42 protein-coding genes, 1 tRNA gene and 1 pseudogene are annotated in these 57671 nt (G+C 62.1%); 24 read left to right on the top strand and 20 right to left on the bottom strand.

The features are described from left to right. The first annotated feature begins 168 nt into the window (after positions 1-168). Positions 169-564 carry a hypothetical protein gene (locus tag FYJ44_RS14745; protein WP_229772656.1) on the top strand — a complete coding sequence of 132 codons (396 nt, stop codon included), beginning with the start codon at positions 169-171 and terminating at the stop codon, positions 562-564. Positions 565-570: 6 nt separating this feature from the next. Continuing rightward, a complete protein-coding gene (locus tag FYJ44_RS14965) occupies positions 571-2241 on the top strand; it encodes a methyl-accepting chemotaxis protein (RefSeq protein ID WP_326833682.1) in 1671 nt (556 codons plus the stop codon). A 144-nt stretch (positions 2242-2385) separates the two neighbouring features. On the opposite strand, the gene galE is transcribed toward FYJ44_RS14965, so the two are convergent. The 4 genes from galE to FYJ44_RS10160 form a co-directional block, all read right to left on the bottom strand. Then, positions 2386-3372, bottom strand: coding sequence for a UDP-glucose 4-epimerase GalE (gene galE / locus FYJ44_RS10175; protein ID WP_154511756.1), 987 nt, complete (start codon positions 3370-3372; stop codon positions 2386-2388). 142 nt (positions 3373-3514) lie between these two features. Continuing rightward, on the bottom strand, positions 3515-5839 hold the full coding sequence (locus tag FYJ44_RS10170; RefSeq protein ID WP_154511754.1) for a sensor domain-containing diguanylate cyclase: 2325 nt from the start codon (positions 5837-5839) through the stop codon (positions 3515-3517). A gap of 229 nt (positions 5840-6068) precedes the next feature. Then, the gene (locus tag FYJ44_RS10165) at positions 6069-6740 is read right to left on the bottom strand and encodes an adenylate kinase (protein ID WP_320860912.1); all 672 of its coding nucleotides are present in this window, start codon (positions 6738-6740) and stop codon (positions 6069-6071) included. 176 nt (positions 6741-6916) lie between these two features. Next, entirely contained in the window at positions 6917-10069 is a 3153-nt protein-coding gene (locus FYJ44_RS10160) for an AsmA family protein (RefSeq protein WP_229772655.1), read from the bottom strand. 241 nt (positions 10070-10310) lie between these two features. On the opposite strand from FYJ44_RS10160, the gene FYJ44_RS10155 reads away from it, so the two are divergent. Beyond that, a complete protein-coding gene (locus FYJ44_RS10155) occupies positions 10311-11324 on the top strand; it encodes a glycosyltransferase family protein (RefSeq protein WP_154511750.1) in 1014 nt (337 codons plus the stop codon). 12 nt (positions 11325-11336) lie between these two features. On the opposite strand, the gene FYJ44_RS10150 is transcribed toward FYJ44_RS10155, so the two are convergent. Further along, positions 11337-11684 (bottom strand): hypothetical protein, encoded by a 348-nt coding sequence (locus FYJ44_RS10150; RefSeq protein ID WP_154511748.1) that lies wholly within the window; start codon positions 11682-11684, stop codon positions 11337-11339. 107 nt (positions 11685-11791) lie between these two features. Here FYJ44_RS10150 and FYJ44_RS10145 point away from each other — a divergent pair, with 107 nt between their 5' ends. Both FYJ44_RS10145 and FYJ44_RS10140 read left to right on the top strand, forming a co-directional pair. Then, positions 11792-13204, top strand: a complete 1413-nt coding sequence (locus FYJ44_RS10145) for a radical SAM family protein (protein WP_154511746.1) — start codon at positions 11792-11794, stop codon at positions 13202-13204. A 25-nt stretch (positions 13205-13229) separates the two neighbouring features. After that, positions 13230-13952, top strand: a complete 723-nt coding sequence (locus tag FYJ44_RS10140) for a helix-turn-helix transcriptional regulator (RefSeq protein WP_195841009.1) — start codon at positions 13230-13232, stop codon at positions 13950-13952. Here the strand turns inward: FYJ44_RS10140 and FYJ44_RS10135 are convergent. After that, positions 13936-14325: a cupin domain-containing protein gene (locus FYJ44_RS10135; RefSeq protein WP_154511742.1), complete on the bottom strand. Its 390-nt coding sequence runs from the start codon at positions 14323-14325 to the stop codon at positions 13936-13938. The two genes, FYJ44_RS10140 and FYJ44_RS10135, sit on opposite strands and share 17 nt — an antisense overlap. A 252-nt stretch (positions 14326-14577) precedes the next feature. Here FYJ44_RS10135 and FYJ44_RS10130 point away from each other — a divergent pair, with 252 nt between their 5' ends. After that, entirely contained in the window at positions 14578-15024 is a 447-nt protein-coding gene (locus FYJ44_RS10130) for a flavodoxin (RefSeq protein ID WP_154511740.1), read from the top strand. Positions 15025-15154: 130 nt separating this feature from the next. On the opposite strand, the gene FYJ44_RS10125 is transcribed toward FYJ44_RS10130, so the two are convergent. The 5 genes from FYJ44_RS10125 to FYJ44_RS10105 form a co-directional block, all read right to left on the bottom strand. After that, positions 15155-15865 carry an ABC transporter ATP-binding protein gene (locus tag FYJ44_RS10125; protein WP_154511738.1) on the bottom strand — a complete coding sequence of 237 codons (711 nt, stop codon included), beginning with the start codon at positions 15863-15865 and terminating at the stop codon, positions 15155-15157. Between the two features lie 2 nt (positions 15866-15867). Further along, positions 15868-16638 carry an ABC transporter ATP-binding protein gene (locus tag FYJ44_RS10120; protein WP_154511736.1) on the bottom strand — a complete coding sequence of 257 codons (771 nt, stop codon included), beginning with the start codon at positions 16636-16638 and terminating at the stop codon, positions 15868-15870. Further along, the gene (locus FYJ44_RS10115; RefSeq protein ID WP_229772654.1) at positions 16635-17633 is read right to left on the bottom strand and encodes a branched-chain amino acid ABC transporter permease; all 999 of its coding nucleotides are present in this window, start codon (positions 17631-17633) and stop codon (positions 16635-16637) included. Before FYJ44_RS10115 ends, FYJ44_RS10120 begins: the two co-directional genes overlap by 4 nt. Then, positions 17630-18535 (bottom strand): branched-chain amino acid ABC transporter permease, encoded by a 906-nt coding sequence (locus tag FYJ44_RS10110; RefSeq protein WP_154511734.1) that lies wholly within the window; start codon positions 18533-18535, stop codon positions 17630-17632. The genes FYJ44_RS10115 and FYJ44_RS10110 overlap by 4 nt, the downstream gene beginning before the upstream one ends. A 203-nt stretch (positions 18536-18738) precedes the next feature. After that, positions 18739-19860 (bottom strand): branched-chain amino acid ABC transporter substrate-binding protein, encoded by a 1122-nt coding sequence (locus FYJ44_RS10105; protein WP_154511732.1) that lies wholly within the window; start codon positions 19858-19860, stop codon positions 18739-18741. A gap of 414 nt (positions 19861-20274) precedes the next feature. Here FYJ44_RS10105 and FYJ44_RS10100 point away from each other — a divergent pair, with 414 nt between their 5' ends. The 12 genes from FYJ44_RS10100 to FYJ44_RS10045 all read left to right on the top strand — a co-directional run bounded on the left by FYJ44_RS10100 (position 20275) and on the right by FYJ44_RS10045 (position 39615). Next, complete coding sequence (locus FYJ44_RS10100) at positions 20275-22350, top strand: amylo-alpha-1,6-glucosidase (RefSeq protein ID WP_154511730.1); 2076 nt, start codon at positions 20275-20277, stop codon at positions 22348-22350. A 113-nt stretch (positions 22351-22463) separates the two neighbouring features. Then, entirely contained in the window at positions 22464-23783 is a 1320-nt protein-coding gene (locus tag FYJ44_RS10095) for a glycosyltransferase family 4 protein (protein WP_154511728.1), read from the top strand. Next, on the top strand, positions 23783-25093 hold the full coding sequence (locus FYJ44_RS10090; protein WP_154511726.1) for a glycoside hydrolase family 57 protein: 1311 nt from the start codon (positions 23783-23785) through the stop codon (positions 25091-25093). The genes FYJ44_RS10095 and FYJ44_RS10090 overlap by 1 nt, the downstream gene beginning before the upstream one ends. Positions 25094-25212: 119 nt before the next feature. Further along, entirely contained in the window at positions 25213-29472 is a 4260-nt protein-coding gene (glgP, locus tag FYJ44_RS10085; RefSeq protein ID WP_154511724.1) for an alpha-glucan family phosphorylase, read from the top strand. Positions 29473-29986: 514 nt separating this feature from the next. Further along, positions 29987-31456 (top strand): ABC transporter substrate-binding protein, encoded by a 1470-nt coding sequence (locus tag FYJ44_RS10080; RefSeq protein WP_229772664.1) that lies wholly within the window; start codon positions 29987-29989, stop codon positions 31454-31456. 82 nt (positions 31457-31538) lie between these two features. Further along, complete coding sequence (locus FYJ44_RS10075) at positions 31539-32519, top strand: ABC transporter permease (RefSeq protein ID WP_154511720.1); 981 nt, start codon at positions 31539-31541, stop codon at positions 32517-32519. Positions 32520-32550: 31 nt separating this feature from the next. Then, positions 32551-33465, top strand: coding sequence for an ABC transporter permease (locus tag FYJ44_RS10070; protein ID WP_154511718.1), 915 nt, complete (start codon positions 32551-32553; stop codon positions 33463-33465). Further along, positions 33462-34490 (top strand): ABC transporter ATP-binding protein, encoded by a 1029-nt coding sequence (locus tag FYJ44_RS10065; protein WP_154511716.1) that lies wholly within the window; start codon positions 33462-33464, stop codon positions 34488-34490. The genes FYJ44_RS10070 and FYJ44_RS10065 overlap by 4 nt, the downstream gene beginning before the upstream one ends. Continuing rightward, positions 34471-35472 carry an ABC transporter ATP-binding protein gene (locus FYJ44_RS10060; protein WP_154511714.1) on the top strand — a complete coding sequence of 334 codons (1002 nt, stop codon included), beginning with the start codon at positions 34471-34473 and terminating at the stop codon, positions 35470-35472. Before FYJ44_RS10065 ends, FYJ44_RS10060 begins: the two co-directional genes overlap by 20 nt. Beyond that, the gene (locus FYJ44_RS10055; protein WP_154511712.1) at positions 35459-37054 is read left to right on the top strand and encodes a zinc-binding metallopeptidase family protein; all 1596 of its coding nucleotides are present in this window, start codon (positions 35459-35461) and stop codon (positions 37052-37054) included. Before FYJ44_RS10060 ends, FYJ44_RS10055 begins: the two co-directional genes overlap by 14 nt. Positions 37055-37104: 50 nt before the next feature. After that, complete coding sequence (locus tag FYJ44_RS10050) at positions 37105-38712, top strand: amidohydrolase (RefSeq protein WP_154511710.1); 1608 nt, start codon at positions 37105-37107, stop codon at positions 38710-38712. Positions 38713-38814: 102 nt separating this feature from the next. Then, complete coding sequence (locus FYJ44_RS10045) at positions 38815-39615, top strand: IclR family transcriptional regulator (protein ID WP_154511708.1); 801 nt, start codon at positions 38815-38817, stop codon at positions 39613-39615. Positions 39616-39778: 163 nt separating this feature from the next. Here the strand turns inward: FYJ44_RS10045 and FYJ44_RS10040 are convergent, their stop codons facing one another. Next, the gene (locus FYJ44_RS10040) at positions 39779-40561 is read right to left on the bottom strand and encodes an MBL fold metallo-hydrolase (protein WP_154511706.1); all 783 of its coding nucleotides are present in this window, start codon (positions 40559-40561) and stop codon (positions 39779-39781) included. Positions 40562-40696: 135 nt separating this feature from the next. Here FYJ44_RS10040 and FYJ44_RS10035 point away from each other — a divergent pair, with 135 nt between their 5' ends. After that, positions 40697-41104, top strand: coding sequence for a winged helix-turn-helix transcriptional regulator (locus tag FYJ44_RS10035; RefSeq protein ID WP_154511704.1), 408 nt, complete (start codon positions 40697-40699; stop codon positions 41102-41104). A 67-nt stretch (positions 41105-41171) separates the two neighbouring features. On the opposite strand, the gene FYJ44_RS10030 is transcribed toward FYJ44_RS10035, so the two are convergent. Beyond that, a complete protein-coding gene (locus FYJ44_RS10030) occupies positions 41172-43199 on the bottom strand; it encodes a methyl-accepting chemotaxis protein (RefSeq protein ID WP_154511702.1) in 2028 nt (675 codons plus the stop codon). Positions 43200-43355: 156 nt separating this feature from the next. Next, positions 43356-44327 carry an ADP-glyceromanno-heptose 6-epimerase gene (rfaD, locus tag FYJ44_RS10025; RefSeq protein ID WP_154511700.1) on the bottom strand — a complete coding sequence of 324 codons (972 nt, stop codon included), beginning with the start codon at positions 44325-44327 and terminating at the stop codon, positions 43356-43358. A gap of 193 nt (positions 44328-44520) precedes the next feature. On the opposite strand from rfaD, the gene FYJ44_RS10020 reads away from it, so the two are divergent. The 5 genes from FYJ44_RS10020 (at position 44521) to FYJ44_RS10000 (ending at position 48020) form a co-directional block, all read left to right on the top strand. After that, on the top strand, positions 44521-45438 hold the full coding sequence (locus FYJ44_RS10020) for a hypothetical protein (RefSeq protein ID WP_154511698.1): 918 nt from the start codon (positions 44521-44523) through the stop codon (positions 45436-45438). A gap of 125 nt (positions 45439-45563) precedes the next feature. Next, complete coding sequence (locus FYJ44_RS10015) at positions 45564-45890, top strand: hypothetical protein (RefSeq protein WP_154511697.1); 327 nt, start codon at positions 45564-45566, stop codon at positions 45888-45890. Continuing rightward, positions 45883-46677 carry an ABC transporter ATP-binding protein gene (locus tag FYJ44_RS10010; RefSeq protein WP_154511695.1) on the top strand — a complete coding sequence of 265 codons (795 nt, stop codon included), beginning with the start codon at positions 45883-45885 and terminating at the stop codon, positions 46675-46677. The genes FYJ44_RS10015 and FYJ44_RS10010 overlap by 8 nt, the downstream gene beginning before the upstream one ends. Continuing rightward, on the top strand, positions 46674-47837 hold the full coding sequence (locus FYJ44_RS10005) for a SufB/SufD family protein (protein WP_154511693.1): 1164 nt from the start codon (positions 46674-46676) through the stop codon (positions 47835-47837). Before FYJ44_RS10010 ends, FYJ44_RS10005 begins: the two co-directional genes overlap by 4 nt. A gap of 107 nt (positions 47838-47944) precedes the next feature. After that, positions 47945-48020 (top strand) — tRNA-Ile (locus tag FYJ44_RS10000). Between the two features lie 76 nt (positions 48021-48096). Here the strand turns inward: FYJ44_RS10000 and FYJ44_RS09995 are convergent. The 6 genes and pseudogenes from FYJ44_RS09995 to FYJ44_RS09970 all read right to left on the bottom strand — a co-directional run bounded on the left by FYJ44_RS09995 (position 48097) and on the right by FYJ44_RS09970 (position 57202). Next, complete coding sequence (locus tag FYJ44_RS09995; RefSeq protein WP_154511691.1) at positions 48097-48555, bottom strand: AAA family ATPase; 459 nt, start codon at positions 48553-48555, stop codon at positions 48097-48099. A 329-nt stretch (positions 48556-48884) separates the two neighbouring features. Further along, positions 48885-49094, bottom strand: coding sequence for a hypothetical protein (locus FYJ44_RS14730; protein WP_229772652.1), 210 nt, complete (start codon positions 49092-49094; stop codon positions 48885-48887). A gap of 3 nt (positions 49095-49097) precedes the next feature. Continuing rightward, positions 49098-49280, bottom strand: coding sequence for a hypothetical protein (locus FYJ44_RS09985; protein WP_154511689.1), 183 nt, complete (start codon positions 49278-49280; stop codon positions 49098-49100). 116 nt (positions 49281-49396) lie between these two features. Continuing rightward, positions 49397-50154, bottom strand: a pseudogene (locus FYJ44_RS09980) (IS5 family transposase). A gap of 300 nt (positions 50155-50454) precedes the next feature. Further along, complete coding sequence (locus tag FYJ44_RS09975) at positions 50455-56745, bottom strand: calcium-binding protein (protein ID WP_154511687.1); 6291 nt, start codon at positions 56743-56745, stop codon at positions 50455-50457. Further along, a complete protein-coding gene (locus tag FYJ44_RS09970) occupies positions 56705-57202 on the bottom strand; it encodes a hypothetical protein (protein WP_154511685.1) in 498 nt (165 codons plus the stop codon). The genes FYJ44_RS09975 and FYJ44_RS09970 overlap by 41 nt, the downstream gene beginning before the upstream one ends. Positions 57203-57671 lie beyond the last annotated feature (469 nt).

The raw sequence follows: 57671 nt of genomic DNA, 5'->3' as shown, positions 1-57671 counted from the left end.
GACGGTTTCCCCGCGAAGCCCAGGCCCGGTCCCCTCTCCCGGTCCACATCTTCGCCAACGGCGCGCCCTGCCGGGGCGCGCCGGTTTCTTCAGCTATTTTCAAGCCCGCCAGGCAGCCTTCATCTTCACGAAGGTCCGGCGCGGCGCGCCCTCATACAGGAGTAACCAGTGACCATACGCGCCAAACTCGTCAGTCTTATGGCTTCCTTTATCGCGGCCATCGTGCTTGTAGTGTCCTTCATGGCGTACTATGCCTATGAAAGCAGTTATCAACTGGCCGCGAGCGGTTCCAAAACCGTCGTGCAAAGCGCCGCCGGCTATGTCGCGCTTTTCTTCAGAGACGCCGAGAACAACAGCGCCTTTCTGGCCGGTCTGCCGCAGACGGCCCAGGCCGCCGGGCGTCTTCCTTCCCACGTCCATCTGGACACGGCCAGGACCCACACCCGCGCGGACATGAGCCCCCAGGCCATGACCCTGGACAAGATACTGGAACAACTCGCCGCTTCCAACGCTTCCTATCTGGCCATAGGCTACGGCTCCACGGACGGGGGTTTTATGGAGTAGCCCCCCATCGACTATCCCGCCGGTTTCGACCCGCGCAAGCGTCCCTGGTTTCAAAGCGCCGAAGCCAGCGGCTCGGGCGCATCCCATTCAATCTATCTGACCGCGGCGGGCACGCCCGTGTGCTCTTTCGCCCATACGGTCAGGGAGAACAACAAACTGATCGGCGTCTCCTACATTGAAGTGAGTCTGTCCACGCTCTCCCAAAACATTTCCGCCATGGAAATCGGGCAGACCGGCCGCCTGACCCTGATTGATCCCAACGGCATCATCGTGGCCACCCGCGTCGCGGAGGCTTTGTTCAGCAAAGTGGCTGACAAAAAAATGCCCGGACTCGACAAGGTCTACGCCATGTCCGACGGCGTGCGCATGACCGAGGTCAACGGCCGGGATGTGCTGATCAACGTCTTCAGCGACCGGCACGGCTGGAAATACATTTACGCCATCGACGCCAGTGAAGTTTTTGAAGGCACCTACGCCATGCTGAAAGTCAGCCTGATTTTCTCGCTGCTCATGGCCGTGGCGGTCTTCATTCTGGGTACGCTCATCCTGCGCAGCATCAACCGGCCTCTGGGCCTGCTCAACAGCACATCCGAAACCATCGCCAACGGCGACATCCAGGCCAGCCTGCCTGACAGAAAACTGTTTTCCGGCGAATTGCTGCGCCTGTACGAGAGCTTTGCCAAAATGCTCGCCCATATCAGCGAAACTCTGCGCCAAGCCAGGGAAAACGAGCAAAAAGCCCACAGCGAGGGAGAAAAGGCCCGCTCCTCCATGCTCCAGGCCGAGGAAGCCGGTGCGGCGGCCCGGACCAAGACCGAGGCCATGCTGGCTGTGGCCGACAGGCTGGATGAAGCCATCCGGGTCATTTCCGCCGCATCCGGCTCGCTCTCCGTCCAGATCGAACAGTCCGACCGCATGGCCTCTCAATCGGCCCAGCGTCTGACCGAGGCGGCGGCCGCCATCAACGAAATGGACGCCACGGTGCGCGAAGTGGCCCGCAACGTCTCCACAACCACCCAATTCTCCGGCGACACCAGGGCCAAGGCTGAACACGGCGCGCAGATCGTGCACCAGTCCCTGCAGAGTATTGAGCAGGTCCGTACGGTTTCGCTGGAACTGCAGACGGATATGGAGCAACTCAACGAGCACGCCGGAGCCATCAGCCAGATCATGACCGTCATTTCGGATATCGCGGACCAGACCAATCTGCTGGCCCTCAACGCGGCCATTGAGGCGGCGCGCGCGGGCGAAGCCGGGCGCGGTTTCGCCGTGGTGGCCGACGAAGTGCGCAAGCTGGCCGAAAAAACCATGGCCTCCACCCACGATGTGGGCAACGCCATCAAGGCCATTCAGGAAAGCACCAACAAAAGCATGGCCTCGGTGGAAAACGCCGTGGTCCAGATCAGCAGGGCCACGGGCTATGCCAATGATTCCGGCCTCGCCCTCAGCGACATCGTGGCCACCGCCGAGGCCACGGCGGACCAGATTCGCGCCATTGCGACCGCCAGCGAGGAACAATCCGCCGCTTCGGAAGAAATCAACGCCAACGTCGGGCAGGTCAGCAGCATGATCGGCCAGACCGCCGAAACCATGGCGGAAGCCGCCAAAGCCGTGGCCGGGCTCGCCGCCCAGACCGAGGACCTGAGGGCGCTGGTGGCGCAGATGAAACAGGAATAGCAAGCCCCCCGGTTCTGAAAGTTTCCGCGGAACAAGAGGAGCGGCATCGCCCATACGCGATGCCGCTCCTCTTGTTCTCTTTCATCCGCCGCGAACCAGACCGCGTCCGGGTTCAGGCTTAGAGCGTTTCAAAATTAATCTGTTCTAGTCGCTGAAACCGTGCGGATGCGCGCGATGCCACTCCCAGGCCGAAGCGATAATGCCTTCAATGTCCACCTTCGGCTCCCAGCCCAGCACCTGCCGCGCGCGCTCCGACGAGGCCACCAGGCGGGCCGGGTCCCCCGCCCGGCGCGGGCCCGCGCGCATGGGGACGGCGTGCCCCGTGACCCGGCGCGCGGCCTCGATCATGGCCCGGACGGAAAAACCCTGCCCGTTGCCCAGATTGCAGACCACGCTCTCCCGGCCGCGCCGCAGATGGTCCAGGGCGCGCATGTGGGCGTCGGCCAGATCCATGACGTCCAGATAGTCCCGGACGCAGGTGCCGTCGGGCGTGGGATAATCCTCGCCGAAAACGGTGATATGCGGACGCTGCCCCAGCGGCACCTGAAGAATCAGGGGAATGAGATGGCTTTCCGGACGGTGGTCCTCGCCGATCTCGCCGCCGGGCAGGGCTCCGGCCACGTTGAAATAGCGCAGGACCACCGAGCGCATGCCGTGGGCCCGGCCCGCCCAGTCCATGATGCGCTCCATCATCAATTTGCTCTCGCCATACGGGTTGGTGGGCCGGGTGGGGGCGTCCTCGCTGATGGGCACGCTCTCCGGCTCGCCGTAAACCGCCGCCGTGGAGGAAAAGACGATCTTGTCCACGTCGTGCCGCAGCATGGCTTCCAACAGCGTCTGCATCCCGTGGACATTGTTGTTGAAATAGGGCAGCGGCTTTTCCATGCTCTCGCCCACCAGGGAACTGGCCGCGAAATGGAGCACCGCCTCGATGCTGTTTTCGGCAAAGACCCGGTCCAGCGCCGCGGAGTCGCGGATGTCGCCCTGGTACAGGCGCACGCCGCCGGGCACAGCCTGACGGTGGCCGGTCAGAAAATTGTCGATGACGACGGGCTCCTCGCCGCGCGCCAGCAGGGCGCGCACATTATGGGAACCGATATAACCGGCTCCGCCGCAGACCAGAATGGACATGACGCTTCCCTCCCTTGCTCGTTCCTTATGCGGGCGCCGCGCGCCGTGCGGCGCCGTTTTCGCTTCCCGCCCGTCCTGAAAGAGCCGCTTCACGCGGCTCTCCGGGCAAATCCGGCGGGCGGAGGGCAACGCCGGTTTTGCACTATGACCCGGCGGATTCCGCGTCGTTTTCAGCAGCGGGGGCGTCAATGGCGGCATTGACCACGCTGGCCCCGTCGGGAGGCGGCAACGCGCCCGCTTCGCGCATTTCCGCGTAGAAGACACAGCCGTTTTTACCCATCCGCTTGGCCTGATAGGTGGCCTCGTCGGCATGCTGGTAAAGTTCCGGAAAGCAGCGGCCGTCGTCGGGCGCGCAGGCCACGCCCATGCTGGCGGTAAGTATGCAGCGGTTTTCGCCTTCGCCCCACTCGGTATGCAGATCGCCGCCCAGTTTGGCCGCCCGTTCGCGGATCTGCTGCATGCTCAGCCGTTCGGTGCAGAAGACCAGAAATTCGTCGCCGCCGATACGGCCCGCAATGTCCGCAGGACGGAAATTATGGCGGATGATCCGGGCCATGGCGCAGATGGCCTGATCGCCCACGGCATGGCCCAGCCGGTCGTTGATATTCTTGAAGTTGTCGAAATCAATCATGAACATCGCATAGCCGCCCGGCCCGTCCAGGCCGTGCCGATCAAGAAAACGGGCGATGGCCTGCTCCGTGGCGAGCTTGTTGTACATGCCGGTGGCGCTGTCGCGCGCGGCCTGATTGCGCAGGTTGAGTTCCAGGTTCTTCTGGTTGTCGATGTCCGTGATGATCCCGATGACATAGATGGGCCAGCCGCTGCCGTCCATGATGTTGGAGGCTTCGACCCTGTACCAGCGATACAGGCCGTCCACGTCGAGCAGGCGCAGCTCCGCCGCGCGCCGGCTCTGCTGCAGGGCGTCCTGGAAGTCCCGCAACGCCTCGCGATCGTCCGGGTGCACGGGTATCTGGCTGCCGTCCGGGTCCGGCTCCAGAATGTTGAACGCCGAGCCGAACAACTGCATCCAGCGCGTGCTGCAATAAAAGTCGCCGCTGAGCAGATCCTGTTCAAAAATAATGATGTCGTGCTGCTCAAGAATGAAATGATAGCGCTCGTCGGAAATACGCTGGGCCTGCTGCATGGACTTGTTCTGCGTGATGTCGAAGACGATGCTGGCGATATAGGGCTGCCGGCATTCGTCATAGGTCAGGGTGCCCTTGTTGTAGAGCCAGATCAGATCGCCGTTTTTGGCCCGGGTGCGGTACTCCACGTCAATGGCCTTGTTCTGCTCCAGCTGCCGGGACATGGTCAGCAGCACCGCATCCCGGTCCTCCTCATAAATGGTGTTGGCGAAACTGTTCTCATAGATGCGCTCGAATTCTTCCCGGCTGTAGCCCAGCAGATCGAGGTAATTCTGGCTGAGAAACAGGAAGAAGCCGTTGACGCCGCTGATTTTCTGCACCCCGCCCGAAATGTTGGCGATAATGGCGCTGTATTCTTCCTGCTGTCGACGGATGTTCCGGTGGGAGCGGCGCTGGGTGTACACGACGAAGAGCAGCAAAAGGACAATAATGGCGGATACGCGCAGCATCAGGGTGCGGGTCACCGCATTCTGCCGGACGATATACTCATCCAGAACGCCTTGCGGCAGGATGGAAACCAGTTGCCAGCCGTTCCGCGCCAGATCCACACGGCTCATGTAAAAAGCATAGTCGGCGCCCTGAAAACGCAGTACCGCATTGCCGCTCTCGCGCATGGTCTTGAAAAAATCCCACATTTGGGCGGCGCTTTGGGACGACTGGGCGCGCTTTTGCCGAAAATCCCGGACCAGGGTGTCCAGATCGCGCCCCGGCGGCAATATGCCGAAAAGCACGTGGCCCCGGCTGTCAAAAACCAGATTGTAGGTCCGGCCGTCAAAAGCTCTGGTTTCAATGCTGCTCCGCAAGGCGTCGGTATTGATGCCCGCCACCAGCACGGCCTTGATCTTATCCCCGCGCCGCACCGGCGCGGCAATGACCAGCACACGGCGCTGGTCAAAGGTGGAACTCATGTCGGCGGCTATGCCTGTGTCGCCGCGCAGGGCGTGCTGAAAAGCGGGGTCCGCGCTCATGTCCAGTTCATGGCCCAGCGCGGAAAAGCCTTTGCCGTCCGGCCCCAGAATGCCGAAATTGCGTATGCCCGGCTCCAGCAGCAGCTGGCCGAAATGGCGCGCGCTTTCCGGGCTGACCAGAAAATCCTCGTCAGCGAGAAAGCGGGCCAGATCCTCCAGGTCGCGGAGGCGTTCCCCGAACTGGCGCTGGAAGTTCTCCGCCGCGTAGAGGGTGAACTCCTGCAGGCGCAGAGTCAGGTTGGCGGTGATGTCCCGCGTGGTGCGGGCGCCGTAGTCCCGGATGGAGAAGATCAGCGCCACGACCAGCACGGCAAGAAACAGCACGGAAATTATGGCGTTGGACAATTTGAACATACTGCATCCGTTGCGGGCATTGCTCTCTGGAGAACCGCCCTCGCCGGGGCGGGCCGCAGTACGGGATACATCGGCGGCAAGGTCCGGCGCGGCACGGCAGTGTCGCGGATCAGTCGAGAATATGAGGGGCAGCATAGCCGCAAAACGGCCAAAAGGGAACCCGCCGGGACTGGGGAAATCATAAAAAGTGCCCCTTGCGGGGCACTATACATGTCGTGTGGCGGCGAACTCAGTTCAGCTTGGAAAGCAGGGTCTCCTTGATGGAGTCAATGCTGCCTTCGCCGTTGAGCTCAATGTACTTGGTCTTCCCTTCGGCGGCCAGATTCTTGAAGAAATAGGCCGCGGCCAAGGTGCCGTCCTTGGTGTTGTAATAGATGTCGTGGCGCTTGTTGATGGCCGCCTCGTCCTGGTCGTCGCTGCGGGTGGAAAGCGGCGCCCCACAGACGCGGCACTTGTCGCCGTCGGGCTTGATGGCGTCAATAAAGATATTGTTGGGGTGGTTGTTGTTTTCCTTGCAGAGGCGGCGGCCCATGATCCGGTTTTTGGCCACTTCGCGCGGCAGCAGGATTTCCACCACGTAGTCGAGCTTGAGGCCTTCCTTCTGCAACGCGTCCCACAGCTTCTCGGCCTGGACCATGTTGCGCGGGAAGCCGTCCAGCAGCCAGCCGTCCTTGCCCTTGGTCTTCAGGGTTTCCAGCACCATGGGAATGGTGATGTCGTCGGGCACCAGGTCGCCGCGGTCAATGTAGGCCTTGGCTTTTTTGCCCAGTTCCGTGCCGCCGCCGATGTGTTCGCGGAAAATGGCCCCGGATTCGATATGAGCAAGATTGTACTTTTGTTTGATCAGATTGCCCTGGGTGCCCTTGCCGCTGCCGTTGGGTCCGAAAATCAGGATATTCACCGTTGCTCTCCTTGACGGAACCGGATGTTGATTTGTGCAAAAAAGAACACGCTCTCTGCGGTTCTAGCCCGGAAAAAGCGTTCTGTCAACGGGAGCGGCGAAGAACGGGCGGCATGTAGGGGCCGGAAGCGCCTGGAACAGGCGGCAGGCGGACAAAAAGACAGGCATTAAAGCCCCTAGCGGAACAGCTTCCAGGTGCCCTCGACAATGCCCCCCAGCACGTCCACAAAGCCCGAGGTGATGCCCCCGATGGTGTTCAGAATCAGCTTGCCCGCGCCGATGGAGGTTTTGCTGTCGTGCAGGCTGCCGTAGAGGCGCAGGGGAAAGTCAGGCAGATTTTTCATATTCACGGTAAAGTTGCAGTCCAGCGTCTCGCTGTTCAGGTCTATCCAGCCGCCGCCATGCACTTTAAGGCCCGGCCCCTGAAGGTTGAAATCCTCGGTGCGGACCATACCGGCAGTGATAGTGCCCGAGGCCGAGGCCAGGCCGAAGAGCGTGGGTTTGCCCTTGAGCTCGCCGTCGCCGCCGCGTTTCTGGTAGGAACCGTCGCGCACGGTGAAGCGCCAGGCGCCGTCCAGAGCGGCGGGCAGTTGGCCCGGTCCGGTCAGCGCGCCCCGTACCTCGGAGCTGATGCTGCCCCGGCCTCCCAGAACCGCGTCGCCGCCCCGGTCCCGGCTGGCGGCGGTCAGATCGAAGTCCGCCACGGCCAGAGAGCTTTCAAAACGCAGGCCCTTGCTGAAATCTATTTTGGCCCGGCTTTGCAGGAGCGCGCCATAAAAACGGGCCGTGTTGGGCCCGCAGCTCAGCAGACCGTTCTCCAGCGCAAGCGGCAACTTGATATCCTGCGCTTTGAAGCGCCAGCCGGTCAGTTCCTTGACGCGCAGTTCGCCTTTGGCGCTGAAGCCGCGCATGAAGCGGAAATCCCACTTTTTGCCCGACGGCCTGGCAGCGCCCTTTTGGGTCGGCTCGCCCTTTTTGTCGTCCAGGTAGCGGTTCAGGTCGAGCTTGTCCACGCCGAGATTAAAATTCAGGTCCGGTTGCGGCTTGCGCAGGGAGGCGGTCAGCGAACCGCCGACCGCGCTCTGGTCCAGGTGGGCGCGGATATTGCTGAGCGAGAGCGTGTCCGGACCGCCCTTGAAGTCCGCTTCCAGGCTGAGTTTGTTCAGGGCGGGCGGCAGCTTGGCCGCCGTGTTGAACGCCAGGCGCAGGGTGCGGCTCAGATCCCGGCTGAGCGCCGAAACCGAGCCCTGCCAGCCCAGCCCGCCCTTGCCGCCGATGACCTGGGCCTGCCCCCGCAGCTCCACGCCCAAAGCGCTGGCATGCGCGTTGCCGACCGCGAGCTGATTGCGCGCGCCCTGGCAGGAAAAATCGCCGCTGAGGTCCGCCTGCAAGCCCTCGGGCAGCGAGCTGAGCGCCGGGCTCAGGCGCAAGGTCAGATTGCCGGGCAGATTCTGGAAATCCAGATTGCCGTTGCCGCCGCCGTCGCCGCTGAACCAGAGCCTGCCGTTCAGATCCGCCCGGCCGTTGAGGTCCGCGCTGTCCAGCACGCCGCGCCACTGGCCGTCCAGGCCCAGACGGCCCTTTTCCCAGGCGGCGGAACGCGCCTTGAGCTCAACCTCCATGCCGCTGAACGCCAGCTCGCCGGACGAACCGGGCAGGCGCAGGCTTCCCCGCTCGCCGCGCGCGCTCACCGTGCCGCGGAGCTTGCCCAGAAATTCCGCCAGCTCGCGGCCCTGGCTCATGATGTCCACATCGGCCCGCAAACGGCCGCTTTTGATCGGCAATACGGGCATGGCCTTGCCCAGGGGCGCACCGTTCACGTCGCGGAAACGCATGCTGATGGCATAGGGATGCTCGCGCCCGCCGCCCAGAATGCACTCGCCATGTATGCTGCCGCCGTAGAGCCGCGCGTCCGCCGCAAGCAGGGTGTCCTCCAGGCCGTTTTTGTCCATCTTGCCGGGGCTGATGACCACCTTGGCGTCCTCAATGAGCAGGGGACCGTAATCCACGCTGGCGGCGGCCAGCCGGATGTCGTAGTTCACGCCGGTTTCGCCGGGCTGAAGAGGTTCGCCCGGCAGGGGCGTCAGCGGGCCGTGGAAAAAACGGGGACCCAGCGGCGGCTTGCCCGCAGCCTCGGGAATGGCCAGTCCCAGATTGAGGCGGCCCGCCTTGAGGTCCAAAGCCACTTCCGGTTTGGCCCAGCTGGCCACGCCGCCGGAGCCGGTAAAACGCGCCCCGGCGCAGCGCACCGCGATGCGCGGCACTTTCAGGCCCTGGCCGTCCAGATGAAAATCCAGGCTGCCGTCAGTGAGATTGTCCAGGGCCAGTTGCAGGCCGGGCGCGAGGTTGCGGGCAAAACCCAACCACTGGGTCAGGCTCGCGCGGTGCAGCAGCAGGCGGCCGTCCAGGCTGAAGCCCTGCGGCGCGCCGGGCAGGCGCAGCGTGCCGCTGAGTTCCCCGCTGTCCGGCCCGAATTCCAGCTGCACCCGCTCCAGGCTGACGCTTTGTTCCTTGCCGCGCATGGCCGCCGTACCGGCCAGCGCAAAGGGCAACAGTTCCTGATCCTTGGCCAGCTCTCCGCTCAGATCCGCGTGCGCGGTCCAGCCCGTGATTCCGGCCTGAAAATTCAGCGCCAGCTTGAATCGCTCCAGATGGGGCGGCCAGCGCAGCGCGCCGCTGACCAGCAGCTTGGGCGTGGCCGTGAGCGGTCTGCGCAGGTCGCTCTCCCCTTCAACCAGAAAATTGTCCAGACGGATCAGGGGCGCCCCCTGCCGCTGCAAGAGGGCCGCGCCCAGATGCACGCGGCCGCTGACGCGGGCCGGAGATTCCGTGTCCAGGCGGCATTGCAGGCTGCCCAGTTGCAGGCGCGCGCCGTCCGTGCCCGTCAGATCGGCCTCGCCCTGGACGATGGTCATGCGGCAGTCATCAAGCAGGTCGGGCAAACCGCCGCCCCCGCCGCCAAAACGCGCCGCCAGCGCCTCCGGATCCCCCAGGGGCAGAGGCAGCGCGCCGCGCAGCCGGGGCCGCAGCAAGGATATATTGCGCGGCTCAAAGGCCCCGCGCAGCAGGGCCAGAAAGTCAGGACGCAGGGTGCCGTAGGCCACGGAGAAGTGCAGGTCCTTCCCTTCCACCGAAGCGTTGCTCACCGCGATGGAGGGCACGGGCAAAAGCACCACGTCCACGCCTTCCACGGTAAAAACCAGGCCGGTGCGCGCGGAAAGTTCATCCAGATAGTGACGGGTGAGAGCTTCGGGATTGCGCTGCAAAAGATAGAAAGCTGTCGCCAGCAGAACCGACAACGCAATCAGCAGCGCCAGAAAGATGCGCAAGAGGAGCCGTAAACGGCGAGAGGTTAAAAACATGGCTGTTGATACCGGCTCAACACATTGAGCGCTCGGGACAGCGGACGCGGTTCGCTCCGGATGGAGAAGCCGGGATGCCGCCCCACTGTCCCGCGCCTTGACGCCACAAGGCGTCAGGGCTAGGTTGAAAACCTATTTTATCTTGCCGTCTTTGGCAACAGTCCGCCGGGCGCGCCGCCTGCCGGGCTTCGGCCGCCTCTGGGGGGCTATGCAACGTCTGTTATGGATCGGCAGCCCGTTTTTCTGCCAGGCCCTGCAATCCTGCGGCTGGCAGGACGTGGCCCTGCATAATTTCGAAGACGCCCGCGTGTTCTGCTGGGAGGATCTGGTGCGTCTGGCCGGTTTCACGCCGGACGTGCTGGTGGTGGCGGATAAAAGCCGCCCGCCTTTCGTACTGGGGATGGAGCGCTTTCCCTGCCTGACGGTTTTTTACAGCGTGGATTCGCATATCCACAGCTGGCAGCCCCTGTACGCCCAGGGCTTCGACGCCTGCCTGGTTTCCCTGCGCGGCCATCTGGAGCGCTTTTCCGGCCCCTTTTTGCCGCCCGAGCGGGTCTGGTGGTCGCCGCCCTTCGCCCAAGACGAGGACCAGCCGCGACCCGATGCGCCCAAGCTCTGGGATTGCCTGTTCGTGGGCACGGTCAACGAAAACACGCCCCGGCGCGCCGCTTTTCTGCAAAGTCTGGCGGGCCGCCTGCCGGGCCTGCATGTGCAACGCGGCAATTATCGCGCGCTTTTCCCGCAGGGACGCATCCTGCTCAATCATTGTGAACACGGGGATCTGAATTTCCGGGTCTTTGAAGCCATGGGCTGCGGCGGTTGCCTGCTGACGCCGCGCGTGGGCCACGGCCTGACCGAGCTTTTCGTGGACGGCGAGCACCTGGTGGGCTACGCGCCGGACGATGTGGGCGACGCGCTGTTCCGTATCGGACTGCTGCTTAAAAATCCCGAGCTGATGACCTATATCGGGGAAACGGCCCTGGCCGAGATCAATGCCGGACACCGCGCGCGGCACCGGGCCCAAGCCTTTACGGACCATCTCTGCGATCTCTGGATGCAGGACGCCGGAGCGTTGATCGCCGCGCGCCAGGCCAGGGCCGCAGCCATCCGCGAGGAATGCCTGAAAATGCCCTACCTGCTCTGGGCCGAGGAACTGGCGGAACCGGCTCTCAGGCAAGCCTATCTGGCCGCGGCCAGAGGAAATTTCGGGTCGGCGGTCTGAAAAACGGCGGAATTAGCGGGAGTTGGCGGATTCGTCCGTGAGCGGATCGAAATGCAGGTCCAGCGCGGGATCCGTGGCGGGCTTTTCGTCCCGGCCCGGACGGCCCGGCTGAAGCGGATCCTCAAAGCTCAGGTGCAGGAGAGGGTCGCGGGCCGGAACCTCCCCGGTGGGCCGGGGCGCGGGGTCGGCAAGGCCGCTCAGGGCGTCCAGGCGCGATTCCATGGCCCGCAACAGAACGCGCATCTGGGCGTGCTCGTCCCGCAAAATCCGGCAGAGCCGTTCCTGACTGCGCAGCATGTAGAACAGCACAGCCAGCATGCCCAGAAAACATAAAAAAATGAACAACATGATGGAAAACATGACGGGCCTCACAAAAGCGCTGTGCGCGTCGGGCGGGCGGGGAGCGCCCGTCCGCGTCGCGCTTTTCCGCTTATATACGTTCACCCCGGCTTGGGCAAGGAGGATTTATGACCGCGCCGCGTCTTGAACCGCATCTGGTCATGGCCGACGAGGGCGGCAACATCTATGACGATCCCGACCTGCTGATGGTCTGCCGCCGGGGCGGCCAGTGGGGTCTGCCGCGTCCGGACGAGCTGATGCCCCTGCCCGAGGAAAGCGAACTCTTTCTCCTGCCGGGCCGCCGGGCCGTGGGCCTGAATCCGGAAAGCGGCGAAACCGAAGTTCTGGACCAGCTGGCCGTGGCCGCCTTTGCCGCGCCCGCGCACACGCTTTCGGCCCACCCGGCCTATGAGAGCGACGCAAACGCGCCCCTGCTGCCCCTTTTCGCCTACGGCGCGGTGGGCTTCGCCCGAGGCCGCTTTTACGTCTGCGCCCGCAAGGTGGACCAGGACCCGCGCCAGCAGTTCCGCCGCATCCCGCGCGGCCGCATTGAGCAGAACGTGCGCCGGCTGTTGCGCGAGCACCCGGACAACCGCCTGATCCGCCATATCCTGAATAATTGCGTGCTGCGCTATGACTGCCCGGCGGCGCGCAACTTCGCGCTGGGCCGCTATGAAGCGCCGCTGCCCACCTCGCGTGCCTGCAACGCGCGCTGCGTGGGCTGCATCTCGGCCCAGGACAAGGATTCGCCCGTGGCCGTGACGCCCCAGTGCCGCCTGGCCTTCACGCCCGAGGCCGCTGAAATCGTGGAAGTCATGCGCCTGCACCAGAGCCGGGAGGGCGCGACGCCCATCTATTCCTTCGGCCAGGGCTGCGAGGGCGACCCCCTGACCAACGCGGACCTGCTGGTGGAAAGCGTGCGCCTGTTCCGCGCCGGAGGCGGCCGGGGCACGGTCAACTGCAACACCAACGCCTCCAGTCCCGAGGCCGTGGCGCGCCTGGCCGAAGCCGGGCTGACCAGCCTGCGGGTGAGCTGCAACAGCGCCCGCGCGGACCTCTACCGGCGTTACTACCGGCCCGCCAACTACAGCTTCGCCGACGTGCGCGCGGCCATCCGCGAGGCCCGTCAGCGCGGCGTCTTCGTCTCGCTCAACCTGCTCTTCTTTCCCGGCGTCACGGACACCGAGGAGGAGCTGGAAGCCCTGGCCCGCCTGGTGGGCGAAAACGGCGTGAGCATGATCCAGTGGCGCAACCTGAACATTGACCCGGAATGGTATTTCCGGCTGATGGGCGGCGACCCGGATCAGGGCCGCGCCCTGAGCATGGCCCCGAGCATGGGCCTGGGCGTATTTATGAAGCGGCTCAAGAAACTCTGCCCCTGGCTGCGCTACGGCTACTTCAATCCCTATCTGGGCGACGCGGCGGAGATTACGGCCCCTCTGCCCGGCGCGTGGCATATGCCCGAACCCGACGCCAAAGGCGGCCCGGACGCGCTTTTGGCCCAAAATGAGCGGGATGAGCAGGACGGGGACGGGGAATGAGCCGTTTCCGCGCCCGTGGGGCGTCATGGCGTCCGTAAGCTATCAGTACTCGCCCTCCGGCGGCTTTGAGATCGTTCTTTGCCGCGACGCCGCGCGGCGCTTTCCCTGGCATCTGCACGCCGCGCATGAGGTGGCCGGCGCGGCGCTTTCCGGCGGTCTTGTGCTGGAAACCCCTTTTGGCGCACGGCGTATCCGAACCGGGGAATGCTTCCGCATTCCCCGGTTGCGCGCCCACAGGCTCACGCTGGATCCCGGCACAACCCTGTTGACCGTGTGCCGCGCGTCAGCTCCCGCCGCGGCAACGGTTTGGCGGTTGAGCGCGGCTCGCGCCGTCTGCGCCGGACTCTGCCCGGATTGCCGGGAGCAGCCCCTTTGCGCGCGTCTTCTGGATACGGCTCCGCTGACGGAAAATCTTCCGGCGGCAACGCCCATCCAAAGCGTATGCAGTCTGCTGCTCTCCGACCCCGCGACGCCCCGGCCGCTTGCACGGCTGGCCGCCCTGACCGGCTACAGCCCCTGGCATTTCCTCCGCCGCTTCCGCCGTGAAACCGGCCTGACGCCCCACGCCTTCCAGATGCTGGGCCGTCTGCGTCTGGCGCGCGCCCTGCTGCGGACGGATACGGCCCTGGCCGAAACCGCCGCTGCCGCCGGTTTTACGGATCAGAGCCATATGCACAAAGCCTTCCGGCGGCAGCACAACCTGACGCCGAAACAGTTCCGGCTGGCGAGCCTCAGGCTGGAAGCGTGACGAATTTCGCGAACAGGCACAAGCCATGTTCCCCGGCGCGCACTTCGTGCGGGACATTGGCGGGCAGAACCGCCATAACGCCCGGCGCGTAAGCGATCTCTCCTTCCGGCGTCCGGCAGACGCCGCTGCCCGCCACAACCTCATGCAATTCCAGACGTTGACCGTGCGTATGCCTGCCGATCTTTTGCAGGGCTTCGATCCTGACCAGATGGCAGGTCAGCAGGCCTTGGGTCAGCTCCGGCCCGGCCAGGTTTTTCAGAAACACGCCGGGAAAATCCTTGTGTTCAGTCCAGGGCGCGTCGGCCAAAGCCCATTGATTACCCGAAGCCGCCAGGCTGCCATTTGCAAAACAGTGGAACAGATCCGCTTTCATAAAGCCTCCCGTGTTGTTTGTGCATGTCGAGTACAATGGGAGCGGATGCTGTTCTTGTAAAAATTTGCTCTGTGCGCGGGCATGTCGGCGGTCCGGCCAAGCTGCGAAACAAGCGGACCGCACGGCGACAAACATTCCTCCCGACGGATGAAGAATTTCCCCTTGACGAAAAAAAACAGGATGGTTACATCTGGATCAACAGTTATTGAAAATGAATTTCAATTTTAACATGTAGGCTGCAAGGAGAAGGCCATGAGCAAAATTCTGATCGTCTACGGCTCCAGCACCGGCAACACGGAGAGCATCGCCCGCAAGCTTGAGGAACAGTTTGCCGCCGCCGGGCAGGAAGTGACTGTACTCAACGCCGCCGATGCCGCAGCTGAGCATCTAGCTGACGGCTATGACGCAGTGCTTTTCGGCGCGTCGGCCTGGGGCGAGGACGACGTGGAATTGCAGGATGATTTCGCGCCGCTGTTTGAAGAATTCGGCGTCATGGACCTCAAGGGCCGCAAACTGGCCGCGTTCGCCTCGGGCGACCGGGATTACCCGCACTTCTGCGGGGCCGTGGACGTCATTGAAGCGCGCGGCAAAGAACTGGGGGCCGAAGTGCTGGCCGACGGTCTGCGCCTGGAGGGCGACGGCGGCGGTTCCCGGGATGAAATCGCGGCCTTTGTCCAGGAGATTGTGCGCAAGTTGTAGACGTCCTCATCCGGCCCTCCTGAACGCGAACGCCGGCCCGCGCCCGATATGCGGCAGACACGCGGCTGACATGAGAAAGGCCCGGAACCATCGGGGTTCCGGGCCTCAAGGTTTTCCAGAAGAAAATTTTCTACCCGCCCAGATAGGCTTCGCGCACGCTGGCGTCGGCCAGCAGGTTTTCCGCGCGGTCTTCCATGACCACCTTGCCCACTTCCAGCACATAGCCGCGCGTGGCCAGTTTCAGGGCGGCGCGGGCATTCTGCTCCACCAGCAGCACGGTGACCCCGCGCCCGTTGATGGCCCGCACGGTTTCAAAGATGGAGCGCACCAGCAAGGGAGCCAGCCCCAGCGAGGGCTCGTCCAGCAGGAGCAGGCGCGGCTCGGCCATCAAAGCCCGGCCGATGGCCAGCATCTGCTGCTCGCCGCCGGAAAGCGTGCCCGCCAGTTGTTCCTTGCGCTCCAGCAGGCGCGGGAAAAGATCGAAAATCCATTCCAGAGTGCGTTCGCTGCGGGCTTTGTCCCGGATGCAGAACGCGCCCAGACGCAGATTTTCCAGCACGCTCATGGCTCCGAACACCCGGCGGCCCTCAGGGGACTGGGCAATGCCCAGGCCCACCACCTCGTGGCTGGGCAGGCGCAACAGCGGCGTGCCGTCAAAAATGATTTCGCCCGCAAAGGGCCGCACCAGACCGCTGATGGACAACAGGGTGGTGCTTTTGCCCGCGCCGTTGGCGCCGAGGATGGTGACGATTTCGCCTTCCTCCACGTGCAGGTTGATGCCGTGCAGCACTTCCACGCTGCCGTAACGCACCCGGATATCTGAAAGAGTCAGCAGAGCCATACTCACCACTTCTCGTCGTCGGCGCCCAGATAGGCTTCGATCACCGCCGGATGACGGCGCATGGCCTCGGGCGCGCCCTCGGCGATCAAGGTGCCGTGCTCCAGCACCACCAGTTTTTCGCAGATCTGCATGACCAGGCGCATGTCGTGCTCAATAAGCAGCACGGTGACGCCCCGCTCGCGGATGGCGCGGATGATCTCCACCAGAACCGCGGTTTCCTGGTCGTTCATGCCCCCGGCGGGTTCGTCCAGGATCAGCAGGCGCGGGTCCGAGGCCAGGGCGCGCGCGATTTCCAGCAGCCGCTGGTTGCCGTAGGACAGGCCTCCGGCGGCCTCGCCGCAACGGTCGGCCAGGCCCACGAAACGCAGTTCCTCCATGCAGCGGGCCACGGCGGCCTTTTCCTCGCGGCGCTGGCCCGGAGTGTGCAGCATACAGGCGAACAGACCGGCCTTCATCCGGCAATGCCGTCCGGCCAGCACGTTTTCCAGCACGGGCAGTTTGCCGAACAGGCGGATGCTCTGAAAGGTGCGCGCGATGCCCAGTTCCACCACATGGTGGGGCTTCAGGCCGGTGACGGGCTCGCCGTCAAAAAAGATCCGGCCCCGCTCCGGCGTGTAATTGCCGGTAATGCAGTTGAACACCGTGGTCTTGCCCGCGCCGTTGGGCCCGATCAGGCCCACGATGCTGCCCGCCTCCACCGAAAAGGAAAGATCGTTGACGGCGATGAGCCCGCCGAAAACCTTGGTCACTTCCTGAAGAGACAAGAGACTCATGCGGGCCTCCCGGCTTCAGCGGGCGCGTCCCCGGCGCGCGGAACCGCCGGGCCCTCCGGCGGGACGTCGCCGGGAGGCGCGGCGTAATGGCGCGGGCCGGGCGGCAGCAGGCCCTGCGGCCGCCAGATCATCATGATCATCATGGCCAGACCGAAAATCAGCATGCGCGCGGCGGAAAATTCGCGCAGCACTTCCGGCAGGCCGATGAACAGAAAGGCGCTGACCAGGACGCCCAGCTGACTGCCGCCGGAAAGGATGACCACCGCGAAAATGATCACGGATTCCATGAAATTAAAGGATTCCGGCGCGATGGTGCTCATCTTGGCGGCATAGACCGTGCCCGCCATGCCCGCCCAGAAAGCCCCCAGCACAAAGGCCAGCAGCTTGTAGCGGGTGACGTTGACCCCGCAGCCCTCGGCCGCGATGTCGTCCTCTTTGATGTAGTTCAACGCGCGCCCGAAACGCGAGCGCCAGAGGCCGTAAAAAAGCAGCAGGCTCGCGCCCACCATGCCCCAGACCAGATAATAAAAGTGCACGCTCTTGACGATCTTGAAGCCGAAAAAACGCGGACGGCTGATGCCGAAAATGCCGTTGGAGCCGCCGGTCAGGCCGAAAATATCGTTGATCAGGGCAATGCGCACGATCTCCACAATGCCGATGGTCACGATAAGCAGATAGTCGCCGCGCAGATGGATGATGGGCCGGGCCACCAGCAGGGCGAAAAAGGCCGCCGCCGCTCCCGCCAGGGGCATGGTCCAGAAGATGGGCCACTGGTACAGGGTGTTCAGAATGGCCGTCACATACGCGCCCACGGCGAAAAAGGCCGCGTGCCCCATATGGAAGATGCCCGCCTGGCCCAGAATCACGTTCAGCGAGAGGGCCAGCAGGGCGTAGAGACCGATCATCACGCAGACGTCCAGCCAGTAGGAATTGCAGACCAGGGGCAGCCCGCAGAGCAGCGCGCCCAGCGCGATATACAAAGGCATGCGCTTCATAGCTTGTCCGCCGTGCGTTCGCCCAGAATGCCGGTGGGCCGGATGATCAGGATCAGAATCAGCACCAGAAAGGCGATGGCGTCCTTCCAGGCGATGGCGATGTACCCGGCGGCCAGGGCCTCGATGACGCCCAGCAGCAGGCCGCCGAGCATGGCGCCCGGAATGTTGCCGATGCCGCCCAGAATGGCGGCGGTAAAGGCTTTGAGGCCATAGGACCAGCCCATGGTAAAGTCGATCTGGCCGTAGTAGATGCCCACCATCAGCCCTGCCGCGCCGCCCAGGCCCGGTCCGATCAGAAAGACCAGGGAAATGACCCGGTCCACGTTGATGCCCATGAGCCGGGCCGCGCCCGGATCAATGGCCACGGCGCGGATGGCCGCGCCCGTGCGGGTGCGCTGGATGAAGGCCGAAAGGCCGAGCATCAGCAGCACGCTGGCCGCGATGACCAGCAGGCGCACGCCGGGCACGGCCATGCCGAACAAATGCACTGTGAAATCCGGGCGCAGGAAATCGGGGTAGACGTAGACGCGCGCGCCGTAGATCAGCATGATGGCGTTCTGGAAAAAGATGGACGCGCCCAGGGCCGAGACCACGGCCGAAAGACGGCCCGCGTCGCGCAGGGGCCGGTAGGCCGCGCGCTCCAGCAGAAAGCCGATCAGGGCCACCAGCAGGGCCACCATGACGAAGACGGCCAGCACGGCCACGGGCAGCGGCAGCATGCCGGAGAGATTGCAGCTCACCAGCAGGGTCAGGCCCAGATAGGCGCCGATGGTGAACAGGTCGCCGTGGGCGAAGTTGATGAGCTTGAGCACGCCGTAGACCATGGTGTAGCCCAGGGCCACCAGCGCGTAGATGCCGCCCACGGCAAGGCCGTTCAGAAGCTGTTGAAAAAATTGTTCCATAGTTCCGGCGCTCGAAGCAGAGCACGCCGCTGGCGGAGCACTACGAAAAACGCCCCGGTAGCTTGCGGCTAAAAAGATGGATTTTGTTCCCTGGCAAGGAAGAAACAGGGCGCGGACCAGGGATAGTACTCTTCACGTAAGCCCTGGGCCGCGCCCTGTTTCTGACGCGGCCCAGGGGGCAAAAGACGCTTTTCAGCCGCAAGCTACTTGGGTTGAAGGACGAAAACGCCCTTATCATCCACCACATAGGTGCGGTAAAACTCGCCCACGCGGTCGCCCTTGGCGTCAAAGCCCAGGGTTCCGGACAGGCCGGGCAGGCCCTTGAGCTGCTTGAGCCAGGCGGCCATGGCTTCGGGATCATTCTTGCCCGCGGCCAGCGCGGCCTCAATGGCCTTGAAGGCGTCCCCGGCCAGCACGGCCCAGACCGACACGGGCACGCTGTTATACTTGGCCTTGAAGGCAGCCAGGAAGTTTCGGGCTTCCGGGGTGTCCATATCCTGCGGCAGGGGCGGGCTGATGAAGAAGTAGCCGGCGGCGGCCTCGGACCCCGCGATCTTGACCAGATCCTGGTGGTTGGCCGCGTCGCCGCCCATCATGGGCACGTTCCAGCCCATTTCCTTTTTCTGGCGCAGCAGCATGCCGGTTTCAGGATAGTAGCCGGTGAAGAAGACCAGGTCCGGACCGGCGGCCTTGAGTTTGGTCAGAATGGCGGTGTAGTCGCGCTCGCCGGGGGTCAGGGCGTCGTAAAAGATAACCTTCACGCCGGCCTTTTCCAGGGCCGTGCGGGTTTCCTCGGCCAGGCCCTTGGCGTAGGAGGAATTGTCGTGCAGCAGGGCCACGGCCTTGTAGCCGCCCTTGACGATGGCGGCCGCTGCGGATTTGCCCTGGGCGTCATCGCGCGGGCAGGTGCGGAAAAAGAGCGGCAGGCCTTTTTCGGTCAGGCGCACGCTGGTGGAACCCGTGCCGATCTGCACCAGACCGGCTTCGTCCAGAATGCTCTGGCTGGCTTCGGTCACAGCCGAGCCGTAGGTGCCGATGACAGCCACCACGCCCGCCGAGGCCAGCTTTTGCGCGGCCAGCGCGGCCGTGCGGGGATCACCGGCGTCGTCTTCCACCACCAGTTCGATCTTCCGGCCGTTGACGCCGCCCTTGCTGTTGGCTTCATCTACCAGCAGGGTGACGATGTTCTTCATGTCCTGGCCTTCCGAGGCCCATTTGCCCGTGAGCGGGCACATCAGCCCCACCTTGACGTCGGCGGCCAGAGCCGCCGTGGGCAGAAACAGGGCCAGGGCCAGCGCGCCCAGCCAAAAATGCAGTCCTTTCATGGAATACCCCCATCCCGGTATGCGATAGTTTCAGCGAACAAGCAGCATACTCCAAAATGCAAGAAAGCAAAAGCCCCCGGCCGGGCCTCCGCGAAATGGGGACGGCGCGCGGCCGGAACAGGGCCGGACGCACGACTTGTCATAAAAAAAGAAATGATTCTTTTCCATTGTAACACAGTCGTAAACCTCGACAGCTAAAAGAAATTGCTATAGGATGCAATATATAAGTCAGCGGAGCCAGAAGGGAGACAACAGGCTTTCTGCAAACGCCTTTTTTCCGTTTTTGTTCCGTTGCCGGCCGGATATCTCCGGACCGTTTCCACGGGTTATGCGCTGCCCTTCGCTCCTGACCCTTCCGAACCTCCCGCAGCACCGCCCGGCCATCATCCTAACCCTGTACGCCAAGGAGGCAGTATGCGGTTCAGTTTTGACAAGGCCGCCTGCCAGAATACACGCAGAGCACTACGCAAGGAATGGCTGCTGACCAATGGACTGGGCGACTATGCCAGCAGCAGCATTCTCTGCTGCAATACCCGCAAATACCACGGCCTGCTCACGGTCAACACGCCGCTGGGGCGGCATGTGCTGCTCTCGGCGCTGGAGGAATCGGTGCTGGGCGGCGGCAAGGAATTTTTTCTCTCCACCCGCCAGCACCCCAGAACGCTCTACCCGCACGGGCACGAATACCTGGAGAGCGTCCGCCTGGACCGCTGGCCCGAATTCACCTACCGGGTGGGCGACGTGCGCCTGCGCCGGGAGATGCTTCTGATCCACGGCACAAGCCGCCTGGTGTTGCGCTGGTCCATCCAGGGCCTTTCCAAGCTGCCGCCCCTGACCCTGCGCATCAAGCCTCTGCTGGCCTACCGGCACTTCCACGCCCTGACCACGGCCAATCCCCATCTGAACGCGCACACCACGGAACTGCCGCAGGGCTTCAGCATCACGCCCTACGACGGCCTGCCCACGCTCTTTGTGCAGGTGCGCGGCCCCCACACCTTCCTGCCCGCGCCGGACTGGTTCCACCATGTGGAATACATGCAGGAGCGCGAACGCGGCTTTGCCGACAGCGAGGACCTGTTCCAGCCCGGCATTCTGGATATCCCCCTGCCCCCCCTGCCTGAGGGCGGCAGCGTCTACATGGCCGTGGGCACCGAGCCCGCGACGGAAGACCTGGAGGAACTCTGGGAGGCCGAGAGCCTGGCCCGGATCCGCTCCCACGAAAACGGCGAGGCCGGACTCATCGGCCATCTGGCCCGGGTGGGACGGCAGTTCTGCATTGAAACCCCGTCCGGCCGTCCGGCGGTGCTGGCCGGCTACCACTGGTTCGACGCCTGGGGCCGCGACACACTGATTTCCCTGCCGGGTCTGGCTTTTTACGGCAAGCGCACCGACTTCGGCCTGCGCGTGCTGGAGCAGGTGGCCGGAAGCCTGAAAAACGGTCTGGTGCCCAACTGCTTCGCCGAGGACGGCAATCACGCCTACAATTCGGCGGACGCCTCCCTCTGGTACGCCTTTGCCGTGCAGTGCTACCTCAAGGAGAATCCCGACGGCCTGAACTGGGTGCGCGAGCACGCCTGGCCCGCGCTCAAGGCCATTGTGGAGGGCTATCGCCGCGGTCCGGGCATGGACATTTACGTGGACGAAAACGGCCTGCTGCACGCGGGCAACGAGCACACCCAGCTGACCTGGATGGACGCCCAGGCCGACGGCCGCCCGGTGACGCCGCGTCACGGCTGCCCGGTGGAACTGAACGCCCTCTGGTACAACACACTGGCCTTTGCGGATCATCTGGCCGCCCTCTTCCGCGAGCCGGAATGGGAAGACGCCAAAGCCCTGCGGGCCTTGCGCACCAGCTTTTTCGAACATTTCTGGGTGGCGCGCGGCGGCGGCTATCTGGGCGACGTCTGGCGCGAAGGGCTGCTGGACCAGAGCGTGCGGCCCAATCAGATTCTGGCCGTCTCCCTGCCCTATCCCGTGCTGGAAGAGCAGCACCAGCCCCAGGTGGTGGAATGCGTACGCAACAAGCTGCTCACGCCCTTCGGCCTGCGCACACTTTCCCCCGACGATCCCGGTTACCGCGGCCGCTACGAGGGCGGTCCGGCCGAACGCGACGCCGCCTACCACCAGGGCACGGTCTGGCCCTGGCTGCTGGGCCACTACACCGACGCCCTGCTGCGGGTGGCCTGGGATGTGGACGGCGCGGCCCAGGCCCTGCTGAACCGGGTGACCCCGCTGTTCTGCGACCACCTCGCTGACGCGGGCCTAGCTTCCATTTCCGAAATTTTTGACGCTTCGCCGCCCTACCGGGCCAACGGCTGCATCGCTCAGGCCTGGAGCGTGGCGGAATGCCTGCGCATGCTGGTCCTGCTCAAACAGGCGGCCCCCACTGTGTATGCGGCCTGGGAAAAACTGGCGGCCCACCGCCTGGCCAATCCCATTTCAGGGGATACGGCCGGTGTCTGCCGGGTGTCCCTGCCGCTTTCCGAATGACGCTTTCCGAATGATCGGACAGTGAGTGTAGTTAAGACAGTAAGATAACTTTACGAGGGAGCTTCCACGGGGCCGGACGGTCCCGCGCTCCAGAAAATAAAGAGGAACCATCAATGCGAGTGCTTATGTTCGGCTGGGAATTTCCGCCGCATATCAGCGGCGGCCTGGGCACTGCCTGCTACGGCATGACCCAGGCCCTGGCCAAAAAGGGCGCGGAGATCATCTTTGTGCTGCCGCGCGCCGGTGAGGGCGGGCAGAACGGCTTTCTGCGGCTGGAATCCGCTTCGGGCACGCTCATCAGTGAAGATGCGGCCGAACGCATGCTCCGGGCCGGGCAGGATGTCTGGCAGGAGAACGTCCGCTTTCTGGCCGTTTCCAGCCCGCTCACCCCGTACCTCACGCCGCAGGACTACGCGGAGTCGCTGCGCTGGCTGAACCGCACGCCGGACAGCGCCGACGCGCTCACCCGCCCCGGCGCGCCTTTCACCTTTCAGCTCAAGGGCGGCTACGGCCCGGACCTGATGAGCGAAGTGCGCCGCTTCAGCCGTCTGGCCTCGGCCATCGCCCTGCGCGAAAACTTCGACGTGATCCACGTTCACGACTGGATGACCTATCCCGCGGGCATGCTGGCCAAAGCCCTGACCGGCAAACCCCTGGTGGCCCACATTCACGCCACGGAATATGACCGCAGCGGCGAAAACATCAACGGGCAGGTGGCGGGCATCGAACGCGCCGGCCTGCTGGCCGCCGATCTGGTGGTGGCCGTGAGCCGCCTGACCCGCCAGACCGTCATCGAACGCTACGGCGTGCCGCCGGAAAAGGTGGTGGTGGTCTACAACGCCGTGGCCCGGCATGAAGTGGAGCGCCGCTACGAAATTCCGCCGCGCATCCGGCATGAGAAAAGGGTGCTCTTTCTGGGCCGGGTCACGTTCCAGAAAGGGCCGGAATACTTCATGGAGGCGGCCCGTCTGGTGCTGCAAAAAATCCCCAACGCGCGCTTTTTCATGGCCGGGAGCGGCGACATGCTGCCCCGACTCATCCGCCGCGCGGGACAGTTGCGCATCGGGCACCGTTTCCACTTCGCCGGATTTCTGCGCGGCGAGCAAGTGGACCGCATGTTCGCCCTCAGCGACCTTTATGTCATGCCTTCGGTGTCCGAGCCTTTCGGCATCACGCCGCTGGAGGCCATGCTTTACGACGTGCCGGTGCTGCTCTCGCGCCAGTCCGGCGTGTCCGAAGTTCTGGAACACGCGCTCAAGGCCGATTTCTGGGATACCCGCGACATGGCCGACAAAATCTGCGCGGTTCTGCGTTACCCCTGCCTGGCTGCGGAACTGGTGAAAAACTGCCGGGAAGAAATGAAATCCATCCGCTGGGAAAATGCCGCGGACCAACTGATGGCCGTTTACCACAACGTCTCCGGAGGTAACTGATGCCAGCGCTCTGCCTTTGTTACGAAGTACACGAACCGTACCGGCTTCGCCGTTACACCGTTTTTGATATGGGTCAGAATTCAGTGTATGAAGACGACGACCGCAACTGCGACGCGCTACTGCTCACCGCCCGCGCCTGCTACCTGCCCATGAACGATCTGCTGCTCAAGCTGATCCGCCGCTACGGCAAGGATTTCAAGGTGGCCTTCTCCATCTCCGGCACGGCCCTGGACCAGTTCGAGCAGTACGCGCCCGAGGTGGTGGACAGCTTCAAGGCCCTGGCCGACACCGGCTGCGTGGAGTTTGTGGCCGAAACCGGCCCGCACTCCCTGGCCTTTCTCTATTCCAGGGATGAATTCGACCTCCAGGTCAAGGAACACTGCGCGCGGATCAAGCGTCTGTTCGGCAAAAAGCCGGTGACCTTCCGCAACACGGAATTCTTCTACAACAACGACCTGCCCGTGGCTCTGGAAAAACTGGGCTTCAAGGTCGTGCTGGCCGAAGGCGCGGACCATGTGCTCGGCTGGCGCAGCCCCAACTATGTTTACAGGCCGGTTTCCACGCCCAACATGAGCCTGCTGCTGCGCAATATCTCACTGTCCGCTGACATCGGCCTGCGCTTCAGCGACCACGGCTGGAACCAGTGGCCGCTCACGGCGGAAAAATACGCCGATTGGTGCCACAGCGTCGCCGACTCGGCGGAACTGATCAACATCTTCAACGATTACCATTGCTTCGGCCTGCGCCACAGCGGGGAAACGGGCATCTTCGACTTCATGGAGGCCCTGCCCGCCGCCGTTCTGTCCCGCAAGGACTTCCGCTTCACGACGCCCGCCGAGGCGGTGAAAAAGATCGAACCCGTGGGCGAGATCGACGTGCCCGAATTCATGTCCTGGGACGACGAGGGCCGCGACCTCACGGCCTGGCTGGGCAACGACATGCAGAAGGACGCCATTCACGCCCTCTATGCCCTGGCCCCGCGCGTGCGCAAGGTCAACGCGCCGGATCTGACGCACGACTTTGAGCGCTTGCAAACGTCCGATCACTTCCGTTATATTTCAACCAAATGGTTCGCCGACTTTCTCTCCGACCGCCCCAATCCCTTTAACAGCCCGTATGACGCCTATATCACCTATATGAACGTGCTGGCGGACTTTGAAATGCGCCTGACGGCGGCGGAAGAAACACTGGCGGCAACCGGAGCCGCGACGAAAAAAACGCCCCGCGCGAAAGCCCCGGCCGACGCCGGAAAGAAAAAAGCCGCTCCCCCCGCCAAGGCGGGAGCCAAAACAAGAAAAACACCCGCCTGATCTCTGTTGAGCGCGACTGATGTTTCGCTCTCCGCCCGGAAAGTCGCGCTTTCCGGACGGAGAGCGGAAGCCGTCGCCTCAACCGGTTCCGAGCAGGACGGGCTCACAAGGAGTCTCTCATGGATTTCAACAACGCTCCCGTCACGCTCTTTGAAGTAAGCTGGGAAGTTTGCAACAAGGTCGGGGGCATTTATTCCGTGGTCAGCAGCAAGGCGCTGCAGGCCGTGGAAACCTTCGGCGAAGACTACTTCCTGCTGGGCCCCTCCCTGCAACAGAACGCCGGTTTCGAGGAAACGGACGAGCACATCTGGGATTCCCTGCGTCTGGCCCTGAGCACCAAGGATCTCAAATGCCGCCTGGGCCGCTGGAACATACCGGGCCGCCCCAAGGCCATTCTGGTGGATTTTTCCAAGCGCTACGGCAGCAATCAGCTGTTGTACGAAATCTGGAAAAACTACGGCGTGGACTCCCTGTCCGGCGGCTGGGACTACATCGAGCCGGTCATGTTCGCCACGGCCTGCGGCGAGGTGATCGCGGCCATCCACGAAAGCCTGGTGCAGCCGCTGGGCGGGCGCTCTGTGGCCCACTTCCACGAATGGATGTGCGGCGCGGGCCTGCTGAGCGTGAAAAAACTGGCCCCGGCCGTCGGCACGGTCTTCACCACCCACGCCACCATGCTCGGCCGCGCTCTGGCCGGAACCGGACGCGACATTTACAGCAATCTGCGCAGCATCAACCCCGCCACCGAGGCCGCCACGCAGAACATCACGGCCAAATGGTCCATGGAGAGCACCTCGGCGCGCGAGGCCGACGCCTTCACCACGGTCAGCCCCATCACCGGCGAGGAATCCACGGTCTTTCTGGGCCGCAAGCCCGACGTCATCACGGTCAACGGCCTGGATCTGCGCGTGATTCCCGACTTTTCGGAGGAACGCGAAAAACCGCTGGCCAACCGGGCCAGAGTGCTGGAGGCGTCGGAGCGCTTCCTGCGCTGCAAACTGCCGGAAAACACCCGCATCTTCGCCATTTCCGGCCGCTATGAGATGCACAACAAGGGCGTGGACATCTTTCTGGAGGCCCTGGCCCGCGCGGACCAGAACCTGGCCGGTACGGACGCGTCCATCCTGGCGCTCTGCCTGGTCATGGGCGGGCACACGGGCGTCAATCAGGCGGCCGTCTCCGGCGACCCCAACGCCACGGACAACGGCCTGCCGTTCATCTGCACCCATTACGCCTGGAATGCCCCGCAGGACCCCATCATCAACACCTGCCGCCGTCTGGGCCTGAACAACACCTGCGACAAGCACGTCAAGGTCATCTTTGTGCCGGCCATGCTGGACGGTAACGACGGCTTTCTGAACATGCCCTACGAGGACGTCATCTCGGCCTGCGACGTGGGCTTCTTCCCCTCCTGGTACGAGCCCTGGGGCTACACCCCGCAGGAATGCGCGGCCTGGTCCGTGCCCACCCTGACCACAGACCTCTCGGGCTTCGGCATGTGGGCGCGCGAGATGGCCCAGGAAGAGGCCGAACCGCGTCCCGGCGTGCATGTGATGCCCCGGCGCGGCATGAATTTCGAACAGAGCGCGGCGGCCCTGCACGAGCGCGTGCTGCGGGCCGCGGCCAGCTCGCCCGAGGACCTGGCCTTGTGGCGTAAAAACGCCCGCGATCTGGCCGAGCAGACCTCCTGGCGCTACTTTTTCTCCCATTATATCGAGGCGTTCCAGCTCGCGCTGGAAAAAGCCGACACGCGCATCAGCCATGAGAGCAACGGCCGCGAAAGCCTGAACCGCATCCTCACGGCCTCCTGTTCGGTGACGCCCTTTTTGCGGCCGATCATGGCCGTGGCCGAAGTGCCCAAGGCCCTGTCCCGCCTGCGCGACCTTTCCGCCAACCTCTGGTGGTGCTGGCAGGACAAGGCCAAGGCCCTGTTCATGGCCCTCAACCCCCAGCTCTGGAACGAATGCCGCAATCCCATCCGGGTGCTGGAAGAAGCCGATCCCGAGCGCCTCAACTACCTCATTTACAATGAGGAGTACATGAACCTCTACGACGAGGTGCTGGCCGAATTCGACAGCTACATGGCCCAGCCCCTGCGCGTGCTCAGCGAGCATGTGACGCCGGAACACCCGGTGGCCTATTTTTCCACGGAATACGGCATCAATGAGTCCGTGCCCATTTATTCCGGGGGCCTGGGCGTGCTGTCCGGCGACCATCTCAAATCCGCCTCGGACATGGCCGTGCCCCTCTTCGGCATCGGCCTGCTCTACAAAAACGGCTACTTCAAGCAGGAGATCGACGCCGACGGCCGTCAGGTGGCCCAGTATCCCGTCAACAATTTCGCCCATCTGCCGGTCAAGCCGGTCTATGATGAGGCCGGGGAAGCCGTTTTCGTGCAGCTGGAGCTGCCGGGGCGGATTCTCTTCGCCAGGGTCTGGAAAATGCAGGTGGGGCGCGTTTCCCTCTATCTCATGGATACGGACACCCGCCGCAACAGCGACGAGGACCGCAAGATCACGGACCGCCTGTACGAGGCCAACCGCGAGATCCGCCTCCTGCAGGAAATGCTGCTGGGCATGGGCGGCATGCGCCTGATCCGCACTCTGGGCCTGACCCCCCACGTCTACCACATGAACGAGGGGCACTCGGCCTTCATGGTCATTGAGCGTCTCCAGGAATGCATGATCATGGGCATGAGCTACGCGGAGGCCACGGCGCGGGTGCGCTCCAACACGGTATTCACCACCCATACGCCGGTGCCCGCGGGCAATGAGGCCTTTTCCCTGGACCTCATGGGCCGCTATTTCGGCGGCATTGCCTCCAATCTCGGCCTTTCCTGGCCGGAATTCGTCCAGCTCGGCCAGATGGAAGGCGGCAACAGCCAGTCCTTCGAGATGACCGTCCTGGCCCTGCGCCTTTCCTCCAAGGCCAACGGCGTGAGCCGTCTGCACGGCGAGGTTTCGCGCCATATGTGGAACAAGCTCTGGAAAAGCCTGCCCCTGGCCGAAACGCCCATCGGCTACGTGACCAACGGCGTGCACACGCCCTCCTACGTGGGCATGCACATGCACGAGATCCTCAGCCAGTATCTGGGGCCGGACTGGCTTCAGGCCAGGCCGGATTCCCCGGTCTGGAGCAAGGTGGACGAGATCCCCGACGACGTGTACTGGTCGGCCCGCATGACCCAGAAAGAAGATCTGCTGGACGCCCTGCGCGCGCGCATTCCGGCCTTCGCGCAGAAATTCCAGCTCAACCGGGCCCAGCGCAAGAGCATGGAAACCCTGCTCAAGCCGAACACCCTGCTCATCGGCTTCGCCCGGCGTTTCGCGCCCTACAAGCGGGCCACCCTGCTCTTTGCCGACCCGGACCGCCTGGCGCGCATTCTCAATGATCCCCAACGGCCCGTCTGCCTGATCTTCGCCGGAAAGTCCCATCCGGCGGACGAGGCCGGCATCAACCTGATCCAGGAAGTGCTGCGCATGAGCCGCGACGAGCGCTTTTTGGGCAAGATATTCTTCATGGAAGATTACAGTCTGGCGGTTTCCCGCCTGCTGGCCCAGGGCTGCGACGTCTGGCTGAACACGCCGCGCCGCCCGCATGAGGCCTCGGGCACCAGCGGCATGAAGCTGCCGGTCAATGGCGGCATCAACCTGAGCATCTCCGACGGCTGGTGGTGCGAGGGCTACAACCGCCAGAACGGCTGGACCATCGGGCCGATGGTCACCACCGAACTGCCCAGCGGCGAGCAGAACGACTACGACGACGCCGAGGCCCTGTACACCCTGCTGGAAAACGCCGTGCTGCCGCTCTACTTCGATATGAACAACGCCGGGCTGCCCACCAACTGGATCGCCATGTCCAAACGCTCGCTGAAAAGCCTCACGGCCATGTACAGCAGCAACCGTATGCTCAACGACTATATCCATCAGGCCTATCTGCCCGGCGCCAAGCGCCGCGACATGTTGGCCGAAAACGACTGGGCTCTCTGCCGCCACCTGGCCGCCTGGCAGCAGGATCTGCCGGCGCGCTTCGGCACGATGAAGATGGAGGAAATCCTCATCAGCGGCGCGGACGGCAACACCATGACCTGCGGCGAGCCCGTCAACATCCGCCTGCACATGCATCTGGGACAGATGAAACCCGAAGAAATCCTGGTGCAGCTGGTCATCGGCCGCGCCTACCCCAACGGCAACTTCCGCAGCAAGCCCGAGGTGCTGCGGCTTGAACCCCGCACGGCGGACCACGGCGATAACGGCATGAACTACTCCGCCACGTATATCCCCACCCATAACGGACTTTACCGTTACGGCATCAGGGCCACGCCCGTGCACAAGGGTCTGGGGTCGCCCCTGGAAACCGGCCTGGTGCTCTGGGGCTGAGACCGGAATACCTGTCTTTCGTACAGGGGGGGGCGCGCCATACGGCGCGCCCCCCCCTTACGTTTGTTCGCCGCGCACGGCGCAGTGCCGGAAATCCCGGCTCTGAAACGCCGCGTGTAAGGCACGCGCACATCACGCCGTATCAGGATGCGGATTGTGCCGCTTTTACAGCTACGCCTTTCCCGCTTCTCCCGCCCCACGTTACGCAGCGCTTTTTTCCGCTTTTCCCGCCGGGAAATTCCTTCTTGACAAATTCTGGCGCGTCCAATATATTAAATATAAATAAAATATATTATATTTTAATACTTAATAACCCATTTTACCATGGAGAAATAAACAGCGCCAGACAGCGTCCCAGCCGCCCCGAGCTCGTGCAGCAGTCCCGCACTTCACCTCAACGTTGTGGAGACCGGCTATGAAAAGAGCTTCCATCGTCACCCTATTCCTTCTGTTCTGCTGCGGATTATGCCCGCCGCAATCGACGACAGCGGCCCCCAATGAGTTGACGGTGATTATGAAATCGCCGCCCATGCACCTGAACAGCGCGCTGACGTCGAGCACGCAGAGCATCCAGATCGCCACCCAGATATTCGCCAGCCCCCTGCGTTACGATCTGAACTGGACCCCCCATCCCTACCTCGCCTCGTCCTGGGAATTTTCCGAAGATAAAAAAAGCCTCACCCTGCATCTTGTTCCCGAGGCGACCTTCCATGACGGCAAACCCGTCACTTCCGAAGATGTGGCTTTTTCCATCTTGACGATCAAGCAGAACCATCCCTTCAAAACCATGTTCGCGCCCGTGACGGCCGTGGACACTCCCGACCCGCATACAGCGGTCATCCGCCTTTCCCACCCGCATCCCGCCATTCTTCTCTGTCTTTCGCCGCCGCTGTGCCCTGTCCTGCCCAAGCACGTTTACGGCGACGGGCAAGATATCCGCACGCATCCCAAAAACATCGCTCCCATAGGTTCCGGGCCGTTCAGGTTCGTGGAAATGAAAGCGGGCGAGTACGCCATTCTTGAAAAGAACCCGACGTTCTTCCTCAAGAACCGGCCCGTGCTGGACAAGGTGATCTTCAAATTCATCAAAGATCCGTCCAGCCGCATGATGGCGATGTCGCAAGGGGAGGCGCAGCTTTTTCCGCTCATGGAGAACACGCGGAACATCGCCCGGCTGAAAAAGGAAGCCCACCTTGCGGTGACCAACCGCGGCTATGAGGGCATCGGCGGGCATACCTGGCTGGAATTCAACCTGCGCAAGAAGGAACTCTCGGATATTCGCGTCCGCAAGGCCATCAACCATGCCATCAACCGCGGTTTCATCATTGAAAAGCTGCACAACAACCTTTCGTCGTCTTCCACGGGCCCACTGACGCCGCAGAGCCCCTTCTACGAGCCGGAGGTGGAAAGCTACCCGTATGACCTCAAGAAGGCACAGGCCCTGCTGGACGAGGCCGGCTGCAAGCCGGGCAAGGACGGCGTCCGCTTCTCGCTGACCCTCGACTTTGAGCCCGGCCTGCCCGAGCAGCAGAAGATGGTCGCGGAATACCTCAAGAGCCAGTTGCGCAGGGTCGGCATTGACGTGCAACTGCGTTCCTCGCCGGACTGGGCGAGTTGGGCCGAGCGCGTGAGCAACTGGAACCACGACATGACGCTGGCCATCATGTTCAGTTGGGGCGATCCGGTCATCGGCACGCATCGCTCGTACATTTCCGGCAATATCAGGAAAGGCGTGGCCTACAGCAATATGAGCGGCTACCATAACGCCCGGGTGGATGAGTTGTTGTCCCAGGCCGCCCAGGAAATGGATCCCGTCAGGCGCAAGGAACTCTACGGGGAATTCCAGAAAATCGTCGTGGCCGACGCGCCCATGGCCTATCTGAACCTGATCCCCTTCAACACCGTGTACGACAAACGCGTTCAGAATGTGTTCACAAGCATCTGGGGTCCGCTGTCCCCCATGGACACCGTGTACATGAAGTAAATCCCCACGGCGCCCGGCCCCCCGCGAAAGGCCGCGGCGGGCCGGACGCACGGGAGCATTTTACGGGGAGGCGGTTCGCGCCATGAAAATTCTTATCCTGATCGGCAAACGGATTGTGTACGCCCTGCTCCTGCTGCTGGCGGTCATCGTTCTGAACTTCACGCTGCTCCAACTGGCTCCCGGCGACATCGTACAGACCATCGCCGGCCAGATGGGCGGCATGAATGAAGATCTGATGCTGCAACTGCGGCAGGAATACCATCTGGACAAAAGTATTCCCCAACAGCTTGTGCTCTATGTCGGCAAAGTGGCGCGGGGCGACCTGGGCTACAGCCATTTTTTCAACCAGCCTGTTTTTGACCTGATCATGGGCAGAGTGGGACCGACCATTTTGCTGGTGCTGACGGCCCTGGCGCTTTCGGTTCTGATCGGCACTCTGCTCGGCGTCTGGTCGTCGCAACGGATGTACAGCCCCGGCAGCCACCTGATCACCGGCCTGACGCTGGTGGGTTGGTCCATGCCCGTCTTCTGGCTGGGCATTTTGCTGCTTATCGCCTTTGCGTGGGTTTTTCCGGTTTTTCCGGTTTCAGGTATGGCCACCGTGGGCCTGGAAAGCGGTTTCGCCGGGCGGGCGGCTGATGTGGCGCGGCATATGGTCCTTCCCGTGCTGACGCTGGCCTTCATTTACATCGCCCAGTACACCCTGCTCGCCCGCTCCGTGATGATCGAAGTGCTCGGTACGGATTATATCAGAACGGCCAAAGCCAAGGGCCTGCCCCACAAAGCGATCATCTGGAAGCACGCCCTGCGCAACGCCATACTGCCGGTGGTCACCATGGCCGGTCTGCAAATGGGCTATCTGTTTTCAGGGGCGATCATGGTGGAAACCGTATTCAGTTGGCCCGGCCTCGGCCAGCTTGCCTTTGAATCCATTCTGCGGCGCGATACCCCCACCATCCTGGGCATCCTTTTTTTCAGCACCTTCATGGTGATTGCCGCCAATCTGCTCACGGACTTCGCCTACCGTCTGCTGGACCCGCGCATCCGCGCCCAAGAACGCTGAGGATCCAATCCTACAGCATGAGGATGAAGCTATGGATACCAGAAGTCGTACGGACGCTCAGGCCGTAACGCCCCCGGCCCTCGGCGGCGAAGCGGCGGCGCGCGCAGCCGGACCGTTCCGCCAAGCCGCGGAGATGTTTTGCAAAAACCGCGCCGCCGTGCTCGGCCTGGCGCTCCTTTGCATCATTGTGGCGGTCTCGCTGGCGGGCCCGTTTTTCCTGTCCGCCGATCCCTTTGAAATTGCCGGCGCGCCCATGACGCCGCCGCTGGAGGACGGGCACCTGCTGGGCACAGACTATGTGGGACGGGATATTCTGACCGGCATTGTCCATGGCGGCAGGGCCACGCTCGCGGTCGCTCTGGCGGCGACGCTCTGCAACCTGCTGATCGGCTTGAGCGTCGGCGCGTTAGCCGGGTATTACCAGGGAGCGCCCAACACCCTGCTGATGAAGATTACGGAATTTTTTCAGGTGCTTCCTCCCCTGCTGTTCGCCATGGTGCTCGTGTCGCTGTTCAGCCCGTCCATAGGCATGATCGCCGTGGCGATCGGCCTTGTGACCTGGCCTTCCCTGGCCCGCCTCACGCGCGGGGAATTCATGCGCATCCGGGAACTGGAATATGTGACGGCGGCGCAGCTCATCGGCGCCGGGCATTGCCGCGTCATCACCCGGGTGATGCTTCCCAACGCGCTTCCCCCGATTATTGTCAACGCGACCCTCAACGTGGGCAGCGCCGTGCTGTATGAAGCCGGACTCAGCTTCCTCGGGCTGGGCGACCCCAATGTGATGAGCTGGGGGCTGCTCATAGGCGCGAGCCGCGACTACATCTTTGACGCCTGGTGGGCGGTGACCCTGCCCGGACTGGTCATCTTCCTGACCTCCCTCTCCATCTGCCTGGTGGGAGACGGCCTGACAACCGCACTCAACCCCAAGCTGAGGAAGTTATGAGAGACAGCATCCTCGAAGTGAACAACCTGCAAGTCAGTTTTGACATCGGAGGGCGCGACGCGGTTGCCGTGGACAGGCTTTCGTTCAGTCTCGGACACGGCCGAACCCTCGGCATCGTCGGGGAGTCAGGCAGCGGCAAAAGCATCGCCTCGCTGGCAATCATGGGTCTTGTGCCTTCCCCTCCGGGACGGATTTCCGGCGGCAGCATCCGCTTTATGGGCCGCGAGCTGACCGGCATGCCGGAACATGAACTGCGCGCTCTGCGCGGCAAGGACATTTCCATGATCTTCCAGGAACCCATGACGGCGCTCAACCCCGTGTTCAGGGTGGGCGAGCAGATCGCGGAGAGCCTCATGGTCCATGCAAATCTGGACCGGCGCGCGGCATGGGGCCGGGCCGCCGAACTTCTCGCGGAAGTGGGCATTCCCGAGCCGGAACTGCGCGTGCGCAACTATCCCTTTGAACTGTCCGGAGGCATGCGGCAGCGTGTCATGATCGCCATTGCTCTGGCCTGCGCGCCCTCAGTGCTTATCGCGGACGAACCGACCACCGCGCTGGACGTTTCAGTGCAGGCGCAGATCTTTCAGTTGCTCAAGGCAATCCAGCGGCGTTCCGGCACTTCCATCCTGTTTATCACGCACGACATGGGCTCCATTGCCGCCATGACGGACCGGGTGATTGTGATGTACGCGGGCTCCTGCGTGGAGGCGGGAAGCACCCGGGAAATCCTGCTGGATCCCCGCCATCCGTATACGCAGGGCCTGATCGCCTGCACGCCCCATCTGGATCGCCGGGCCGGCAGGAAAAAAGGATACCTGCACGAAATCCCCGGCATGGTGCCCGCCATCACGGACATCGGAGCAAGCTGCGCTTTCGCGCCGCGCTGTTCCCGGGCCGGACCGCGCTGTTTCAGGGAGCGCCCCTTTGCCGCGGCATTCGGCGACGGCCGCCGCGTGGCCTGCTTCAACGCCGACCTTGAAGCCGCCGCGGGCGGAAGGAGTTCGCATGGAAACGCCATTGCTTGAAGTGCGGCATATGCACATCCGCTTCCCGGCCATGAGGAAGAGTTTTTTTGAACGCCAGCGCTTTGTGCATGCCGCGGAGGATATTTCCTTTGCGCTGAAACGGGGCCGGACTCTCGGCATTGTGGGCGAGAGCGGCAGCGGCAAAACCACCGTCGCCAGGGGCGTCATGCGTATGCTGAAACCAGCCTCGGGCGAAGTTCTGCTTGACGGGATCCAGGTGCTCGCCCTGAAAAAAAAGGATCTCCTGGACTTCAGGCGGCGCGTCCAGTTCATCTTCCAGGACCCGTATTCCTCGCTCAACCCGCGCTGCCGGGCCGGCGACATCATCCGCGAGCCCATGGATCTGCTCCAGGTCGGCGAAAAAGCCAGAAGGCGGGAAAGAGTTTTTTCATTAATGGAAGCTGTGGGCCTGCGTGCGGCGCAAGCCAGGCTCTTTCCCCACCAGTTTTCAGGCGGGCAGCGCCAGCGCATCGCCATCGCGCGCGCACTGGCCTGCCGCCCCGAACTGCTCTGCTGCGACGAGCCGGTTTCCGCCCTGGACGTGGCCGTGCAGGCCCAGATCCTCAACCTGCTCAAGCGGCTGCAACGGGATTTCGGTCTGAGTTATTTATTCATCTCGCATGATCTCGGCGTGGTCCAGCATATCTGCGACGACATCGTCGTGCTCTACATGGGGCAGATCGTGGAAACGGGCGGTGCGGACACGCTGTTCGCCAAGCCGCTGCATCCATATACGCAAGCCCTGATCGCGGCGGTTCCCTCCGCAAATCCTCTTGATGAAATGCCCGCCGCGCCCGCCAAAGCGCCGTGCGCGGCCCCAAGCCCCATTGATCCTCCACCCGGCTGCCGCTATGCCCCGCTTTGCGGCCGGGCCGCGCCAATCTGCGCCAGGGTCACTCCGCCTCTCACGGAAATGACGCCACGGACGAAAGTTGCCTGTCACCTCTACGCTTCCACGGGAGTCAGCCATGAATATGTATAAAAAGCACGCCAGAGCCTGGATCGAAGAACACGCGCGGGATATTTCCGACTGGCACCAGATCATCTGGAATTTTGCCGAACCGGCCTGGCGCGAATACAAATCCTCGGCCTGGTATGTGGATCAGCTGCGGCGGGCCGGCTTCAGCGTTGAGGAGCAGAGCGCCGGCATGCCCACCGCCTTCTGCGCGGTGTGGGAAAACGGCCGGGGCGGCCCGACCATAGGCGCGTATGCGGAATATGACGCCACTCCCGCCAATTCTCAGGAGCAGGTCCCCTATGAATGCCCGCGCGCGGGCCTGAATCCGTATGCCGCCGGGCACACCGACCCGCACTCCGCTCTGGGCATGGGCTCTTTCGCGGCCGTGCTGGCGGTCAAGCACGTCATGGAAAGGCACAACATCCCCGGCAGACTTAAATTCTTCGGCGAACCCGCTGAAAAGATGTGCGGCTCAAAGCCGCTCCATGCGGCCAACGGCTATTATGACGACGTGGACGCCTTCATCAGTTTTCATCCCAGCTGCCGCCTGTCCCTGTGCAATACCGTCTACTGGGACATCCATTGCGGGAGCAGTTACGGCCGGGTGTTCACCTTTGAATGCAAGCATCCCGAAACCTGGGGAGAAGCGCCGGAACGGATGCTGATGCCGCTGCAACAGGTCGTTGCGCGCGCGCCGGGCGCTCTTGACGCCGTCTGCCTGATGTACACCACAAGCCGCTATACCAATACCTCCATGCTGCCGCGTTCCGGCGGCTGGTACATCAGCGAGGCCATTCTGGTCGGGGGTCAGGCCACCGCGGACCACTTGGCCCCCAGGCTGGGGCAGATCTACTACTGCTGGCGCGCGCCGACCATCGCCATGCAGGAACGCATTGCGGAAGTTCTCGAAAACAACGCCAGGCATGTCGCCGCCATCACGCACTGCGAAATGCGCGGCGACTGGGTGCAGAAAAACAGGGTCGGCCTGCCCAACCACGCGCTGGCGCGGCTTGCCTACAGCAACCTTGAGCTGGCCGGCCCCCCGCAATTCGACGAGCAGGCGCGGGATTTCGGCCGCCAGATTCTCCGGAACCTCGGCTATGCCGCGCCCGAGGACCCGATCATGCCGGAATGCAGCCGTCTGCATGATCCGCGTGAGGCCGACAAGGCGCTGCGGGCGGGCCTGCCGTCCTGGCAGCAGCACTTCATGTCCGACGATTATGTGGAATACACTTGGCATGCTCCCACCGTGCGCCTGTTTATCGGCCGCTGCATGATCGAGCGCCCGGCGGAATATCCCAGGCACGTCATGCCCATGTGGGTCTGGAACGCGCTGGGCGGAAAGCGGGAATGCATTGACCCCACCATTTACAGCGCGGCCCGGACCATCAGCTACACCATTCTGGACCTGCTGACCTGCCCGGATGAACTGGCCGAGGCGAAGCGGGAATTCATTGAGCGCACGGGCGGCGGCATCGGCGGCAGCAAATGGATGAAGCCGCTCATGCCCGCCGGCGCGCCCGCACCCGTGCATTTTCGCTGGCCGGAATACATCACCACCCAACGGGGCGCCCAGGAATGGTGGATTCCCCAGGAAACGCGCTGAAAGCCATCCGGGGGACAAGCCTGTGCCCCAAAATCGCGAAAGGAGCCGCCATGCGCTGCCGGGAAAAAACCCTGTATGCCAATGCCGATGTCGTATGCATGGATGCGGACAACAGCCGGGCCTCGGCCGTGCTGGTCTGCGGGGACCGCATTGAAGCCGTAGGCCGCGAGGAGGAACTGCGGCCTCTGGCCGGTCCGCGCGCGGAACGGGTCGATCTCAAAGGCGCGTGCCTTTACCCTGGCTTTATTGATTCGCACAGCCATCTGTCCCTGTACGCGGCCTGGAAGCCCTATGCCTACTGCGGCGGCGCGCGAAGCCTGGCCGAGGCCCTTGAGATCCTGGCCGGGCATGCCGCCGGGCGTCCCGGGGACGCCTTTGTGGTCGGCTACGGCTTTGACGACACGGCCGTGAGCGAAAAACGCGGCCCTCTGCGCCAAGAACTGGACGCCCTCTGGCCGGACCGTCCCGCGGCGCTGGTGCACGTCTCCGTCCACGCCGCCTACATCAACAGCCGCATGTTTGAGATCCTCGGCATTCCCACGGATCGGCCATCCGCAAATATCCACATTGTCTGCCGGGACGGCCGCCCCACAGGGCTGATCACGGAGGAGACGGTCTGGAAGCTTTTCAGCGCACTGCCCGCCGTTTCCCTGGAGCGGCTCAAGGCGGGCCTGCAACTGGCCGTGGCGGACTACAACGCCCAGGGGTTCACCGCCACCATCGGCGGCGGCGCGGGTTTCGGGGGCCTGCAGCCCTTTATGGTCGCCAGGGCCCTGGCCGGTCTGGAACGCGAAGGCAAACTCAATCTGCACGTGCACATGCCGGTCATCGGCACGCATTACGACATGTTTGAGGCCACGGGCATGCTGGACGGGCCGGGTTCGCCCATGCTGCGCCCCCACGGCGTCAAATTCTTCGCGGACGGCTCCATCCAGGCGTACACGGCCGCCCTGCCCGAAGGCTACCACGACCGCCCGGATCTCAAGCCGGACATTCTCGGATCGTATCGGGAGCTGGAAGCCAACGTCCTGGCCGCGCATGCCGGCGGACAGCAGGTGGTGGCGCACGGCAACGGCAACGGAGCCATTGAGGCCGTCATCCGCGCCGTGGAAAACGCCCAGGTCCGCTCCCCCCGCGCGGATCCGCGCCATCTGCTCATCCATTGCCAGACCGCCTCGGACGACCAGCTGCGGCGCATGAAGGCCGTGGGCCTGTGGCCGTCTTTTTTCGGGCTGCATATCTGGAACTGGGGCGACAGGCATCATGACATTTTTCTCGGGCCCCAACGGGCCGCCCGGCTGAACCCCTGCCAGAGCGCCGTGCGCCTGGGTCTGCCGTTCTCCCTGCACGCCGACACTCCGGTCTTGCCGCAGATGACCATGCTTTCCATCCACACGGCCGTGAACAGGCTGACCAGAGGAGGGAGAGTCCTGGGGGAGGATCAGCGCATCAGCGCTCTGGACGCCATGCGCGCCTATACCACCCATGCGGCGGCCATGTGCTTTGAAGAGAACAACCGCGGCTCCATCGAACCGGGCAAGGTGGCCGATTTCACCGTACTTTCGGAAGACCCCTGTTCCACGCCGCCGGAAGCCATCAGCCGGATTTCCATTGAGGCCGTGCTCAGCGCGGGCCGCCCCGTCTGGGGGCGTTGGTGAGACGGGAACACTCCGCCCTTGTGTCCGGCGGGCTTTCGGCTACAATAACGATGATGCACGGCAGGAACTATTGGCGGAACCATATCCAAGGAAGCCCCACGCATGGCTGACATTCCAGCGCATTCAGGTCTGCAGGAGCCCGGCCCCCTGTATGTGGCCTCCCTTGCAAAAGGCATGATTCTTCTTGAGAGCTTCAAGGAAGGCTCCCCCTTCCTGGGCATCACCGAGCTTGCGCGCATTACGGGCTTTGAAAAGAATCTTGTCCAGCGTCTGAGCAACACCCTGCACAAGATGGGCTATCTGGAAAAAGATGAAATCCGCCGCAAATATTATCTTTCCCCGCGCATCCTGAAACACAGCTTCAACTACCTGCGCTCCCGCAAGACATTCGCCCTGGCCATGCCCGCGCTCATTGAACTGCGTGAGGAACTGCGCATGGCCGTGAACATGTGCGTCCTCAACGGTCCCGATATTATCTATGTCATCCGGCTCTGGATGAAATATTACCACGAGGCCTCCCTGTTCGGGGAAAGCCTTCCCGCATACGTCTCCGCCGGCGGGCGCATGTTGCTCTCCCTGCTTCCCGAACAGGAAGCCCGCGGTCTGCTGGCGGCGACGAACCTCATCAGGCTGACGCCCCATACCCGGACCGACCCGGATGAACTGATGGAAGAGGTGAGAAAGGCGCGCGCCCAGGGCTACTGCTGGCAACTAAGTGAATTCATTGAAAATGAAATCAGCATTTCCGTCCCCGTGACGGATGCGGACAATAAATCGGCGGCCATTATTGTGACAAGGCTGCTCAAGAACGCCGGGCCGGAAAGTTGCAAAAATTTTATAGACGATACGCTTCCAGCCCTGCTTGCGACGGCCGCCTCCATCTCCCGGCTTGCGGGAACCTGACCAGGAGCGGCGGGCTTGCGGTTCTGATGCGCGCGAATGCCATCTTCGCCTGTCGCGGGCCGCGCCACGGTAGCATAAAAACAGAACAACAGCGCCCCGGCAAATTTCCGGGACGCTGTCAGCAGCTTCAGGAGGGCGCGCCATACGGCGCGCCCCTTTCCCGTTACAGGACGCAGATCTCCCCGTCTTCGGGAATGCGCACCCGCTCCCAAAGCCCCGTCGCCGCCACAAAGGCCCGCAGCCCGGCGCGATCCAGCCGGGCATGGTTGACCGCATCCATATGACTGGCGATCAGCGTGGCCCACGGGGCCGCCCGGGCCACCTCCAGAACGCCGTCCGCACCCATGAGAATGGGCGTTTCGTCATAAAAACGGGCATCCGCCGCGTTGAGCACAACCACGCCGGGCCGGTGCAGGGCCAAAGTTTCGCGCACGCCTTCGTACCAGACAGTATCCCCGGCCACATACAGGGTTTGCTCGCCGGGAGCGGTAAAAACCACGCCGCAGGCAGTGGCGGGAAGGCCCCGTTCCCGCCAGTTGCGCGCGGCGGCTTCGCCCAGGCCGTGCATGGCTTCGGTTCTGTGCAGGACGATCTCCCCAAAACCGACGCCCGTCTCCGCAAGGGGCGTGACGTCCGTGAATCCCAGCGCCCGCATGTCCCGCGCCTCCGCGCCGTTCCGGGCGAACATGGGCATAGCCTTGGGAATGGCCTGCCGGGCCGCCGCGTCAAAGTGGTCGAAGTGATGCATGTGAGTCACCACAACCGCATCCACGTCCACTATGCTCGCAACGGGCAGCGGCAGATCCACAAGAGGATTGGGCGTGGCGTCGCGGGGCGACGGCACAGGGGGCAACGTGCCCTTGTCCGCCAGAAAAGGATCCAGCAGAAACTTTTTCCCGACGAATGTAATAATGCTCGTAGCTCCACGGATTCGTTGAAATTTCATTGCTTGCATCCTCGTGTTGGCATCCGTTATAAAAATGACTGTGCTTTGAACATCTGTCTGTACTGATATACCGATAACAGCGATCGGAACAAGAATGCACTTTTTTGATACAGCGTACCTGAAAGGATACTGAAGATGGCCGAGGAACAGACGCGAGAAAACACAGACCGCCGCGACAGGAGGCAAAATCCCGTTCCCGTGCAGCGGCATTGCCCGGTGGAAGCCACGGCGGATCTCATCGGCGGGAAGTATAAATCTCTGATTCTCTACAAGCTCACGGGTGAAACCTTGCGCTTTTCACAATTGCGCAAGGCCGTGCCCTGTGCCACGCCCAAAGTGCTGACCCGGCAATTGCGCGATCTGGAAAGGGACGGTCTGGTGCGGCGGGAAGTCTTTCCCGTGGTCCCGCCCAAGGTGGAGTATTCGCTGACGGACTTCGGCAGAAGCATCAGGCCGGTTCTGGAGGCCATGTCAGCCTGGGGGCGCGGCTATCTGCAAGAGCGGCGGCGTAAGGAAAAAAACGCTGAAGACGAAACCGCCTGAAAGCCTTATGCCGACGCAAAGGGGGCGCGCCATACGGCGCGCCCCCGTTCATCCTGAAAAGCAGCCCCTAACCCTTCTTCATATTCTCGATCAGGCCGGTCAGCGCCCGCGCCTGCTCCGCCAGTTCCGCCACCGCGCCGGCGGCTTCGCGCATGGCCTGCGACGTGTCCCCGGCAATGGCGTTGACCTGGGTGATGGAATTGTTGATCTCCTCGCTGGAGGCGGACTGCTGCTCCGAAGCCGTGGCGATGGCCCGCACCTGATCGGCTGTGGAATCGGCCATCTCAACGATCTGTTGCAGGGCCTCGCCGGATTTTCCGGCGAATTCCGTGGCCTCGCCGATAATCCGCACGGCCTCCTCGACCTGCTCCGCGCTCTGGCCGGCGCTCTGCTGAATGGCCAGAATGGCGTTGCCCACATCGTGGGTGGAGGCCATGGTTTTTTCGGCCAGCTTGCGCACCTCGTCGGCCACCACGGCGAAACCGCGCCCGGCTTCGCCCGCGCGCGCCGCCTCAATGGCCGCGTTGAGGGCCAGCAGGTTGGTCTGGTCGGCGATATCCGAAATCACGCCCATGATCCGGTCAATGGACTGGGCCTGTTCCGACAGCGTCCGCATATCATCCTTGAGTTCCAGGGACTGTTTCTCCACCCGGCGGATGCTGTCCACGGCCTGTGAAACCACCTGCGCCCCGGCCTCGGCCCGCTGCCGCGTGGCGGCGGACATTTCCGGGGCGGAACCCGCGTTCCGGGCCACTTCGGCCACGGTGACGTTCATTTCCTCCATGGCGGTGGCGGTGTCCGTCACCCGCGTGGCCTGTTCCGCCGCGCCGCGTTCGGATTTTTCAATCTGGGCGGAGAGTCCGGCGGCCACGGAGCTGACCACGCCCACCACGCCTTCCAACTGCCCGGCGGCGGCCAGCATGCCCTCGCGCCGGGCGCTTTCGGCCCTGTGGCGAGCCTCTTCGGCCATGCCCATGGCTTCCTGGGCCTTGGCGGTTTCCTGCCGGGCCAGTTCCGACTGCTCCCCGGCCTCGGCGATGCGGGTCTTGAGCGTTTTCACCATGGTGTGCAGGGCCCCGGCCAGCCTGCCGGTTTCATCCCGCGCCCGCACCGAAAGCGACGCGTCCAGATCCCCTTCGGCCACGGCCTCGGCATAGGCGGTGATGCGCTTGACGGGCGAGGCCAGCAGCCTGCCCATGGCAAAGGCCACCAGCGCGAAGACCAGGGTGATGCCCGCCGTGGCCAGCAGGGAGTTGCGCAAAGCCTCCTGCCGCACCTGGACCACATGACCCAGCGGCTGGCCGGTAAACCACATGCCCACGGGCTTGCCCGCCATGTTCAGGATAGGCCAGTAGACCACGCTGAAGGGCCTGCCCAGAAGCTCCAGACGGCCGGAGACGGTTTCCCCGCGTTGCAGCACGGCCTCGGACACGGCGGCGTTTTGCAGCCGCGTGCCGATCAGGCGCTTGCCGTCCTGCATCAGGGTGGTCATGGCGCGAACGTCGTCCCTGAAAATGGTCGCTTCCAGGCCGGTATCCTTTTTCAGCTTGTCCACATAGGCTTCGCTGGTCAGGGAAATGCCGATGCCCACGGTGCCCGCCACCTTGCCGTCACGCATCAGGGGCGCGCCGGCGCGCAGGGTGAACGGCACCACCGTGCCGGTCACCACGCCCACCACGGATTTTCCCTGGCGGCCCGCGCTCACGGTTTCCTGATTGTTGACGTCGTCGCCGTATTTCGGGGAATGGCCCCGGGCCACCACCATGCCCTTCTCATCGGTGATGGTGATGAATTCCGATCCCGCCATTTCCATCAACTCTTTGCCGATGGCGGCGGCAGCGGCGTGATCGCGCCGCGTCACGGCCTCGATCAGTTCGGGGTTTTGGGCTATCAGCCGGGCTTCTTTCAGAAATTTTTCGCTGTTGGCATTGTAGGTGGCGTCCGTGGCCGCTTTGGCCAGTTGCGTCGTACCCTCAATGCTGGCGTCCAGGGGAGGTTCCAGAAGGCGCATGGTCGTCAGAAGGACTGCCGTGCAGGACAGGGCCACGGCCACGACCACAAATGTGATGATCTTTCCCGCGATTGATAAGCGCATACTTTTCCTCGCTGCCGGGAGGGGGGGACAGACCCCGGCGCGCAAAGCATCCGCCGGGCCGGTCTGCCGCACTCTCCGGACATTTTTCTTTTAATCGTGAACCAACCATATGTCAGACAGCCTCGCTTCTATATATCGACGAACTTGACGATTGCCTTAGAGGTAGGAATCCTCTTTTTCCAGATAATTGCGCACATAGTCGGCCGCGCCCTCTTCCAGCGAGGTGAAACCCAGAGGGCAGTCCACACGGGCCAGCCAGCCCATGTCGGCGCGGGTGTAATTCTGGTACTTGCCGCGCAGCGTTTCGGGCATGTCCACGTAGTCGATGCGGCATTCCCGCCCCAGGGCGGCGAACACGGCCCGGCCCAGCTCGTTGAAGCTGCGGGCCGCGCCCGTGCCCACGTTGTGGATGCCGTTGACGTCCCCGCGCTCCAGCAGCCAGGCCATCAGCGCGGTGCAGTCCTTGACGTAGACAAAATCGCGCTTCTGCTCGCCGTCGGCCAGACCCGGCACATCGGATTTGAACAGCGCCAGCCGTCCGCGCTCCCGGATCTGGCGGTGAGCCTTGACCACCACGCTCTGCATGGACCCCTTGTGGTATTCGTTGGGGCCGTAGACATTGAAGAATTTCAGGCTGACCACCTCGCCGCACAGCTTCTCGCGCAGCAGCCAGAGGTCGAAGAGCTGTTTGGAATAGCCGTACATGTTCAGGGGCGCGAGCCGGGGGATCAGGGCCGGATCGTCGCTGAAGCCGAGGGAGCCGTCGCCGTAGGTGGCCGCCGAACTGGCGTTGATGAAGCGCGCGCCCTTGTCCAGGGCGTAGCGGCAGAGATCGCGGCTATAGTGGAAATTGTTTTCCATCAGGAAATCCGCGTCGCGCTCGGTGGTGGAGGAACAAGCCCCCAGGTGGACCACGGCCGAGATCTTCCAGGGCAGGGCGTCGCGTTGCAACATATCGTAAAAACGGTCGCGGTGCAGATAGTCCACATAGCGGCGTTTGACCAGATTACGCCATTTCTCGCTGCTGGCCAGATTGTCCACCACCACGATTTCGTCCAGATCCATATGGTTCAACTGCCAGAGCAGGGCGCTGCCGATAAAGCCCGCGCCGCCGGTAATCACGTACATAAAGGCCTCCGTAACATCATGCTAGCCCAAAGGCGGCGCGGCCCGCAAGTCTTCGCGCCGGGGGCTTTCCCCGCTGTCCGGTTCGGGTATATAACAGCCTGGGGGTTTCGTTGGGCTGTCTGTCTGATGGGGCATGACGGCCGCTCTTTTCCGGTGACGCCGCGTCGTCGGCAATAAAGGGGGAGTTCTTCGTATGAAAAAGGTCATGGGAAAGATCTGGACAGGCCTGATCCTCAATCTGCTGGTCATGATCGCGGGCATCTTCAGTCTGAGCGGGGAGTATGGGTGGAGCCTGTTCACCAAGGGCTTCGCGGCCGTTATGCTGCTCGCTTTTCTGACGTCCCTGACGGGTGTGATCATGCTGATCCGGGGCAATCCCGTGGGAGGCATCGTCGGAGCCGCGGGCAGCGTCTTTTTTGTGCCTATCGGGCTGGTCTGCATGATCGGCTGCCTCCAAGGCAGAGACGATATCCGCTTCGCGGGCTATGCGCGCGGCACGCCGAAAACGCCCGCGCCCGCGGCCCCGCTCGGCCGGATACATCAAGCCGGAGAAACAGAACCCGCCGGGTCCACGCCCTCAGCCGAGCCGATAACGAACGGCCGGGAAACGGGATCCTCCGCGCCTGCGACGCCGTCCGCGCCCTCGGAAAAGACGCCTGCAACGTCCGCGCTGCCCGCTGAAACGCCGCTGACCGCCTACAAATTCACGGACGAACGCCTGCTGGGTTTTCTTATGCTGTCACTTGGAACGGTCCTGGGTTTCTATCTTCTCTCCATCGGAGGCGGCTCAGGTTCGGCCTTCTTTATGGCCGGACTGGGCATCGCCGTCATGATCAGAGGCAGCCGCCGCCAGGACATGCATGTTTACGCCCTGTACAAGGATCGCCTGGAATGCGTGCCCGGCGTGTGGTCCGTCCCTGTGAGCATCCCCTATGCGGAAATCCTTGAGGCTGAAATGCGGCGCAACAAGGCCTGCATTTACCTTAACAAGCCTGACGGCCGCGAAAAAATCACTATCCCCCTCGGCTTCATTCCGGGCGACAAGCGTGAGGAGGCCCAGGAGGCCTTCGCGGCCCAAATGCGCAAACTGGGCGTGCTGCGCGAAAAATGACGGCAAACGAACCGCCCTTCCCGCGCCGTCGCCGGGGCGCGGATGCGTCGGCTCCGCCGCGCCGGACTGGACAGCGCGGGTCAAGTTTGCAATCATGACTGGATTGCCATTACAAGGGGTACCATATGGAAGTGTGCATCGCCTATATGCACGGCAAAGCGGTCATGCTGGAGCTGCGGGAAGGCGTGGTCTTTCTCGACAATGAGCCTCAGCCCATCAAAAACGTCACCGAAGAGGAACTGACGGCCTTCAGCGAGGCTGTCCGGGCCATTCCCTACAGCACGGACCCGGGCTACGCGGCCCTGGTCAACGCCAAGCGCGCGGCCTTCATCGTCAATCTGCTGGGCCGGGCCGTGGGCGACGAGTGCATCTCCCAGTTGACCCACATTCTGGACCATGTGCACTACGACGTGCTGGAATACCTTGGAGAAAACGGGGACAGCGATGCTTGAAATCCATGATCTGCACGTCTCGGTTCAGGGCACGCCGGTGCTCAAGGGCATCGACCTGAGCATCAACTCCGGCGAGACTTTCATTCTTTTCGGGCCCAACGGCTCGGGCAAAACCACCCTGCTGATGACCCTGATGGGCGTTTCCGGCTACGAAGTCACCCAGGGGCAAATCATTTTCAAAGGCAAGGACATCACCCACGCGCCCATGCACGAGCGGGCCCGCCTGGGCATCGGCATGTCCTTCCAGCGCCCGCCCACCATCCACGGCCTGCCCACGGGCAAACTGGTGGAGCTTTGCGGCCGGGGACGGGAGATGGATATTCCGGCCATGGCCCGCACGGTGCACTTCGACCAGTTTCTGGACCGCGACGTCAACGCGGGTTTCTCCGGCGGCGAGATCAAGCGCTCGGAACTCCTGCAGCTCATGGCCCAGCGGCCGGACCTCCTGCTCTTCGACGAGCCGGAATCCGGCGTGGACCTGGAAAACATGGCTCTGGTGGGCAAAACCGTGCGCCAATTGCTGGACGGCGTGCCCAGCGCGTGCAGCGCCACCCTGCGCGAGCGGGAGCGACGGCGCTCCACCAGCGGGCTGATCATCACCCACACCGGCCACATTCTGGAATATGTCAACGCGCACCGGGGCCAGGTCATGTACCACGGCAAACTCTGCTGTGAGGCCCGGCCGCGCGAAATTCTCGATCACATCGCCAACCACGGCTACCAGGAATGCCTGCGCTGCCTGGCCGGGGACATGTACGGCAAAATCGCGGAGGCGCCCCTGCTATGAGCACTGTGGATCTTTCCCGCTTTTCCTTCAGCGGCGGCGAAAACGCCGCGCCCATCGACGACCTGACCCGCCTGCCCGCCGAGGACCGCGAACGTCTGGTGCTGGCAGGCATTGACGTCAACGACCGCCAGGTCAGCGGCGCGTTCATGCAGCTCAACCACGCGGGCGTGCACTGCGAAACCCGCCAGGAAGGCCTGGATCTCATGGACATCCGCGCGGCCCTCAAAAAATATGACGGCCTGCCGCAATATTACTGGCAACTGCTCGATCCGGACAAGGACGACTTTACCCGCATGGCGCACGAGCACCTGAACGGAGGCTATTTCGTGCGGGCGCGCAAGGGCGTCAAACTGAGCGAGCCCGTGCAGTCCTGTATGTTCATCAAGGGGCACGGCGCAGGCCAGAGCATCCACAATATCGTGGTGGTGGAGGAAGGCGCGGAACTGCACATTCTGGGCGGTTGCGCCACGGCGCACGAGGCGCGCGACTCCGCCCATCTGGGCATCACCGAATACTATGTGGAAAAGGGCGGCAAGCTGACCTTCACCATGATCCACAACTGGGGCGAGAGCACCACGGTGCGGCCGCGCTCCGCCGGACGGGTGGAAGCCGGAGGCGTGTTCCAGAACAATTACATCCTGCTCAAGCCCGTGGGCGACCTGCAGATGTATCCGCTCATGGAGCTGGCCGGTTCCGGCGCGGTGGCCCGCTTCAATTCGGTCATCGTGGCCCCCTCGGGATCGTACGTGGATTGCGGCAACCGCATTGAACTCAACGCCCCGGACACGCGCGGCGAAGTCATCTCGCGCGTGCTGACCACGGGCGGCACGGTGATCAACCGGGGCTACATCGGCGCGGCGGCGGCCCCGGCCAAAGGGCATCTGGAGTGCAAAGGCCTGATCATGGGCGGCGGGCGCATCCACGCCATCCCGGAGCTGAACAGCAATCAGGACGGGGTGGAGCTTTCGCACGAGGCCGCTGTGGGCAAGATCGCCCAGGAGGAAATCGAATACCTCATGGCGCGCGGCCTGGACGAGGATGAAGCGGCCTCCACCATCGTGCGCGGCTTCCTCAATGTGGAAATCATGGGCCTGCCCGCGCCGCTGAAAAAAGCCATGGACGAGCAGATCTCACTGCTGGAAACCGGCCACGCCATGTAAGGCGCGGCCGGGAAGCGGCGACCTGACCGTCCGGTTTTTTGGAGTTCTCCGGATCAGGCCGGATCGTCTTGACCGGCGCGCCCGCTTCCGGCTATATGAAAGCTCTTGGGCCTATAGCTCAGTTGGTAGAGCCTCCGGCTCATAACCGGCAGGTCCCAGGTTCAAGTCCTGGTGGGCCCACCAACACACGTTCCGCCAAAGTCCGCCGAGGTTCGCAACACCTTGGCGGATTTTGCTTTTATGGGGAATCACGCTCCGTCTAATGCGAATTTTCCAGGGCAGCCGCGAACAAGCGCCCTATGCCTTCGCCGCATCGCGCTATGCCGAAGCCGTAGTGGAGGGAGGCGCATTGCGGACCGGAGATTATTCCCTGTACGGCCTGACCGACAGGATCGCCCTTGAACGCAAATTTTTGTCCGCCGTGGCCGGTCACTTCAAAAACGGGATAATTAATCCGGGCCGCCAGTTGCTTGATACAGGAGGTCTTGCCGCAGCCTGTGGGGCCGAAGACGTAGAGCGGTTCCTGCGGACCGAGAAGCCAGACGATCACGTCCCGGCTGGACTCGTGGAAAATATAGGAAGGGTCAATGGCCGGAGTGTAGGCCGAGGGCTGGGCATAGCCTTTGACCAGAGTGCCGGAGGGCTTGCCGCTGAAGACCTGGCCGGCGTCCAGCTCGGCGGGCTGAAGAGATTTCAATTCATTGATCAGCGTGGTCATAATGATCTCCCAAATGTGAAGAGCCCGGCTCCTCAAGGGGAACCGGGCTCTTCACATGGTATGTGCGTAACTTATTCGGATTTGGTGTATTTTCCGGAGGAATTGTCCAGAATCGTTACCCTGTCGGCCAAGTTTACAGCCTTGGGCAGGTTTTCGAGGCTTCGTGAAAAGCGCCGTATCACATCCTGAGGCGGAACGTCATGCCCGCCACGGGCCACAGGCAACACGCTCCAAAGCCAGCGCGGAGGACGTCAGGCGTATATAGACAAGCTCCACTTCATACCCGTGCTGTCTGGCTTCATCCATCAGGACGAAGTCAAAATATGACGTCAGCGTGGATTCGCGCGCAAAAGAAACGCCCTCCTGAGAAACAGGCGGGCCATACGGGCGGCGGCTTTTCCGGCGGCGATGGGCGAAAGCCCTTCCGCGGCAAGTTTGTCCGGGTCAATGACCAAGAGGTTTTCCCGTATGACCAGAGCGCGGGAGAACGTGCTTTTGCCCGCGCCGTTGGGGCCGCAGATGCACAGCAGCTTGGACATGCATCATCCCGCTTGCCGGATTTCCGGCAGGCTGGCTGTTTCCATATGCCCGTCAGGATAGCGCAAGACGTACTGCCCCTTGTCGTCAAGGTAGTTCAGCGGCACGCCTTTTTTCAGCTCCTGCTCAAGGATGAGATGCTGATTCTCCATGGCTGTTTTGACGAGTTCTTCCCAGGTCAGCGACATGGCGACCTCCTTTGCGGAAGAATACGAAGCGTGCGCCGGATGGTCAACAGGCACAGGGCCAGGCTCACTTCAGAATGATACCCCATAATTTCCTCTTTACTTAGGCTCAGGACTCATTAATTGAGATAGAAGATAACAACGGCTGCGATGCATATAGCCGAGAAAAATGTGTGGGCACATCGATCATAGCGCATTGCAATACGTCGTCAGTCTTTGATTCTACCAAACATGTTTTCAATTTTGTGGCGTTGTTTATACAGATCTTTGTCGTAGGCAATAGCTACTTTTCGGGTTTTCCGGGAAGGGATGCAAGGCGTGATGCCTCTTTCGAGCAAGGCATTGCGGAACCAATCGGCATCATATCCTCGGTCAGCAAGGAGTTCCTTGGCCTTGGGGAAGGCGCTCAACAATTGCGCAGTTCCCTTGTAGTCACTTGTCTGGCCGGGAGACAACAAAAGGAGGATTGGCTTGCCCTCGCCATTGCAAACAGCGTGAAGTTTGGAGTTCAGTCCGCCTTTTGTGCGTCCGATACAGCGGGAAAGAGCCCTTTTTTAAGCAAGCTTGCTGCCGTACGATGGGCTTTAAGGTGGGTGGCATCAATCATTAGCCACTCTGTATCCCCTTGTTTTTCAACAAGCTCCATAAATATTTTGTTGAAAACGCCAAGTCTGCTCCAGCGTATGAACCTGTTATACAAGGTTTTATGTGGCCCGTACTCGCGAGGTGCGTCTTTCCACTGAAGTCCATGTTTTATGACGTAAATGATTCCACTGAGTATCCGCAAATCGTCAACACGCGGAATGCCATGGGACAAAGGAAAATATGGCTTGATCCGATCAAGCTGGGCACGGGAAAGATAAAAGAGAGTACTCATAGCTCACCTCTTGGCACACTATGAGTACTCTTTTACAAACTTTTTGACAATTAATGAGTCCTGAACCTAGATAGCGTCTAAAGGATGTGCTTATGATGAATCCTCAACGCCGCCATGCAATCTCAGATGCAGCATGGGCCTTATTGGAGCCGCATCTGCTAAGGCTGCCGTACAAATCCGCTGTATAGCGATATGGTTAACGGTGTTAACTTGAATTCGTGTAGACACTATCTAAGATAAGGGCTGCGCCATCGTTGACGCAGCCCTTGTGAATTAGCGTTCGAAATACCGTATTACAAGTTATAACCCGCTATAATAGAGAATATTATCAACTGTAATCTCCTGCACGCCTGCCAGCGTGACTGCCAAGTCTGTGGAGGCGGTGTAGTTGCCGTCGCCGTTCATATCGGCATAGACATAGGTGTTGCTCCCGTTTTCAAAGACAAGGACGTTGTTGTCCGTGAAACTGCCGGTGCCCAGGCTTGCGTTATCAATATAGCCCATGGAAATGATGCCGTTCTGCGTCTGAATTGCCAGAACATCGCCCTCGGCAGCATTGAAGTCCGTAATGACGTCGTTACCTGGGTTGGTACCCATAAAGGCGAAGACGTCCTGTCCCGCGCCGCCGGTAAGCGTGTCATAGCCCACACCGCCGATGAGCGTGTCGTTGCCAGCCCCGCCGTTGAGAATATCGTTGCCGGCTCTGGCGTTGATCACGTCATCGCCCGTGCTGCCGGTGATGGTGTCATTGCCGGAGGTGCCGATCACGCCCTCAAAAGAACTGATGGTGTCTAGATAATATTGGTTCGACGTGTTGCTGTAATAAACGTAAGCCGTGCCGATGGAGAGATTGAGGCTGACTCTGCTTGAGAACGCCGAGTAGTCAAGCGTATCCTGGCCTTCGCCACCGCTCAGGCTGGCCCCGACCCCGGCCGCTCTGACCACCATGTCATCACCCGCGCCGCCGGAAAGCATCACGGCCCCGCCGCCCGTCAGGGTATCATTGTAGGCCGAGCCGGTCACCGCTTCAATGTAATACAGGGTGTCGCCTTCGGCAAAACCGCCATGGTTTGTATTTGTGGCCAGGTTGACATTTACGGCCTCGGTGGAAGCGCTGTAGTCGACTGTGTCGATGCCGTTGCCGCCATTCAGGTCGTCCGCTCCGGCGCTGCCCATGAACAAATCGTTGCCGTTGCCTCCTTCCAAGGTTTCCGAACTCGCGCCGCCTGCCAGCGTGTCGTTGTACTGGCTGCCGATAACATGTTCAAAGCCGTTGATGGTGTCACCCTCGGCAAAGCCGCCCGAGCCTGTGCCGGTGGCCAGGTTGACGGTCACCCCGGTGGTTGAGCTCGCGTAACTCAAAGTATCCGTGCCCGCGCCGCCGTTCAGGAAGTCGGCCCCCAGGCTGCCGAGGATTTGCTCATTGGCGGCGCTGCCGATGATCGTGTCATCGTGGGTGGAGCCGTACACCACCTCGAAATTGCGCAGCTGACCGCCACCCAGATCAATATCCACGCCCGTCGCAGACGAGTTGAAGTCGACGGTGTCGATGCCGGCCGTGCCGATCATGCATTCAACGGAATTGAGCGCGTCTGTATACTTGGCGGAGCCAGTTCCCCACACCTGGGCCGTGCCCGCGCCAACATTGACATAGACCTTGCCCAAGGCCGAGAAGTCCACGGTGTCAACGCCATCGCCGCCATCAAACTTCATCGCTCCAAGCCCGGTCTGGATAAGCAGGTCGTCACCCGCGCCACCGGAAAGGGTAGTCCCGGAACCCCCGGCCAACGTATCATTATAATTGGAACCGGTCACCGCTTCCATGTTGAGGAACCTGTCGCCCTCGGCGAAACCGCCCTGGCTCGTATTTGTGGCCAGGTTGATATTTACGGCCGACGTGGAAGCGCTGTAGTCAACCGTGTCCTTGCCGCCGGCTCCATCCAGAGTTTCCGCCGCCGCGCCACTGATAAGAAGATCGCCATAGCTGCTGCCGATAACATGTTCAAAGCCATTGATGGTGTCACCCTCGGCAAAGCCGCCCAAGCCTGTGCCGGTGGCCAGGTTGACGGTCACCCCGGTGGTTGAGCTCGCGTAACTCAAAGTATCCGTGCCCGCGCCGCCGTTCAGGAAGTCGGCCCCCAGGCTGCCGAGGATTTGCTCATTGGCGGCGCTGCCGATGATCGTGTCATCGTGGGTGGAGCCGTACACCACCTCGAAATTGCGCAGCTGACCGCCACCCAGATCAATATCCACGCCCGTCGCAGACGAGTTGAAGTCGACGGTGTCGATGCCGGCCGTGCCGATCATGCATTCAACGGAATTGAGCGCGTCTGTATACTTGGCGGAGCCAGTTCCCCACACCTGGGCCGTGCCCGCGCCAACATTGACATAGACCTTGCCCAAGGCCGAGAAGTCCACGGTGTCAACGCCATCGCCGCCGTCAAACTTCATCGCTCCAAGCCCGGTCTGGATAAGCAGGTCGTCACCCGCGCCACCGGAAAGGGTAGTCCCGGAACCCCCGGCCAACGTATCATTGTAATTGGAACCGGTCACCGCTTCCATGTTGAGGAACCTGTCGCCCTCGGCGAAACCGCCCTGGCTCGTATTTGTGGCCAGGTTGACATTTACGGCCGACGTGGAACGGGAGTAGTCGACAGTGTCCACCCCGGAGGAATCATTGATCTCGTCCGCTCCGGCTCCGGCTATGTAGAGGTTATTGCCCCCACCGCCCATAAGGGTCGAGCCGGCGTCGGAAGCTGCGAGAGTGTCATTGTACCGGGAGCCTGTCACAGCCTCAATGTTGCTCAACCGATCGCCCTCGGCGATATTGCCACGGCCGATGCCGCTGAGCAGATCCACATTCACCGCGCCCGTAGCGCCCGCGTAGGATACCGTATCTGCGCCGCCCCGGCCGTCTATGCTGTCCGCGCCGTCGCCGCCGTCAAAGAGTTCGTCGGCTACCGAACCAAGTAAGGTGTCGTTAAACGCCGAACCGATGAGTTGTTCAATGCCGCTCAGCGTATCTCCTTCGGCGTAGCCGCCACTGCCCGTGCCGGCCTCAAGATCCACGCGCACGCCCGAGTCGGAAAGGGCATAGGAAAGCGTGTCGACCCCGAGCCCGCCGGCAAAGGATGCCGCGCTCAACCCGGCTATAAAACTGTCATTGTAGTCCGAACCAATGATTCCTTCGATGGAGATGAGACGGTCGCCCTGCGCGTCACCACCCCTTCCCGTTCCGGTGCTCAGATTGATGGTGACGCCCGCTGTTGAACGGCTGTAGTCGGCGATGTCCGTGCCTTCCCCGCCGTCCAGCGTGTCCGCGCCCGCGCCGCCCTCAAGGATGTCGTCGCCATCGCCTCCGGCCAGACTGTCATTTCCCACTCCACCAACAAGCCCATTGGCGTCGGCATTGCCGACAAGCGTATCATTATAGTATGTTCCGATGATATGCTCTATGGAAACAAGAGTGTCGCCCTGCGCGTCACCGTACCATCCCGTTCCGGTGCTCAAGTTGACGTTCACGGCGGAAGTGGAAGCGATGTAACTTACCAAGTCTTCACCCGTGCCGCCGTCAATATAATCCGCGCCGGCGCTGCCGCGAATAGTGTCATTGCCCGCGCCAGCGAAAATGGTCTCGGATTTCGCGTAGCCACCCAGCGAATCTCCATATTGAGAGCCAATCAACACCTCAATGTCGCTCAGGGTATCGCCTTCGGCAAAACCTCCCGAGCCGCGCCCGGAACTCAAGCTGATGGTCACGCCGGCATCCGACAGGGAATAATCGACCGTGTCCGTGCCCTGACCGCCGTCTATTTTATTTGCCGCGGCGGAAGCGATGATGGAGTCGTTGCCGTCGCCGCAGTAGAGAGTGTCATTGCCGCTGGAATTGCCGCGTATGGTGTCACCAAAATCAGAACCGAGAACATATTCTATGTTCAAAATGGTATCGGAATTCGGCACGACAGATTGTGTGCCTCCCCCCTGCAAATCAATGACGCGGCCTGACGTTGCCTCGGCATAGCTGAGCGTATCCGGGCCTTCGCCTCCGTCGATGACATTGCCCTCGCCCGTGACGGAGATGAAGTCGTTGCCGTCGCCACCCAGAAGCGTGGAGCTAGAGCCGTGGGAATAGAGGGTATCGTTCCCCCCTCCCCCATCAAGGTACGAAGCGCCGTTGACGCCATGCAAGATGTCATTGCCGGTTCCGCCGATAACCCCTTCAATGGAAACCAGCGTGTCAGACGCACCGTATCCGCCGGAGACGCTTTGCATGCGCAAATCCACGGTCACTGCGCCTTTAGTACCGGAATAGTCAACAACGTCGGCGCCATCACCTCCGTCAATAACGTCGGCGCCGCTGCCGCTTCTCAAGGTATCGTCGCCTGCGCCGCCGCGCAGTGTATTGTTGCCTGCGACGCCTATGATGCTGTCGTCGCCGTCACCGCCATCGAGAGAGTTATCGGAGGCGTTTCCTGTGATCGTGTCGCTATGCTGTGAGCCGACTACCGCTTCCATGTTGTCGTACGCATCGCCCTGGGCCCAGCCTCCTTCCCCGACGCCGGCCGTGAGGTCGACCCGTACCCCGGCATCCGACTGTGCATAAGAAACCGTGTCCACGCCGGAGCCGCCGAGATGCGAAGTGGCGGCTTGGGAGGCGCGGAACAGGTCGTTGCCCGCTCCTCCGTCCAATGTCGTGGCGACAGTATTGCTCCCCGTCAGCGTGTCATCGAAGTCGGAGCCGATGACACGCTCAAAATTTCGGATCACATCGCCTTCCGCATGGCCCCCATGACAGGCATTGGCTCCCAGATCCACCCATACCGCCGCATCGGAGCCCGCGTACGACAGCGCGTTCGTGCCTTCGCCGCCGTCCAGGGTATCCCTTCCCGCTCCTCCGACGAGCGTATCATTGCCACTTCCTCCGAAGATGGAATCGTCGCCGTCACCACCGGCAAGAATGTTGTCCCCGCTGTCGCCTGTGAGCGTATCATTGTAAGCGGAACCGATAACCCCTTCTATGCCGGAATAGACGTCGCCTTCCGCGGAGCCGCCTTGGCCTCCCCGGGTCAGATCGACGGAAACCGCGGAGCCGGAACCCGCATAGGACACCGCGTCCACGCCCGCGCCGCCTTCCAGCGTATCCGCGCCCATGCCGCTGATGAGCAGATCGTCGCCCGCGCCGCCGATAAAATGCACGGCCTGAAGACCGGCGGCGAGCGTATCGTCGTACGCGGAGCCGATGACGCCCTCGATGGACACAAGAGAGTCATTGTCGGCATGCCCGCCCGAAATTTCTCCGGTGGCGAAGTTGACGTTGATCGCGTCGTTGGAGGCGCTGTAATCGGCAAAGTCAAAGCCGTCGCCGCCATCCAGGGTATTCTGGCCCACGTCGCCGCTGAGCGTATCGTTGCCCGCGCCGCCGGCGATGAAATCGTCGCCCGCGCCGCCGTCGATGCGATTGTCGCCGGCGTCGCCCGCTAATGTATCATTGAAGGCGCCGCCCTGTATGCCTTCAAAGTTTGAAAACTGGCCCAGAGAAGAATTGTCCGCCAGGCGAGCGACGCCGGTTTGCAGATTGGCGTCCACGCCCTGGCTCGCTCCGGCAAAGCCCAGGGTGTCGTACCCGACGCCGCCGTCAAGCGTATCCTGGCCCCCGCCCCCTTCAATATAGTCATCCCCGTCGGTTCCGGTGATCTGATCGGCGTGGGCTGTGCCAATGACGCCTTCCACATTCGTATAGCCTTGCCAAAATGCGGCGGAAAGCGTTACGCCGCTGTCCTTTTGGCTGTAGCTGATGATGTCGAACCCATTCCCGCCGTCAATGGAATTGACATCATTGGCAATATAAATAATGTCGTTTCCTTCACCGCCGGAAACGCTATTATTGATGCCCTTCACAATAAGTACATCGTTTCCATCCCCGGAATTAATTTTATTAGTATCTCCGATAACCTGAATTACATCATCATTATCGCCACTTTCGATTTCGTTATCGTCTCCCTCAACAGAAATAGCATCATTTCCGGCACCACTTTCAATCGAATCCTTACTACCGACTATTTGAAAGACATTATTGCCGATCAAATCAGTAATACTATTGCTTGATCCTTCGATATGGATCGAGTCGTCGCCGACTCCACCTAGTATTGTGCTGTGTTCAACAACGGCTGTAATCAGGTCATTGCCATCGTCGCCGTATATTTTAGATTTTGTGCCTTCCGCATATATTGTATCATTTCCAGACCCGCCGCTGATTGAATTTTCACCGCCCACAACTTCAATATAGTCGTCGCCGTTTTCACCAAAGACAATATCATTGCCGCTGCCGGCATAAATCGTATCTTTCCCAGTGCCGCCACGAATACTATTATTACCGTCGCCAGCGACTATAAAATCACTTCCTTCGCCGCCATACATGGTATTCTGGCCATTTCCCGCAATCATTAAGTCATTGCCGGTTCCGCCGTCCATCTCGTCGCCGTACATGAGATTATTGCCGTCCCCCAACGCAATGAGCGTATCGTCGCCGTTACCTCCGTACAGCGTATTGTCAGTTTTGGCGTAAAAAAAAACATTTATGCAGGTCTTCATTGCTCACTTGAGCCGCGTTCGCCAAAAGGCTGTGCCAGGAGTAGAGATAGTTTCCCCTGGAATCGGCGTTGATGCTCATGCCGCCGACTATAAAATCATTGCCGTCCCCGCCGCTGGCGTCAAGCTCTTCTCTGCCGATAATAGTATCATTGCCTTTACCTCCAGATGCCGTCATATAATTGCCATAATCAGAATATATGACGTCGTTGCCGCTTCCCCCGCCAAGATCGTTTCGAGCATACCCGACGGTTATGGGATCGCCGCTCATCACAACCCCATTACTGCCGTTCCACGTTTGAACGCTGACATAATAACCGGCGCTGCCAAAGCTGCGGTAGCTATAGTAGTTTCCAGAGAAGTATGGCTTATTCAGCTCCCCGAATGTGGGTGTGAGGTATGTCCCGGTAGCTCTGTTGATGGCCGAGGCAATGAGCATTTCTATATCATGCAACATCATGGCAACTTCCCCCTGCGGCGGCATAAAAACTTTTGCCCTGGATGCGGGCCGGAGCATCCGACTCTTCGGGTAAGTCGGTTGATTCGGCTACACGTCCCGAGCCACTGAAAAGCCTTATCCGAGTCTATCTCGTGAAACGGCCTCGGCCAGCGCCCCAAAACGGCCGCGGCACGAAGCGCGTGATGCAAAATAAGGTGGGTGCCCGCGAAGCAAGCCCCAACCTTTACCCCTGCCCATGGCGTACGCGGCTAAAGGCCAGCGAGCGCTTTTTCCCAAGGCCTTCGGCATGCAGTGCCAGCCGGCGTTTTTTGTTTTAATTTTTCCCTATTCTCCAGCGCTAGGTGTAATGTTCCAATAGGTTGTTCACCCTGCCTCAAGCCGGTAAAGCTGGAGTTGACAGACAACAGTAAACCGAGCCGAGGACAGGGTGAACAGCCATAAGAATGCCAAATTGACTGCACGCGGTCGA

The organism is Desulfovibrio porci, assembly GCF_009696265.1.
GTDB lineage: Bacteria > Desulfobacterota > Desulfovibrionia > Desulfovibrionales > Desulfovibrionaceae > Desulfovibrio > Desulfovibrio porci.
Note: the sequence above shows the minus strand (reverse complement) of the source record. Positions and strands in the feature narration are given on the sequence as shown.

Excerpts from the sequence above, each read along its gene's own strand:
- galE (WP_154511756.1), bottom strand. The coding sequence starts at position 3,372 with ATGTCCATTCTGGTCTGCGGCGGAGCCGGTTATATCGGTTCCCATAAT.
- FYJ44_RS10170 (WP_154511754.1), bottom strand. The coding sequence starts at position 5,839 with ATGTTCAAATTGTCCAACGCCATAATTTCCGTGCTGTTTCTTGCCGTG.
- FYJ44_RS10155 (WP_154511750.1), top strand. The coding sequence starts at position 10,311 with ATGCAACGTCTGTTATGGATCGGCAGCCCGTTTTTCTGCCAGGCCCTG.
- FYJ44_RS10150 (WP_154511748.1), bottom strand. The coding sequence starts at position 11,684 with ATGTTTTCCATCATGTTGTTCATTTTTTTATGTTTTCTGGGCATGCTG.
- FYJ44_RS10145 (WP_154511746.1), top strand. The coding sequence starts at position 11,792 with ATGACCGCGCCGCGTCTTGAACCGCATCTGGTCATGGCCGACGAGGGC.
- FYJ44_RS10140 (WP_195841009.1), top strand. The coding sequence starts at position 13,230 with ATGGCGTCCGTAAGCTATCAGTACTCGCCCTCCGGCGGCTTTGAGATC.
- FYJ44_RS10135 (WP_154511742.1), bottom strand. The coding sequence starts at position 14,325 with ATGAAAGCGGATCTGTTCCACTGTTTTGCAAATGGCAGCCTGGCGGCT.
- FYJ44_RS10130 (WP_154511740.1), top strand. The coding sequence starts at position 14,578 with ATGAGCAAAATTCTGATCGTCTACGGCTCCAGCACCGGCAACACGGAG.
- FYJ44_RS10125 (WP_154511738.1), bottom strand. The coding sequence starts at position 15,865 with ATGGCTCTGCTGACTCTTTCAGATATCCGGGTGCGTTACGGCAGCGTG.
- FYJ44_RS10120 (WP_154511736.1), bottom strand. The coding sequence starts at position 16,638 with ATGAGTCTCTTGTCTCTTCAGGAAGTGACCAAGGTTTTCGGCGGGCTC.
- FYJ44_RS10115 (WP_229772654.1), bottom strand. The coding sequence starts at position 17,633 with ATGAAGCGCATGCCTTTGTATATCGCGCTGGGCGCGCTGCTCTGCGGG.
- FYJ44_RS10110 (WP_154511734.1), bottom strand. The coding sequence starts at position 18,535 with ATGGAACAATTTTTTCAACAGCTTCTGAACGGCCTTGCCGTGGGCGGC.
- FYJ44_RS10105 (WP_154511732.1), bottom strand. The coding sequence starts at position 19,860 with ATGAAAGGACTGCATTTTTGGCTGGGCGCGCTGGCCCTGGCCCTGTTT.
- FYJ44_RS10100 (WP_154511730.1), top strand. The coding sequence starts at position 20,275 with ATGCGGTTCAGTTTTGACAAGGCCGCCTGCCAGAATACACGCAGAGCA.
- FYJ44_RS10095 (WP_154511728.1), top strand. The coding sequence starts at position 22,464 with ATGCGAGTGCTTATGTTCGGCTGGGAATTTCCGCCGCATATCAGCGGC.
- FYJ44_RS10090 (WP_154511726.1), top strand. The coding sequence starts at position 23,783 with ATGCCAGCGCTCTGCCTTTGTTACGAAGTACACGAACCGTACCGGCTT.
- glgP (WP_154511724.1), top strand. The coding sequence starts at position 25,213 with ATGGATTTCAACAACGCTCCCGTCACGCTCTTTGAAGTAAGCTGGGAA.
- FYJ44_RS10080 (WP_229772664.1), top strand. The coding sequence starts at position 29,987 with ATGAAATCGCCGCCCATGCACCTGAACAGCGCGCTGACGTCGAGCACG.
- FYJ44_RS10075 (WP_154511720.1), top strand. The coding sequence starts at position 31,539 with ATGAAAATTCTTATCCTGATCGGCAAACGGATTGTGTACGCCCTGCTC.
- FYJ44_RS10070 (WP_154511718.1), top strand. The coding sequence starts at position 32,551 with ATGGATACCAGAAGTCGTACGGACGCTCAGGCCGTAACGCCCCCGGCC.
- FYJ44_RS10065 (WP_154511716.1), top strand. The coding sequence starts at position 33,462 with ATGAGAGACAGCATCCTCGAAGTGAACAACCTGCAAGTCAGTTTTGAC.
- FYJ44_RS10060 (WP_154511714.1), top strand. The coding sequence starts at position 34,471 with ATGGAAACGCCATTGCTTGAAGTGCGGCATATGCACATCCGCTTCCCG.
- FYJ44_RS10055 (WP_154511712.1), top strand. The coding sequence starts at position 35,459 with ATGAATATGTATAAAAAGCACGCCAGAGCCTGGATCGAAGAACACGCG.
- FYJ44_RS10050 (WP_154511710.1), top strand. The coding sequence starts at position 37,105 with ATGCGCTGCCGGGAAAAAACCCTGTATGCCAATGCCGATGTCGTATGC.
- FYJ44_RS10045 (WP_154511708.1), top strand. The coding sequence starts at position 38,815 with ATGGCTGACATTCCAGCGCATTCAGGTCTGCAGGAGCCCGGCCCCCTG.
- FYJ44_RS10040 (WP_154511706.1), bottom strand. The coding sequence starts at position 40,561 with ATGAAATTTCAACGAATCCGTGGAGCTACGAGCATTATTACATTCGTC.
- FYJ44_RS10035 (WP_154511704.1), top strand. The coding sequence starts at position 40,697 with ATGGCCGAGGAACAGACGCGAGAAAACACAGACCGCCGCGACAGGAGG.
- FYJ44_RS10030 (WP_154511702.1), bottom strand. The coding sequence starts at position 43,199 with ATGCGCTTATCAATCGCGGGAAAGATCATCACATTTGTGGTCGTGGCC.
- rfaD (WP_154511700.1), bottom strand. The coding sequence starts at position 44,327 with ATGTACGTGATTACCGGCGGCGCGGGCTTTATCGGCAGCGCCCTGCTC.
- FYJ44_RS10020 (WP_154511698.1), top strand. The coding sequence starts at position 44,521 with ATGAAAAAGGTCATGGGAAAGATCTGGACAGGCCTGATCCTCAATCTG.
- FYJ44_RS10015 (WP_154511697.1), top strand. The coding sequence starts at position 45,564 with ATGGAAGTGTGCATCGCCTATATGCACGGCAAAGCGGTCATGCTGGAG.
- FYJ44_RS10010 (WP_154511695.1), top strand. The coding sequence starts at position 45,883 with ATGCTTGAAATCCATGATCTGCACGTCTCGGTTCAGGGCACGCCGGTG.
- FYJ44_RS10005 (WP_154511693.1), top strand. The coding sequence starts at position 46,674 with ATGAGCACTGTGGATCTTTCCCGCTTTTCCTTCAGCGGCGGCGAAAAC.
- FYJ44_RS09995 (WP_154511691.1), bottom strand. The coding sequence starts at position 48,555 with ATGACCACGCTGATCAATGAATTGAAATCTCTTCAGCCCGCCGAGCTG.
- FYJ44_RS14730 (WP_229772652.1), bottom strand. The coding sequence starts at position 49,094 with ATGTCCAAGCTGCTGTGCATCTGCGGCCCCAACGGCGCGGGCAAAAGC.
- FYJ44_RS09985 (WP_154511689.1), bottom strand. The coding sequence starts at position 49,280 with ATGTCGCTGACCTGGGAAGAACTCGTCAAAACAGCCATGGAGAATCAG.
- FYJ44_RS09975 (WP_154511687.1), bottom strand. The coding sequence starts at position 56,745 with ATGAAGACCTGCATAAATGTTTTTTTTTACGCCAAAACTGACAATACG.
- FYJ44_RS09970 (WP_154511685.1), bottom strand. The coding sequence starts at position 57,202 with ATGATGTTGCATGATATAGAAATGCTCATTGCCTCGGCCATCAACAGA.